The 55,015-nt window shown below is 69.3% G+C and carries 55 protein-coding genes and 1 pseudogene (1 of these 56 running past the window's edge); 38 read left to right on the top strand and 18 right to left on the bottom strand.

Features of this window, described 5'->3' with window-relative positions:
* A partial coding sequence (locus SALMUC_RS00270) for a DinB/UmuC family translesion DNA polymerase (RefSeq protein ID WP_037370900.1) occupies window positions 1-887 on the top strand: 887 nt, incomplete at its 5' end.
* A gap of 166 nt (window positions 888-1,053) precedes the next feature.
* Window positions 1,054-1,929: a phosphoserine phosphatase SerB gene (serB, locus tag SALMUC_RS00275; protein WP_020040749.1), complete on the top strand. Its 876-nt coding sequence runs from the start codon at window positions 1,054-1,056 to the stop codon at window positions 1,927-1,929.
* Here serB and SALMUC_RS00280 read toward each other — a convergent pair.
* Window positions 1,926-2,912: an asparaginase gene (locus SALMUC_RS00280; protein WP_245584644.1), complete on the bottom strand. Its 987-nt coding sequence runs from the start codon at window positions 2,910-2,912 to the stop codon at window positions 1,926-1,928. The two genes, serB and SALMUC_RS00280, sit on opposite strands and share 4 nt — an antisense overlap.
* A gap of 169 nt (window positions 2,913-3,081) precedes the next feature.
* On the opposite strand from SALMUC_RS00280, the gene SALMUC_RS00285 reads away from it, so the two are divergent.
* The 7 genes from SALMUC_RS00285 (at window position 3,082) to rlmH (ending at window position 9,156) form a co-directional block, all read left to right on the top strand.
* Complete coding sequence (locus tag SALMUC_RS00285; RefSeq protein ID WP_020040747.1) at window positions 3,082-3,612, top strand: invasion associated locus B family protein; 531 nt, start codon at window positions 3,082-3,084, stop codon at window positions 3,610-3,612.
* Window positions 3,613-3,714: 102 nt separating this feature from the next.
* On the top strand, window positions 3,715-4,395 hold the full coding sequence (locus SALMUC_RS00290) for a hypothetical protein (protein ID WP_020040746.1): 681 nt from the start codon (window positions 3,715-3,717) through the stop codon (window positions 4,393-4,395).
* A gap of 61 nt (window positions 4,396-4,456) precedes the next feature.
* Complete coding sequence (gene deoC / locus SALMUC_RS00295; protein WP_020040745.1) at window positions 4,457-5,452, top strand: deoxyribose-phosphate aldolase; 996 nt, start codon at window positions 4,457-4,459, stop codon at window positions 5,450-5,452.
* Window positions 5,439-5,753, top strand: a complete 315-nt coding sequence (locus SALMUC_RS00300) for a hypothetical protein (protein ID WP_020040744.1) — start codon at window positions 5,439-5,441, stop codon at window positions 5,751-5,753. Before deoC ends, SALMUC_RS00300 begins: the two co-directional genes overlap by 14 nt.
* A gap of 9 nt (window positions 5,754-5,762) precedes the next feature.
* On the top strand, window positions 5,763-8,096 hold the full coding sequence (locus SALMUC_RS00305) for an aldehyde dehydrogenase family protein (RefSeq protein WP_020040743.1): 2,334 nt from the start codon (window positions 5,763-5,765) through the stop codon (window positions 8,094-8,096).
* 204 nt (window positions 8,097-8,300) lie between these two features.
* Window positions 8,301-8,675: a ribosome silencing factor gene (gene rsfS, locus SALMUC_RS00310; RefSeq protein WP_156883338.1), complete on the top strand. Its 375-nt coding sequence runs from the start codon at window positions 8,301-8,303 to the stop codon at window positions 8,673-8,675.
* Window positions 8,676-8,685: 10 nt separating this feature from the next.
* Complete coding sequence (gene rlmH / locus SALMUC_RS00315) at window positions 8,686-9,156, top strand: 23S rRNA (pseudouridine(1915)-N(3))-methyltransferase RlmH (protein WP_020040741.1); 471 nt, start codon at window positions 8,686-8,688, stop codon at window positions 9,154-9,156.
* A gap of 257 nt (window positions 9,157-9,413) precedes the next feature.
* Here rlmH and SALMUC_RS00320 read toward each other — a convergent pair whose 3' ends face one another.
* Window positions 9,414-10,217 (bottom strand): undecaprenyl-diphosphate phosphatase, encoded by an 804-nt coding sequence (locus tag SALMUC_RS00320; protein ID WP_020040740.1) that lies wholly within the window; start codon window positions 10,215-10,217, stop codon window positions 9,414-9,416.
* Window positions 10,218-10,445: 228 nt separating this feature from the next.
* On the opposite strand from SALMUC_RS00320, the gene SALMUC_RS00325 reads away from it, so the two are divergent.
* The 7 genes from SALMUC_RS00325 to queG all read left to right on the top strand — a co-directional run bounded on the left by SALMUC_RS00325 (window position 10,446) and on the right by queG (window position 20,426).
* Entirely contained in the window at window positions 10,446-11,882 is a 1,437-nt protein-coding gene (locus SALMUC_RS00325; RefSeq protein ID WP_020040739.1) for an NAD(P)-dependent oxidoreductase, read from the top strand.
* A gap of 121 nt (window positions 11,883-12,003) precedes the next feature.
* Window positions 12,004-12,438: a GFA family protein gene (locus SALMUC_RS00330; RefSeq protein ID WP_037370905.1), complete on the top strand. Its 435-nt coding sequence runs from the start codon at window positions 12,004-12,006 to the stop codon at window positions 12,436-12,438.
* Window positions 12,438-12,980: a Spy/CpxP family protein refolding chaperone gene (locus SALMUC_RS00335; protein WP_020040737.1), complete on the top strand. Its 543-nt coding sequence runs from the start codon at window positions 12,438-12,440 to the stop codon at window positions 12,978-12,980. The genes SALMUC_RS00330 and SALMUC_RS00335 overlap by 1 nt, the downstream gene beginning before the upstream one ends.
* Window positions 12,981-12,997: 17 nt before the next feature.
* A complete protein-coding gene (gene gltB, locus SALMUC_RS00340) occupies window positions 12,998-17,542 on the top strand; it encodes a glutamate synthase large subunit (RefSeq protein WP_020040736.1) in 4,545 nt (1,514 codons plus the stop codon).
* 126 nt (window positions 17,543-17,668) lie between these two features.
* Window positions 17,669-18,451 (top strand): monofunctional biosynthetic peptidoglycan transglycosylase, encoded by a 783-nt coding sequence (mtgA, locus tag SALMUC_RS00345; RefSeq protein ID WP_020040735.1) that lies wholly within the window; start codon window positions 17,669-17,671, stop codon window positions 18,449-18,451.
* A gap of 167 nt (window positions 18,452-18,618) precedes the next feature.
* Window positions 18,619-19,284, top strand: a complete 666-nt coding sequence (fzlA, locus tag SALMUC_RS00350) for an FtsZ-binding protein FzlA (RefSeq protein WP_020040734.1) — start codon at window positions 18,619-18,621, stop codon at window positions 19,282-19,284.
* 107 nt (window positions 19,285-19,391) lie between these two features.
* A complete protein-coding gene (gene queG / locus SALMUC_RS00355) occupies window positions 19,392-20,426 on the top strand; it encodes a tRNA epoxyqueuosine(34) reductase QueG (RefSeq protein WP_020040733.1) in 1,035 nt (344 codons plus the stop codon).
* Window positions 20,427-20,443: 17 nt separating this feature from the next.
* Here the strand turns inward: queG and SALMUC_RS00360 are convergent, their stop codons facing one another.
* Entirely contained in the window at window positions 20,444-20,902 is a 459-nt protein-coding gene (locus SALMUC_RS00360) for a hypothetical protein (RefSeq protein WP_020040732.1), read from the bottom strand.
* 275 nt (window positions 20,903-21,177) lie between these two features.
* On the opposite strand from SALMUC_RS00360, the gene msrB reads away from it, so the two are divergent.
* From msrB to SALMUC_RS00425, 13 genes are all read left to right on the top strand, one after another.
* Window positions 21,178-21,627, top strand: a complete 450-nt coding sequence (msrB, locus tag SALMUC_RS00365) for a peptide-methionine (R)-S-oxide reductase MsrB (RefSeq protein WP_020040731.1) — start codon at window positions 21,178-21,180, stop codon at window positions 21,625-21,627.
* Window positions 21,624-22,133, top strand: a complete 510-nt coding sequence (gene msrA / locus SALMUC_RS00370; protein WP_020040730.1) for a peptide-methionine (S)-S-oxide reductase MsrA — start codon at window positions 21,624-21,626, stop codon at window positions 22,131-22,133. Before msrB ends, msrA begins: the two co-directional genes overlap by 4 nt.
* A gap of 121 nt (window positions 22,134-22,254) precedes the next feature.
* On the top strand, window positions 22,255-22,875 hold the full coding sequence (locus tag SALMUC_RS00375; RefSeq protein ID WP_020040729.1) for an MliC family protein: 621 nt from the start codon (window positions 22,255-22,257) through the stop codon (window positions 22,873-22,875).
* 10 nt (window positions 22,876-22,885) lie between these two features.
* Window positions 22,886-23,383: a DUF805 domain-containing protein gene (locus tag SALMUC_RS00380; RefSeq protein ID WP_020040728.1), complete on the top strand. Its 498-nt coding sequence runs from the start codon at window positions 22,886-22,888 to the stop codon at window positions 23,381-23,383.
* Entirely contained in the window at window positions 23,380-23,991 is a 612-nt protein-coding gene (locus SALMUC_RS00385; RefSeq protein WP_020040727.1) for a class I SAM-dependent methyltransferase, read from the top strand. Before SALMUC_RS00380 ends, SALMUC_RS00385 begins: the two co-directional genes overlap by 4 nt.
* 137 nt (window positions 23,992-24,128) lie before the next feature.
* The gene (locus SALMUC_RS00390) at window positions 24,129-26,147 is read left to right on the top strand and encodes an NADPH-dependent 2,4-dienoyl-CoA reductase (RefSeq protein ID WP_020040726.1); all 2,019 of its coding nucleotides are present in this window, start codon (window positions 24,129-24,131) and stop codon (window positions 26,145-26,147) included.
* 78 nt (window positions 26,148-26,225) lie between these two features.
* Window positions 26,226-26,894 carry a hypothetical protein gene (locus SALMUC_RS00395; protein WP_020040725.1) on the top strand — a complete coding sequence of 223 codons (669 nt, stop codon included), beginning with the start codon at window positions 26,226-26,228 and terminating at the stop codon, window positions 26,892-26,894.
* A 74-nt stretch (window positions 26,895-26,968) separates the two neighbouring features.
* The gene (locus tag SALMUC_RS00400; RefSeq protein ID WP_020040724.1) at window positions 26,969-27,529 is read left to right on the top strand and encodes a type 1 glutamine amidotransferase domain-containing protein; all 561 of its coding nucleotides are present in this window, start codon (window positions 26,969-26,971) and stop codon (window positions 27,527-27,529) included.
* Between the two features lie 181 nt (window positions 27,530-27,710).
* The gene (locus tag SALMUC_RS00405) at window positions 27,711-28,616 is read left to right on the top strand and encodes a LysR family transcriptional regulator (protein WP_020040723.1); all 906 of its coding nucleotides are present in this window, start codon (window positions 27,711-27,713) and stop codon (window positions 28,614-28,616) included.
* Between the two features lie 393 nt (window positions 28,617-29,009).
* Window positions 29,010-29,327 carry a hypothetical protein gene (locus SALMUC_RS00410; RefSeq protein WP_020040722.1) on the top strand — a complete coding sequence of 106 codons (318 nt, stop codon included), beginning with the start codon at window positions 29,010-29,012 and terminating at the stop codon, window positions 29,325-29,327.
* 72 nt (window positions 29,328-29,399) lie between these two features.
* Complete coding sequence (locus SALMUC_RS00415; RefSeq protein WP_020040721.1) at window positions 29,400-29,996, top strand: MASE1 domain-containing protein; 597 nt, start codon at window positions 29,400-29,402, stop codon at window positions 29,994-29,996.
* Between the two features lie 86 nt (window positions 29,997-30,082).
* Window positions 30,083-30,856: an ion transporter gene (locus SALMUC_RS00420; protein ID WP_020040720.1), complete on the top strand. Its 774-nt coding sequence runs from the start codon at window positions 30,083-30,085 to the stop codon at window positions 30,854-30,856.
* 63 nt (window positions 30,857-30,919) lie between these two features.
* Window positions 30,920-31,279 carry a YigZ family protein gene (locus tag SALMUC_RS00425; protein WP_020040719.1) on the top strand — a complete coding sequence of 120 codons (360 nt, stop codon included), beginning with the start codon at window positions 30,920-30,922 and terminating at the stop codon, window positions 31,277-31,279.
* 10 nt (window positions 31,280-31,289) lie between these two features.
* Here SALMUC_RS00425 and SALMUC_RS00430 read toward each other — a convergent pair whose 3' ends face one another.
* The 4 genes and pseudogenes from SALMUC_RS00430 to SALMUC_RS00445 all read right to left on the bottom strand — a co-directional run bounded on the left by SALMUC_RS00430 (window position 31,290) and on the right by SALMUC_RS00445 (window position 34,220).
* Entirely contained in the window at window positions 31,290-32,180 is an 891-nt protein-coding gene (locus SALMUC_RS00430; protein ID WP_020040718.1) for an OmpA family protein, read from the bottom strand.
* 32 nt (window positions 32,181-32,212) lie between these two features.
* Window positions 32,213-32,774 (bottom strand): annotated as a pseudogene (locus SALMUC_RS00435) (peroxidase-related enzyme); the annotation flags it as partial.
* A gap of 1 nt (window position 32,775) precedes the next feature.
* Window positions 32,776-33,501 carry a GNAT family N-acetyltransferase gene (locus tag SALMUC_RS00440; protein ID WP_020040717.1) on the bottom strand — a complete coding sequence of 242 codons (726 nt, stop codon included), beginning with the start codon at window positions 33,499-33,501 and terminating at the stop codon, window positions 32,776-32,778.
* The gene (locus tag SALMUC_RS00445) at window positions 33,498-34,220 is read right to left on the bottom strand and encodes a competence/damage-inducible protein A (RefSeq protein WP_020040716.1); all 723 of its coding nucleotides are present in this window, start codon (window positions 34,218-34,220) and stop codon (window positions 33,498-33,500) included. Before SALMUC_RS00445 ends, SALMUC_RS00440 begins: the two co-directional genes overlap by 4 nt.
* A 50-nt stretch (window positions 34,221-34,270) precedes the next feature.
* On the opposite strand from SALMUC_RS00445, the gene sfsA reads away from it, so the two are divergent.
* On the top strand, window positions 34,271-34,996 hold the full coding sequence (sfsA, locus tag SALMUC_RS00450; protein ID WP_020040715.1) for a DNA/RNA nuclease SfsA: 726 nt from the start codon (window positions 34,271-34,273) through the stop codon (window positions 34,994-34,996).
* 92 nt (window positions 34,997-35,088) lie between these two features.
* Here the strand turns inward: sfsA and SALMUC_RS00455 are convergent, their stop codons facing one another.
* Window positions 35,089-35,958 carry a mechanosensitive ion channel family protein gene (locus tag SALMUC_RS00455; protein ID WP_020040714.1) on the bottom strand — a complete coding sequence of 290 codons (870 nt, stop codon included), beginning with the start codon at window positions 35,956-35,958 and terminating at the stop codon, window positions 35,089-35,091.
* Between the two features lie 155 nt (window positions 35,959-36,113).
* Between SALMUC_RS00455 and map the strand changes: the two genes are divergently transcribed.
* Window positions 36,114-36,926, top strand: coding sequence for a type I methionyl aminopeptidase (map, locus tag SALMUC_RS00460; RefSeq protein WP_020040713.1), 813 nt, complete (start codon window positions 36,114-36,116; stop codon window positions 36,924-36,926).
* Window positions 36,927-37,052: 126 nt separating this feature from the next.
* Here the strand turns inward: map and SALMUC_RS00465 are convergent, their stop codons facing one another.
* The 3 genes from SALMUC_RS00465 to SALMUC_RS00475 all read right to left on the bottom strand — a co-directional run bounded on the left by SALMUC_RS00465 (window position 37,053) and on the right by SALMUC_RS00475 (window position 39,869).
* The gene (locus SALMUC_RS00465; RefSeq protein ID WP_020040712.1) at window positions 37,053-38,021 is read right to left on the bottom strand and encodes an MBL fold metallo-hydrolase; all 969 of its coding nucleotides are present in this window, start codon (window positions 38,019-38,021) and stop codon (window positions 37,053-37,055) included.
* 85 nt (window positions 38,022-38,106) lie between these two features.
* Window positions 38,107-38,664 carry a 16S rRNA (guanine(966)-N(2))-methyltransferase RsmD gene (gene rsmD, locus SALMUC_RS00470; protein ID WP_020040711.1) on the bottom strand — a complete coding sequence of 186 codons (558 nt, stop codon included), beginning with the start codon at window positions 38,662-38,664 and terminating at the stop codon, window positions 38,107-38,109.
* A complete protein-coding gene (locus SALMUC_RS00475; RefSeq protein ID WP_020040710.1) occupies window positions 38,661-39,869 on the bottom strand; it encodes an NAD(P)/FAD-dependent oxidoreductase in 1,209 nt (402 codons plus the stop codon). Before SALMUC_RS00475 ends, rsmD begins: the two co-directional genes overlap by 4 nt.
* Before the next feature lie 89 nt (window positions 39,870-39,958).
* Between SALMUC_RS00475 and SALMUC_RS00480 the strand changes: the two genes are divergently transcribed.
* Window positions 39,959-40,447, top strand: a complete 489-nt coding sequence (locus SALMUC_RS00480; RefSeq protein ID WP_020040709.1) for a peroxiredoxin — start codon at window positions 39,959-39,961, stop codon at window positions 40,445-40,447.
* 67 nt (window positions 40,448-40,514) lie between these two features.
* Here the strand turns inward: SALMUC_RS00480 and SALMUC_RS00485 are convergent, their stop codons facing one another.
* The 6 genes from SALMUC_RS00485 to SALMUC_RS00510 all read right to left on the bottom strand — a co-directional run bounded on the left by SALMUC_RS00485 (window position 40,515) and on the right by SALMUC_RS00510 (window position 46,420).
* Window positions 40,515-40,805 carry a 4a-hydroxytetrahydrobiopterin dehydratase gene (locus SALMUC_RS00485; protein ID WP_020040708.1) on the bottom strand — a complete coding sequence of 97 codons (291 nt, stop codon included), beginning with the start codon at window positions 40,803-40,805 and terminating at the stop codon, window positions 40,515-40,517.
* The gene (locus tag SALMUC_RS00490) at window positions 40,802-42,001 is read right to left on the bottom strand and encodes a GNAT family N-acetyltransferase (RefSeq protein WP_020040707.1); all 1,200 of its coding nucleotides are present in this window, start codon (window positions 41,999-42,001) and stop codon (window positions 40,802-40,804) included. Before SALMUC_RS00490 ends, SALMUC_RS00485 begins: the two co-directional genes overlap by 4 nt.
* Before the next feature lie 44 nt (window positions 42,002-42,045).
* A complete protein-coding gene (locus SALMUC_RS00495) occupies window positions 42,046-42,801 on the bottom strand; it encodes a glycerophosphodiester phosphodiesterase family protein (protein WP_021119654.1) in 756 nt (251 codons plus the stop codon).
* 4 nt (window positions 42,802-42,805) lie between these two features.
* Window positions 42,806-43,267: a RidA family protein gene (locus SALMUC_RS00500; protein ID WP_020040705.1), complete on the bottom strand. Its 462-nt coding sequence runs from the start codon at window positions 43,265-43,267 to the stop codon at window positions 42,806-42,808.
* A 118-nt stretch (window positions 43,268-43,385) separates the two neighbouring features.
* Entirely contained in the window at window positions 43,386-44,693 is a 1,308-nt protein-coding gene (locus SALMUC_RS00505) for an HlyD family type I secretion periplasmic adaptor subunit (protein ID WP_020040704.1), read from the bottom strand.
* Window positions 44,690-46,420 (bottom strand): type I secretion system permease/ATPase, encoded by a 1,731-nt coding sequence (locus tag SALMUC_RS00510; protein WP_020040703.1) that lies wholly within the window; start codon window positions 46,418-46,420, stop codon window positions 44,690-44,692. The genes SALMUC_RS00505 and SALMUC_RS00510 overlap by 4 nt, the downstream gene beginning before the upstream one ends.
* Window positions 46,421-46,591: 171 nt before the next feature.
* Here SALMUC_RS00510 and SALMUC_RS00515 point away from each other — a divergent pair, with 171 nt between their 5' ends.
* Complete coding sequence (locus tag SALMUC_RS00515) at window positions 46,592-47,365, top strand: MlaA family lipoprotein (protein ID WP_020040702.1); 774 nt, start codon at window positions 46,592-46,594, stop codon at window positions 47,363-47,365.
* Window positions 47,365-47,970, top strand: a complete 606-nt coding sequence (locus SALMUC_RS00520) for an MlaC/ttg2D family ABC transporter substrate-binding protein (protein ID WP_020040701.1) — start codon at window positions 47,365-47,367, stop codon at window positions 47,968-47,970. The genes SALMUC_RS00515 and SALMUC_RS00520 overlap by 1 nt, the downstream gene beginning before the upstream one ends.
* 82 nt (window positions 47,971-48,052) lie before the next feature.
* Here the strand turns inward: SALMUC_RS00520 and SALMUC_RS00525 are convergent, their stop codons facing one another.
* Window positions 48,053-50,299 (bottom strand): transglycosylase domain-containing protein, encoded by a 2,247-nt coding sequence (locus tag SALMUC_RS00525; protein WP_020040700.1) that lies wholly within the window; start codon window positions 50,297-50,299, stop codon window positions 48,053-48,055.
* Window positions 50,300-50,560: 261 nt separating this feature from the next.
* Here SALMUC_RS00525 and SALMUC_RS00530 point away from each other — a divergent pair, with 261 nt between their 5' ends.
* The 4 genes from SALMUC_RS00530 to SALMUC_RS00545 form a co-directional block, all read left to right on the top strand.
* Window positions 50,561-50,899, top strand: a complete 339-nt coding sequence (locus SALMUC_RS00530; protein ID WP_020040699.1) for a P-II family nitrogen regulator — start codon at window positions 50,561-50,563, stop codon at window positions 50,897-50,899.
* 39 nt (window positions 50,900-50,938) lie between these two features.
* The gene (locus tag SALMUC_RS00535; RefSeq protein ID WP_020040698.1) at window positions 50,939-52,276 is read left to right on the top strand and encodes an ammonium transporter; all 1,338 of its coding nucleotides are present in this window, start codon (window positions 50,939-50,941) and stop codon (window positions 52,274-52,276) included.
* A gap of 223 nt (window positions 52,277-52,499) precedes the next feature.
* Window positions 52,500-52,883, top strand: a complete 384-nt coding sequence (locus SALMUC_RS00540) for a hypothetical protein (RefSeq protein ID WP_020040697.1) — start codon at window positions 52,500-52,502, stop codon at window positions 52,881-52,883.
* Between the two features lie 44 nt (window positions 52,884-52,927).
* Window positions 52,928-55,015 carry the 5' portion of a pyrroloquinoline quinone-dependent dehydrogenase gene (locus SALMUC_RS00545; protein ID WP_020040696.1) on the top strand. Its footprint extends 408 nt past the window's final position, so only the first 2,088 of its 2,496 coding nucleotides appear in the window; it begins with the start codon at window positions 52,928-52,930; its stop codon lies off the right edge, out of view.

Consider the following 55,015-nt stretch of genomic DNA (forward strand, 5'->3'; position numbering starts at 1 on the left):
TCGGGCGCGGGCTGGTGGACCGGCTCGACCAGGCGCTGGGGGCCGCGCCCGAGCCTCTCTCGCCCGCCGCCGCGCAGGGACGCATCGCGGTGCGCCTCACGCTGCCCGAGCCCATCGGGCTCGAGGCCGACATGCTGGCCGCGCTCGACAGGATGCTGCCCCGCCTCTGCGGGCTGCTGCGGCGCCGGGGGCGGGGCCTGCGCACCCTGCGGCTCGAGGCGCACCGCACCGACGACACGATGCAGTGGACCAACCTCAGCCTCGCGCGCCCCTCCTGGGAGGCCGACCGCCTCTGGCCGCTGCTGCGCATGAAGCTGCCCGAATTCGAGGCCGGCTTCGGCATCGACATGCTGCGCCTCGAGGCGGTGCGCCACGAACACGTGCAGGAGCGCACCCAGACCGGCCATGTCGAGGCCGGCGACCAGGCCCGCCGCCGCATGGCGGGAGAAACCCTGCTTGCCGACCTGCTCGGGAGGCTCGGCGCGCGCATCGGGATGGAGGCGATCACCCGGCGCCACCCCGGCGACAGCCATATCCCCGAGAAGGGCGCGCTCACGCTCGCCGCCGCCTGGTCCGAGCCCGCGCCGCACTGGCCGCCGCCGCCGCGTCCGCGCCCGCTGTCGCTCTTCCGCCCCGAGCCGGTGCAGGCCCCCGAGACGCCGCACCCGCCCGCGCGCTTTCGCTGGCGTGGGCGCGAGGTCGTGGGAACCGCTTCCGAGGGCCCCGAGCGCATCGCGCCCGAGTGGTGGCTGGACGAGCCCGACTGGCGCAGCGGCCTGCGCGACTACTGGCAGGTGAGTGCCGACACGGGCGAGCGGCTCTGGCTCTTCTACGCCCACGGCGGGACGCTCTCCCCGGGCTGGTTCTGCCACGGGATCTTCGCCTGACCCCGCGGCCCCTCCCGGTGCTTCTTCTTGTTCCAAATACGCACCCGGGCCGGCCCCCGCGGCCTCGCGCGGCACCACGGCGGCGCCCGCGCGTCGGTCCTTCCCCTTTCCAATCCGCCCGCCCCGTGCAAGACACGCCCGCGACACGCACACAGGAGGCCGCCCCATGCAGATCGTCTCGCTCATCGCCCGTCCCGGCGCGCTCGACCCCGCCATGGTCGACAGCCTGCGCAACGCCTGGGGTGGCGGCATGGCGACCTGGCTCGCGCCCGACGAGGCGGCGGAATTCCCGCTCGAGGCCGCGCCGGGCAACCTCGACGAGGTGCGCGAGAGCCTCGCGGCGCAGGCCGACCTGAACGTGATCCCGGCCGAGGGCCGCCGCAAGAAGATGCTCATTGCCGACATGGACAGCACCATGATCGCGCAGGAATGCATCGACGAGCTGGCCGACGAGGCCGGCGTCGGTGCCCACGTCAAGGAGATCACCGCCCGCGCCATGAACGGCGAACTCGACTTCGAGGGTGCCCTGACCGAGCGTGTCGCACTGCTGAAGGGCCTGCCGGAAAGCGTCATTGCCGATGTGCTGGCACAGCGCATCACGCTCACCCCCGGCGGGCGCGAGCTGGTGGCGACCATGCGCGCGGCGGGCGGCCATGCGCTGCTGGTCTCGGGCGGCTTCACCGCCTTCAGCGGCGAGATCGCCGAGCGCGTGGGCTTCGACGCGCACCGGGCCAACACGCTGCTTGCCGAGGACGGTGTGCTCACCGGACGGGTGGCGCATCCGATCCTGGGGCGCGAGGCCAAGATCCAGGCGCTCGAGGAGACCACCGCGCGGCTGGGCATCGACGAGGCCGATGTGATCGCGGTGGGCGACGGGGCCAACGATCTCGGCATGCTGGGCCGCGCCGGGCTGGGCGTGGCGCTGCACGCCAAGCCCTCGGTGCAGGCGCAGTGCCAGTGCCGCGTGAACCACGGCGACCTGACCGCGCTGCTGTACCTGCAGGGCTATGCAAGGGACGATTTCGCGCCCGTGGCAGGCTAGATCACCGCGGCGATCTCGCCCACGACATGGCCCGCCCGGTTGGTGATCGGCGGGTTCAGGAACCGCTTCACCTCGGGCGCGGCGGGGTCCAGCACGCCCATCCCCGCGAGGATCGCGGCGAAGGCGCATTCCGAGGCGCGCGTGGCGCCGTCGACGATCTTGAGCGCCACGCCCTGCCCGCGCTCGGGCAGGATGGCGACGAAGTAGCCCTCGGCCCCGGTCTTGATCGCCACCGGCTCGCGCGCGGCGCGCATGAGTTGGGTGCAGGCGCGTCCCTCGCCCGCGACCAGCAGCGGGTGGGCGCGCATGGCATCGACCAGCCGGGCCGCGGCGCGGCTGAGCGCGTCCTCGCGCTGCCCGGCGGTGGCGAACCAGGCCATGGCGCGGGCCATGCCCTGCATCGTGGTCGCGAAATTGGGGGCCGAGCAGCCGTCGATTCCGAAGCCCGGCGAGGTGGCGCCGGTGACCTCCTCGAAGACCTCGCGCACCGCCTTCTGTACGGGATGTACGGGGTCTACGTACTCCGGGCCCGTCTTGAGGTGCCGCGCCAGCGTCAGAAAGCCCGCGTGCTTGCCCGAGCAGTTGTTGTGCACCTGGCAGGGCGTCCGGCCGTCGCGGATCATCTCGAAGCGCAGCGCCTTGTCGCGCGATGGCTCGGTCCCGCAGCGCAGGTCGTCGTCGCCGAGGCCGAGGTCGGCGAGCCAGGCCTCGACCGCCGCGACATGCACCGGCGCGCCCTCGTGCGAGGCGCAGGCGAGGGCGAGCTGTTCGTCGGTCAGGCCCTGGGCATCGGCGGCGCCGGAGGCCACAAGCGGCAGGGCCTGGATCATCTTGGCCGAGGAGCGCGGCAGGATCAGGGCCTGCGGGTCGCCCCAGGCCTCGACGATGCCGGAGGCGTCGCAGATGACGGCATGTCCGGTGTGCCGGCTTTCGGCCAGGGGGCCACGGACGATCTCGACCATGGGGGCGGGTGCTGTGGGCATGGGCGACCTCTTCACATGTCGGCGATATCTTGCCAAGAGGGGGTTTCTCGGCCCCTGTTTTTCAGGGTATCGTCCCGGCGTCGAGCGAAAAGGGTTGCACGGGTGCCGGGCCGGAACAGGTAGGTGCCTGTCGCAGGACAAGAGGCGAGCACGCTTGGAGGCTGCAGGTATGACATCATTTCTCCGTGGAGTTCTGGGCGCGGCGGCGGTCGCGCTGACGGCAAGCGGCGTGGCGGCGCAGGAGGAAAGCACCAATCGCGTCAACGCGATCACCGACTGGTCCGTCTTCGAGGGACAGGACCCGCGCGAATGCTGGGCGGTGACCACCTACAAGGAAAGCGTCAACACCAAGGACGGCCGCGTCGTTTCGGTGCGGCGCGGCGACATCCTTCTGATGGTCTTCTACCGTCCGGGCGCCGAGGTGCAGGGGCAGCTGGCCTTCACCGGTGGCTATCCCTTCGCGGACGGCTCGACGGTGAACGTCGACATCGGCGGCACCGAGTTCGAACTCTACACCGAGGGCGAATGGGCCTGGCCCGCCTCGCCGCAGGACGACGCCAAGATCATCACCGCGATGAAGCGCGGCGCGGACGCGGTGCTGACCGCACGCTCCTCGCGGGGCACGCAGACCGAGGACACCTTCTCGCTGATGGGCTTCACCGCGGCGATCGAGGACGCGGAATCGCGCTGCACGTCCTGACGGGGCCTGACGGCCCCGGGCGCCGCCCGCGGCGGCGCCGATTGCGTATTTTGGGAAAGATGATGGGGCCTGGGTGGCCCCGCGACGGCGCGGAGACGGTCGATGACGGATGAGCCGACGCGCGGCGTGGTCTACGTGGCATGGGGGCGCGAGCACGTCGAGGTGGCGCGGCGCTCGGCCGCGAGCGTCAAGCGCAGCAACCCGGATCTCGGCACGGCGATCTGGTGCAAGGAAGGCGACGACACCTCCGGGTTCGACCGCGCCTTCATCGTGCCCGAGGGGCTGAAGCGGCCCAAGGTGAACCTGCTGGGCGAGAGCCCCTTCGACGAGACGCTGTTCCTCGACAACGATACCATCGTGCGCGCGGAGCTTGGCTCGCTCTTCGACCTGTTGCGGAAATACGAGATCTGCGGCGCGCAGGTGATCCTCTGGCACCGGCCGCGGCACCTCAAGCGGATCGCGCTGGACCTGCCCGAGACCTTTCCCGAGATCAACACGGGCGTGCTGCTCTACCGCAAGACGCCCGCGGTGCTGGAGCTGTTCCGCGACTGGGCGGCCACCTTTGCCGGCTCGGGCATGGGAATCGACCAGCCGAGTTTCCGCGAGGCGCTGTGGCGCTCGGACGCGGCCTTCCACGTGCTGCCCGCGCAGTTCAACAAGCGCGTCTTCGAGGCCTCGGAGCTGATCTGGTCGGACCAGCCGAAGCCGCGCATCCTGCACCTGGAGCTGCTGCGGCCGCAGAAGAACCCGCTGCTGCGCTGGCTGTCGAACCGCATCCGCTGACGCGGCGGGCATCTTGCCCGGGGCGGGGCGGCGTGGCACTGCTGGCACCGGAGGTTTTCGCATGGCCCAGATACACGACGATTCCCCGGTGGTCCGGCACCTGACGGGCGCCGCCGAGGCGCGCAACCCGGGCATGGCGCTCGACATGGACAGGGTGATGCGCGCGCGCGCCAACCGTTCGGCCGTGGAGCGGCGGGCCGCCACGCTGCCGGGGCGGCGCAGCGTCAAGAAGGACCACCAGGCGGCCTGGCTGGCGCGGGCCATCTCCTGCATCGACCTGACGACGCTTGCGGGCGACGACACGGCGGGCCGCGTGCGGCGGCTTTGCGCCAAGGCGCGCCAGCCGGTGCGGGCCGACCTGCTGGAGGCCATCGGCCTGCCCGAGCTGACGGTGGGCGCGGTCTGCGTCTACCATGACATGATCGCCCCGGCGGTCGAGGCGCTGGAGGGCAGCGGCATCCCGGTCGCGGCCGTCTCGACCGGCTTTCCGGCGGGGCTCTCGCCCTTCCGCCTGCGGCTGGCCGAGATCGGCGAGAGCGTCGCGGCCGGGGCTTCGGAGATCGACATCGTGATCTCGCGCCGGCTGGTGCTGGCGGGCGACTGGCAGGGGCTCTACGCCGAGATGCGCGCCTTCCGCGAGGCCTGCGGCGAGGCCCACGTCAAGGCCATCCTGGCCACCGGCGAGCTGGGCACGCTGCAGAACGTGGCGCGCGCGAGCCTCGTCTGCATGATGGCGGGGGCGGATTTCATCAAGACCTCGACCGGCAAGGAGAGCGTCAACGCGACGCTGCCGGTGAGCCTGGTGATGATGCGGGCGATCCGCGAGTACCACGAGGCGACGGGGCATCGCGTGGGCTACAAGCCCGCGGGCGGGATCTCCAAGGCCAAGGACGCGCTGACCTACCTCGCGCTGGTGAAGGAGGAGCTGGGCGACCGCTGGCTGCGGCCGGACCTCTTCCGCTTCGGCGCCTCCTCGCTGCTGGGCGACATCGAGCGGCAGCTCGAGCATCACGTGACGGGGGCCTACTCGGCCTCGTGGCGTCATGCCCTGGCCTGATGTCTGGACCTACGGCAACTGGGCGTTTCAGGCCGCCATCGTTGTCGCGGCGGTGGTCGTGTCGCGGTGGCGGCGCCGGCGGATCACCGAGGAGGTCGCGCTTCTGCCCGAGGACATGCGGCGCCTGGTCGGCCCGGCGCCCTACCACATGCCGCCGCCCGCCGAGCGCCGGCCGGAGGGGCTGCGGCGATACGCGGCGCAATACGACCGTTTCCGCCGGCCGGGGCGGCTCTTGTGGGGCGTCTTTGCGCTCTGGGTCGCCGTGGTCGTCTGCGTCGCGGTCATTCAGGAAATCGGATAGGGGGCTGGCGTGAGCATCAGGGATATCTTCGAGAGCATGGATTACGGCCCCGCGCCCGAGAGCGCCGGCGACGCGCTGACCTGGATCGTCGACCAGGGGTCGCGGTTCGGGCATTTCATCGGGGGGGTCTTCACGGACCCCGGCGAGACCTTCGAGACCCGCAACCCCGCGACCGGCGAGGTGCTGGCGGAGGTGACGCAGGCGGCGCAGGCCGACGTGGATGCCGCGGTGGCGGCGGCGCGGGCGGCGCAGCCGGGCTGGGAGGCGCTGGGCGGGCCAGGCCGGGCGCGGTATCTCTACGCGCTGGCGCGGCTGGTGCAGAAGCACGCGCGGCTTTTCGCGGTGCTCGAGACGCTGGACGGCGGCAAGCCCGTGCGCGAGGCGCGCGACATCGACGTGCCGCTGGTGGCGCGGCATTTCTCCTACCACGCGGGCTGCGCGCAACTCATGGAGACGCAGCTGCCGGGGCAGCGGGCGTTGGGCGTCTGCGGGCAGATCGTGCCGTGGAACTTCCCGCTGCTGATGCTGGCCTGGAAGGTCGCGCCGGCGCTGGCCACGGGCAATACCGTGGTGCTGAAGCCGGCGGAGTGGACTTCGCTCACGGCGCTGCTGTTCGCCGACATCTGCCGGCAGGCGGGGCTGCCCGAGGGCGTGGTGAACATCGTGACCGGCGACGGCGCGGTGGGCGAGATGATCGTGGGCGCCCCGGTCGACAAGATCGCCTTCACCGGCTCGACCGAGGTGGGGCGCCGGATCCGGGCCGCGACGGCGGGGACGGGCAAGGCGCTGACGCTCGAGCTGGGGGGCAAGTCGCCCTACATCGTGTTCGAGGACGCGGATCTCGATTCGGCGGTCGAGGGGCTGGTGGATGCGATCTGGTTCAACGGCGGGCAGGTCTGCTGCGCGGGCTCACGGCTGCTGGTGCAGGAGGGCGTGGCCGAGGCGTTCCACGACAAGCTGAAGACGCGCATGGCGAAGCTGCGCGTGGGCGATCCGCTGGACAAGTGCATCGACATGGGCGCCATCGTGGATCCCGTGCAGCGCGACCGGATCGCGGCGCTGGTCGAGGGCTGCGAGGGCGAGGTGCATCGCGCGGGGCCGGTGCCTGAGGGCTGTTTCTACCCGCCGACGCTGATCACCGGGCTGAGCGCGGCCTCGCCGCTGATGCAGGAGGAGATCTTCGGGCCGGTGCTGGTCTCGACGACCTTCCGGACGCCCTCCGAGGCGGTGCAACTGGCCAATGGCACCCGCTACGGGCTGGCGGCGAGCGTCTGGTCGGAGAACATCAACACCGCGCTGGACGTGGCGCCGAAGCTGGCGGCGGGCGTGGTCTGGGTCAACGGGGCCAACATGTTCGACGCCGCCGCGCCTTTCGGCGGGGTTCGAGAGAGTGGGTTCGGGCGCGAGGGCGGCCTCGACGGGCTGCGGGCCTACACGCGGGACGAGGGCGCGGCGCCGCGGCTGGAAGCGGTGGAGCCCTTCGGCGGCGAGGCGGCGGAGCCGGAGCCGGTGGACCGGACCGCGAAGCTTTATATCGGCGGCAGGCAGGCGCGGCCCGACGGCGGCTACGCGCGGCTGGTCCATGACCCCGAGGGCCGGCTGATCGGGCAGGTGCCCATCGCCAACCGCAAGGACCTGCGCAACGCCGTCGAGGCGGCGCGCGGGGCGGCAGGCTGGGCGGGCGCCACGGCGCATAACCGGGCACAGGTGCTGTTCTACATCGGCGAGAATCTCTCGGCGCGGGCCGGCGAGTTCGCCGAGGCCATCGACCGGATGACCGGCGGCAGCGACGGGGCGCGCGAGGTCGCGGCCTCGGTCGACCGGCTGTTCTCGGCCGCGGCCTGGGCCGACAAGTTCGAGGGCCGCGTCGCGCCGGTGCCGATGCGGGGCGCGGCGCTGGCCATGCGCGAGCCCTGCGGCGTGATCGGCGCGCTCTGCCCGGACGAGGCGCCGCTGCTGGGGCTGGTTTCGGTCATGGCGCCGGCCATCGCGATGGGCAACCGCGTTGTGCTGGTGGCCTCGGAGCCCTTCCCGCTGGCGGCGACGGACTTCTACCAGGTGCTCGAGACCTCGGACGTGCCGGGCGGGGTGGTGAACATCCTGACCGGCGCGCACGAGGAACTGGCCCCGGTGCTGGGCGCGCATTTCGACGTCGAGGCGGTCTGGAGCTTTTCCTCCTCGGACGTGTCCGGCGCGGTGGAGCGGGCCGCGGCGGAGAGTCTCAAGCGCACATGGGTCAATCACGGGCGGGGACGCGACTGGTTCGGGCCCGCGGGAGAGGGGCGCGCGTTCCTGGAGGCCGCGACCGAGGTCAAGACGGTCTGGATCCCCTACGGCGCCTGAGCGCCCCGGAATTGCCACCTTTTCGGGCAGCCCGGCCCCCGGCCGGGCATTCCGTTGCGCGGCGTGACATTGAGATTTCGCCGTTCCGATGCTATGTTGAAAGCACGCCCGGCGCCGGGGTGGCTTTCGGCGCTTGCAACCAAGGAGGACAATGTCCTGTCTTTTACTGCCAGTGCGGTTGATTCCGCGAACCCGGGGCATGGCATGACCGGAATGCCCCAGACCGAGGTCACCCAGGACGATATCCTGGCTACCGTCCTCAAGAGTCTCGACGACAACAAGGCCGAAGACGTCGTGCAGATCGACCTGCGCGGCAAGACCACCGTGTGCGATTACATGGTGATCTGCTCGGGCCGCTCGTCGCGCCAGCTTGGCGCGATCTCGGACAAGCTGGTCGAGGATCTCAAGCACGAGCTCGGGGTGCAGGCCAAGTCCGAGGGCAAGGACACGGGCGACTGGGTGCTGATCGACACCGGCGATGTCATCGTCCACGTCTTCCGCCCGGAAGTGCGCGAGTTCTACCAGCTCGAGAAGATGTGGCTGCCGCTGGCGCAGGGCGGCGTTCAGGCCGCGACCTGATCCGCAGCGCGTGAAACTGCATCTCTGTGTCGTGGGCCGCCTGCGGGCGGGCCCCGAACGCGACCTCATCGACGACTACCTGACCCGGTTCGACCGGACGGGCCGGGGCCTTGGCCTCGGGCCCGCCTCGGTGCACGAGGTCGAGGACCGCAAGGGCGGCGGCATGGCGGCCGAGGCGGCACTGCTGCGCCGCGCGATCCCCGCCGGTGCCGCCGTCTGCGCGCTGGACGAGCGCGGGCGGCAGACGAGTTCGCCCGATTTCGCGGTGCGGCTGGGCCGGATGCGCGACGAGGGCGTCTCGGATCTTGCCTTCGTGATCGGCGGCGCGGACGGGATCGAGCCGGCGCTGCGCGATTCGGCGGACATGGCGCTGTCCTTTGGCGCGATGGTCTGGCCGCACATGCTGGCGCGGGTCATGCTGAGCGAGCAGATCTACCGCGCGGCCGCGATCCTGGCCGGAACCCCCTACCACCGCGCCTGAGAGGCCGTTTTCGGCGGTTTTCCGCGCTCAAGGGCGCAGGTTGAGCGGCTTTCCGCGATCGGCACAAAGTGTGTGTTGCGGGGCCGAATCGCGCCGGATTACCTGCGCTTAACGCTTCGTCACGCTGCCAGACCGGACGAGCGCTGCCGCCGGATCCGTCCTGTCCCCTTCGGTTTCCGCCGAGCGTGGATCCGGCTGCAAGGCCCCGGAGACCCCAACTCCGGGGCCTATTTTTTTGTTCAGGTCTTCTCAGGTCTTCAGGTGTAGGCCACGACCAGAAGGATGATGCCGAGCACGACGCGGTAGATCACGTAGGGCGTGAAACTGACCGAACGCAGCAGCCGCATCATCAGCGCCAGTGCCCCCAGCGCCGAGACGAAGGCCATCGCGGCGGCGATGGCGCCGTCGCGGGCCGCCGCCGCGTCGGCGGTCGAGGCGACCTCGGCCCCCAGCAGGATGCCCGAGGCGGCGATGGTGGGGATCGACATGAGCATCGCGATCTTGGCGCCGTCCTGGCGAGCGTAGCCGAGTTGCCGCGCGGCGGTGATCGTGATGCCCGAGCGCGAGGTGCCCGGGATCAGGGCCACCGCCTGCCAGAGGCCCATGATCAGCGCGTCGCGCAGGCCCCAGTCGCCCTCGGTCCGGACCTCGGGCCCCGTCTGGTCGGCCCACCACAGCACGATGCCGAAGACGAGCATGGTCCAGCCGATGACGGCGATCGAGCGCAGCGCCTCGTCGAAGCCGGTGAGCTTGAGCAGGAGGCCGGCGATCACCACCGGCACGGTCGCCACCGCGAGCCCCAGCGCGAGCCGGGCGCCGGGCGTGTCGCGCCGCCCGGCAAGCAGTTGCAGCGTGCCGATGGCGGCGATGCGCACGTCGGACCAGAAATAGAGAATGACCGCGCCCAGGGTGCCGACATGCACCGCGACATCGATGACCTGCCCCTGATCCGCCATTCCTGTGAGATTCGGCAGCAGAATCAGGTGTCCCGACGAGGATATCGGCAGAAACTCGGTGATTCCCTGGATCAGGGCCAGTATTATCAGCTGGGTGAGAGGCATGGCGGGGCTGACTCCGGTCACGTCGTGTCCCCGGTATAATCGCCTGTGTTTTCAGGGGAAGTGGATAATTAGGTCCGGCATGATACCTTGTTTTGACCCGAAAGTGCCGGAGCTGGCCCGTGCGTGGCTACAAAATCAACAATTAGGTCAGCAATTCTGACTTTTATTTCCCGCGCGCATTGAGTATTCGGGCCCAAATGGAAGTCAGTCCGTAGGAGACGTGCCACCATGGCGAAGCAGCCGATGCTGAAATTCGTGCAAGTCGAGCGTGACATGCCGCTCAAAAGGACCGCCGATGAGCGGAACAAGGATTTCCACGAGATCTATGCGGAATTCGCCGACGAGAAGGCCAAGGAGCAGTCCGGCCGCTGCAGCCAGTGCGGCGTGCCCTATTGCCAGAGCCACTGCCCGCTGCACAACAACATCCCCGACTGGCTGCGGCTCACCGCGAGCGGCCGCCTGAAGGAGGCCTACGAGGTCAGCCAGGCGACGAACACCTTCCCCGAGATCTGCGGCCGCATCTGCCCGCAGGACCGCCTGTGCGAGGGGAACTGCGTGATCGAGCAGTCGGGCCACGGCACGGTGACCATCGGCGCGGTCGAGAAATACATCACCGACACAGCCTGGGAAGAAGGCTGGGTCGAGCCGCCCGCTCCCGTGCAGGAGCGCAGGGAGAGCGTGGCGATCATCGGCGCGGGCCCCGGCGGGTTGGCGGCGGCCGACGTGCTGCGCCGGGCCGGCGTGCAGGTCACGATCTACGACCGCTACGACCGCGCGGGCGGGCTGATGACCTACGGTATTCCCGGCTTCAAGCTGGAAAAGCCCATCGTCATGCGCCGCAACGAGCAACTGGCCCAGGGCGGCGTGCGCTTCGTCATGGACTGCGACGTGGGCGTGACCATGTCCTTCGACGACATCCGCGACCAGCACGACGCGGTGGTGATCGCCACGGGCGTCTACAAGTCGCGCAGCCTTCAGGGGCCGGGGTCCGGCGCCTCGGGCATCGTGCGGGCGCTGGACTACCTGACGGCCTCGAACCGGGCGTCGAACTTTGGCGACACGGTGCCGGAATGGGAGAGCGGCGAGCTCAACGCCAAGGACAAGCGCGTCGTGGTGATCGGCGGCGGCGACACGGCGATGGACTGCGTGCGCACCGCGATCCGGCAGGGCGCGACCAGCGTGAAGTGTCTCTACCGCCGCGACCGGACCAACATGCCGGGCTCGCAGCGCGAGGTGAAGAACGCCGAGGAAGAGGGCGTGCAGTTCGAGTGGCTGACCGCGCCCAAGGCCTTCAAGGGCGATCCCGTCGAGGCGGTGGTGGTCGAGAAGATGCGCCTCGGCCTGCCCGACGCGACCGGCCGCCAGAGCCCCGAGGTCATCGAGGGCTCGGACTACGAGGAGCCGGCGGACCTGGTGATCAAGGCGCTGGGTTTCGAGCCCGAGGAGCTGCCGACGCTCTGGGGCGTGCCCGAGCTGGAAGTGACCCGCTGGGGCACCGTGAAGGCCGAGTTCACCAGCGGCCGCACCGCGCTGCCCGGCGTCTACGCCGTGGGCGACATCGTGCGCGGCGCCTCGCTGGTGGTCTGGGCGATCCGCGATGGCCGCGACTGTGCCGAGCATATCCTGCAGGATTTCGGCGCCAAGGCGGCGATCGCGGCGGAATGACCGGGATACCGCGGCCCGGCCCCGGCGGGGTGCGGTGCCGCGGGTGTCGCGGATGCGTATTTCGGGAAAGATGAAGGGCGGGCCCGCGGGCTCGCCCGGTCCCGCAGGGCGGAGGGCCCGGATGGAACGGAAAGGCCAGTGCTTGTGCGGGGCGGTGCGGTTCGCCGTCGGTGCCCTGGGCAACTTCGGCGTCTGCCATTGCCGCCAGTGCCAGCGCTGGGCGGGTTCGGCGCTGTTCGGGGTGAACGTGCCCGAGGCGGCGATGCGCGTCGAGGGAGCCGAACACATCGGCAGCTTCCGGTCCTCGGACTGGGCGACGCGCAGCTTCTGCACCCGCTGCGGCTCGGGGCTGTGGTATCGCTACGACAAGGGCGTGGACGGCACGGGCGACTACGAGGTGCCGGTGGGCCTGCTCGACGACGCGAACGGGCTGGAGCTGCAGAGCGAGATCTTCGCCGATGCGAAGCCCGACTGCTGGGCGCTCGAGGGCGCGCACGAGCGGCTGACCAGCGCCGAGACGCTGGCGAAGTTCGGCCCCCAGGTGGAGGGCACGTGATGCGGCTGATGATGACATTCGCGCTTTGCGCCTTGCCGCTGGCGGGCGCGGCCGAGACCGGCCAGCCCTATGCCGGGCAGCAGGGGCGCGATATCGCGACGCTGTCGGAGGCCGACGTGACGGCGATCCTGGCCGGCGAGGGCTGGGGGCTCGCGAAGCCCGCCGAGCTGAGCGGCTACCCGGGCCCGGCGCATGTGCTGGAGCTGGCCGAGGCCCTGGAGTTGACCGAGGACCAGCGCACGCAGGTGCAGCGGGCCTACGACATGATGCGCGCGGAAGCGCAGGACGCGGGCGCGGCCTATGTCGAGAGCGAGCGGCACCTGACGCGGATGTTCCGCGCGGGCCATGCCGACCCCGAGATGCTGGCCACCGCGCTGCAGAGCTCGGCCGCCGCCTTCGCGCGGCTGCGCGAGGTGCATCTTGCCGCGCATCTCGCGGTGACGCCGCTGCTGAGCGACGAACAGAAAGAGACATACGCGCAGATGCGCGGTTACGACGGCGCGGCCGGTGGCACTGACCACCAGGGCCACGCCCAGCATTGAGCCAGGGAGACCGGACCATGACCAAGTACGACGAGAATTGGGTGGCGGCCGAGGAAGCCAAGCGCAAGTGGATGGCCGAGAACGGGCTGTATTCCGAGGAGGAGGAGCATTCCTCCTGCGGGGTGGGGCTTGTCGTCTCGATCGACGGCCGCCCGAGCCGCAAGGTCGTTGAATCCGGCATCACCGCGCTCAAGGCGATCTGGCACCGCGGTGCGGTCGATGCCGACGGCAAGACCGGTGACGGCGCGGGCATCCACGTTCAGATCCCGGTGAACTTCTTCTACGACCAGATCGACCGCACCGGGCACAGCCCGCGCAAGGACGAGCTGATGGCAGTGGGCCAGGTCTTTCTGCCGCGCACCGATTTCGGCGCGCAGGAGACCTGCCGGACCATCGTGGAGACCGAGGTCCTGCGCATGGGCCACTACATCTACGGCTGGCGCCACGTTCCGGTGAACGTCGACTGCCTGGGCGAGAAGGCCAACGCGACGCGCCCCGAGATCGAGCAGATCCTGATCTCGAACGCCAAGGGCGTGGACGAGGAGACCTTCGAGCGCGAGCTCTACGTCATCCGCCGCCGGATCGAGAAGGCGGCCATGGCAGCGGGCATCACGCAGCTCTACATCGCGTCGCTGTCCTGCCGCTCGATCATCTACAAGGGCATGATGCTGGCCGAGCAGGTGGCGGATTTCTATCCCGACCTGCAGGACGAACGCTTCGAGTCCGCCTTCGCGATCTATCACCAGCGCTACTCGACCAACACCTTCCCGCAGTGGTGGCTGGCGCAGCCCTTCCGCATGCTCGCGCACAACGGCGAGATCAACACGCTGAAGGGCAACCTGAACTGGATGAAGAGCCACGAGATCCGCATGGCCTCGTCGACCTTCGGGGACATGGCCGAGGACATCAAGCCGATCATCGCGAGCGGGGCCTCGGACTCGGCGGCGCTGGACGCGGTCTTCGAGGTGCTGGTGCGCGCCGGGCGCAACGCGCCCATGGCCAAGACCATGCTGATCCCCGAGTCCTGGTCCAAGCAGGCGGTGGAACTGCCGCAGGCCTGGGTCGACATGTATTCCTACGTCAACTCGGTGATGGAGCCCTGGGACGGCCCCGCGGCGCTGGCCATGACCGACGGCCGCTGGGTCTGCGGCGGGCTTGATCGCAACGGGCTGCGCCCGATGCGCTACGTCGTGACCGGCGACGGCCTGCTGATCGCGGGCTCCGAGGCCGGCATGGTGCCGGTCGACGAGGGCACGGTCCGCGAGAAGGGCGCGCTTGGCCCGGGCCAGATCATCGCCGTCGACATGGAAGAGGGCAAGCTCTACCACGACACCCAGATCAAGGACCGCCTGGCGGCGAGCCAGCCTTTCGGCGAATGGGTCGGCAAGATCACCGACCTCGACGCGGCGCTCGCGGGCGTGACCGAGAAGCCGATCTTCTCGGGCGGCGATCTGCGCAAGCGGCAGATCGCGGCTGGCTTCACCATGGAAGAGCTCGAGCAGATCCTCGCGCCCATGGCCGAGGACGGCAAGGAAGCGCTGGCCTCGATGGGCGACGACACGCCCTCGGCTGTGCTGTCCAAGAAGTATCGTCCGCTGAGCCACTTCTTCCGGCAGAACTTCAGCCAGGTGACCAACCCGCCGATCGACAGCCTGCGCGAATTCCGCGTGATGTCGCTCAAGACGCGGTTCGGCAACCTCAAGAACGTGCTGGACGAGAGCAGCTCGCAGACCGAGATCCTCGTGCTGGACAGCCCTTTCGTGGGCAACGCCCAGTTCGAGGAGCTGACCTCGCACTTCAACGCGGGGCTGGTCGAGATCGACTGCACCTTCCCGGTGGGCGGCGATCATGACGCGCTGCGCCGGGGGCTCGAGCGCATCCGCGCCGAGGCCGAGGACGCCGTGCGCTCGGGCGGGGGGCACATTGTGCTGACCGACCAGCACCAGTCCGAGGACAAGGTCGCGATGCCGATGATCCTGGCGACCAGCGCGGTGCACTCGTGGCTGACCAAGAAAGGCCTGCGCACCTTCTGCAGCCTGGGCGTGCGTTCGGCCGAGTGCATCGACCCGCATTACTTCGCGGTCCTCGTGGGCTGCGGCGCGACCATCGTGAACCCCTACCTCGCCGAGGACAGCCTTGCCGACCGGATCGAGCGCGGGCTTCTCGAGATGACGCTGACCGAGGCGATCGCGAAGTACCGCGAGGCCATCGACCAGGGCCTGCTCAAGATCATGTCCAAGATGGGCATCTCGGTGATCTCGTCCTATCGCGGCGGTCTCAACTTTGAGGCCGTGGGCCTGTCGCGCGCCATGTGCGCCGAGTATTTCCCCGGCATGCTGAGCCGGATCTCGGGCATCGGGGTGAGCGGCATCCAGAAGAAGTCGGAGGAGATCCACGAGCTGGCCTTCCGCGGCGGGCGCGACGTGCTGCCCATCGGCGGCTTCTACAAGGCGCGCAAATCGGGCGAGACCCACGCCTGGGGGGCGCAGACGATGCACCTCATGCAGGCGGCCTGCAACAAGTCCTCCTACGAGCTGTGGAAGACCTATTCCAAGGCGATGCGGGCCAACCCGCCGATCCACCTGCGTGACCTGCTGGACTTCAAGCCGGTCGGCAAGCCGATCCCGCTGGAGGAGGTCGAGAGCATCACCTCGATCCGCAAGCGCTTCGTGACGCCGGGCATGTCGCTGGGCGCGCTGAGCCCCGAGGCGCACAAGACGCTGAACGTTGCGATGAACCGCATCGGCGCCAAGTCGGACTCGGGCGAGGGCGGCGAGGATCCGGCGCACTTCGTGCCGGAGCCCAACGGCGACAACCCCTCGGCGAAGATCAAGCAGGTGGCCTCGGGCCGGTTCGGCGTGACCGCCGAGTACCTGAACAACTGCGAGGAACTTGAGATCAAGGTCGCGCAGGGCGCCAAGCCCGGCGAGGGCGGCCAGCTGCCCGGCATGAAGGTGACCGAGCTGATCGCGCGGCTGCGGCATTCGACGCCGGGCGTGATGCTGATCTCGCCGCCGCCGCACCACGACATCTACTCGATCGAGGACCTCGCGCAGCTGATCTACGACCTCAAGCAGATCAACCCGCGCTGCAAGGTGACGGTGAAGCTGGTGGCCTCGTCGGGCGTGGGCACCATCGCGGCGGGCGTGGCCAAGGCCAAGGCCGACGTGATCCTGATCGCCGGCCACAACGGCGGCACGGGCGCCTCGCCCGCGACCTCGATCAAGTACGCGGGCCTGCCCTGGGAGATGGGCCTCTCGGAGGCGCACCAGGTGCTGGCGATGAACAAGCTGCGCGACCGGGTGACGCTGCGCACCGACGGCGGCCTGCGCACCGGGCGTGACATCGTCATGGCCGCGATGATGGGGGCCGAGGAATACGGCATCGGGACCGCGGCGCTGATCGCCATGGGCTGCATCATGGTCCGCCAGTGCCAGTCGAACACCTGCCCGGTGGGCGTCTGCACCCAGGACCCGTCGCTGCGTGACAAGTTCACCGGCAACGCGGACAAGGTGGTGAATCTCATCACCTACTACGCCACCGAGGTGCGCGAGATCCTCGCCTCGATCGGGGCACGGTCGCTCAATGAGGTGGTGGGCCGGGCCGACCTGCTGCGGCAGGTCAGCCGGGGTGCCGAGCACCTGGACGATCTCGACCTCAACCCGCTGCTGATCCGCGTGGATGGGGCCGACGACATCGTCTACGACCGCTACAAGCCGCGGAACCCCGTGCTCGACACGCTGGATGCCGAGATCGTGCGCGACGCGCACCGCTTCCTCGAGGACGGCGAGAAGATGCAGCTCAGCTACGCGGTGCAGAACACGCACCGCACGGTGGGCACGCGGACCTCGTCGCACATCGTGTCGAAGTTCGGCATGCGCAACGCGCTGCAGCCCAACCACCTGCACGTCAAGCTGACGGGCAGCGCAGGCCAGTCGCTGGGGGCGTTCCTGGCGCCGGGGCTGAAGATCGAGGTCTCGGGCGATGCCAACGACTATGTGGGCAAGGGCTTGTCGGGCGGCACCGTGGTGGTGCGGCCGCCGATGATGTCGCCGCTGACCGCCTCGGAGAACACGATCATCGGCAACACCGTGCTTTACGGGGCGACCGACGGTTACCTCTTCGCCGCGGGCAAGGCGGGCGAGCGCTTCGCGGTCCGCAACTCGGGCGCGCAGGTCGTGGTCGAGGGCTGCGGCAGCAACGGCTGCGAGTACATGACCGGCGGCGTGGCGGTGATCCTCGGGCCGATCGGGGCCAACTTCGGCGCCGGCATGACCGGGGGCATGGCCTATCTCTACGATCCCGAGGGCATGGCCGATGCGCTGATGAACAAGACCAGCCTGGTGACCTGCCCGGTCACGGTCGACGAGTGGGAAGCCGAGCTGCGCGGCCTGATCGAGCGTCACGTCGAGGAGACCGGCAGCCGCAAGGCGCAGGACATCCTGCAGCACTGGGAGACCGAGAAGGCGCAGTTCGTGCAGGTCTGCCCGAAGGAGATGCTCGACAAGATCGCGCATCCGCTGGGGATCGAGGACGAGCTCGCCGCCATGCCGGCGGAGTGATCGCCCGCGCGGGCACGACGACGACAGGGGGCCCGGGCGTGACGTCCGGGCCCTTTCCGGTTTCGGGCCGCCGAGGGCGGCCTTGCATGGTGACAGCCCGGGCCCCGGGCGTGTAGATCGGACGGCATGGCACGAGCGGCAACATCCCGGAAGGGCGACAGGCAGAAGGACAAGACCGGCGGCCGGAAAGGCCGCGGGCGCAAGGCGGAGCCGGAGCTGGTGGAGCGTCCGCGCCCGCGTCCGCTGCGCTGGCTGTCGCGCTGGGCACTGCGGATCTGCCTTCTGGCGGTGGTGCTGGCCATCGCGGCGGTGATGCTCTTCAAGGTGGTGAACCCGCCGCTCACGCATACCATGTGGGCCGAGGGCCGCCGGCTGGGCCAGCCGGTCGAGCGCGAGTGGGTCCCGGCGGAGGAGATCGCGCCGGTGATGCTGCGGTCGGTCGTGGCGGCGGAGGACGCCAACTTCTGCCAGCATTGGGGCTTCGACATGAAGGCGATCCGCGCGGCCATCGAGGCCGGCGGCAACCGCGGCGCCTCGACCATCAGCCAGCAGGTGGTCAAGAACGTCTACCTCTGGCAGGGGCGCAACTGGACCCGCAAGGCGCTGGAGGCGGCGCTGACGCCGCTGGTCGAGGCGGCCTGGACCAAGCGCCGGATCCTCGAGGTCTATCTCAACGTGGCGGAGTTCGACGCGGGCGTCTTCGGCGTCGAGGCCGCGGCGCGGCACAATTTCGGCGTGAGCGCCGAGGGGCTGTCGTCGGTGCAGGCGGCGCGGCTGGCGGCGGTTCTGCCCGACCCGAGGGACCTGTCCGCCTCGCGGCCCACGGCCTATGTCGAGCGACGGGCCGCGCAGATCCGCGACGGGGCCGCGACCATCGACCGCGACGGCCGCGCGGCCTGTTTCCAGTAGCCGGGCGCCTGCCGTCCCCCACCCCGGCCCTCCCCCGGCAGGGGAGGGAGCGGTGCCGCCTCTGGTGGCGTTGTCTTGCCGCCACGTGCGGCAGTGGTTGAATGTGACGGCGTTTCGCGGCACATAGTCGTGCAGATTTTCCCGACCCCCCGGAAGTGTCCCGCCCCATGGCCAAGCTCTACCACGTGCCGCTGTCGCCCTTCTGCCGCAAGGTGCGGCTCAGCCTCGCCGAGAAGAAGATCGAGTGCGAACTGGTCGAGGAGCGCTACTGGGAGAAGGACGCGGACTTCCTGCGCCGCAACCCGGCGGCCAAGGTGCCGGTGCTGCGCATCGACGGCAAGACCATGGCCGAGAGCGCCGCGATCTGCGAATGGCTGGAGGAGAGCTATCCCGAGCCTGCGCTGATGCCGCGCTCGGCTGATGCGCGCTACGAGATGCGGCGGCTGGTGGCCTGGTTCGACGACAAGTTCCACCACGAGGTGACCTCGAAGCTGCTCTACGAGCGGGTGAACAAGAAGATCATGAAGCAGGGCTTCCCGGATTCCACGAACGTCAAGGCCGGGGCGAAGGCGATCAAGTATCACCTCGACTACATGGCCTGGCTGCTGGATCACCGCCGCTGGCTTGCCGGGGATTCCATGACGCTGGCCGATTTCGCGGCGGCGGCGCATCTGTCGGCGCTGGACTACATCTCGGACGTGGACTGGAACCGTTCGGAGACGGTCAAGGACTGGTACGCCAAGATCAAGTCGCGCCCGGCCTTCCGCAACATCCTGGCGGACCAGGTGCCGGGCTTTCCGCCGCCGGCGCACTACGCGGACCTGGATTTCTGAGCGGGGTCGATTTTTCGTCGAAAAATCGGTGAGGGGCTCTGCCCCTCCCGGCCTGCGGCCGGTTCACCCCGGGATATTTGCAGCCAGAAGATGCCCCGGGGGGACGCATGCAGGAGCTGAAGGACAGGCTGGTGGCCGAGGCGGGGGCCGTGGGGTTCTCGGCCTGCCGGGTCTGCCGGCCCGGCGACGTGCCGCAGGTGGCGGAGCGGCTGCGGAGCTTCCTCGAGGCGGGGCAGCACGGGCAGATGGGCTGGATGGCGGACCGCGCGCAGTGGCGGGGCGATCCGACGGCGCTCTGGCCCGAGGCGCGGTCGGTCATCATGCTGGCCGAGAACTACGGGCCCGGCCACGATCCGCTGGAGGTGCTGGAGCGCCGCGAGCGGGCGGCGATCTCGGTCTACGCGCAGAACCGCGATTACCACGACGTCGTCAAGAAGCGGCTGAAGCGGCTGGGGCGCTGGCTGATCGAGGCGGCGGGCGGCGCGCCCGAGATCAAGGTCTTCGTCGACACCGCGCCGGTGATGGAGAAGCCGCTGGGCGAGGCCGCGGGGCTGGGCTGGCAGGGCAAGCACACCAACCTGGTGAGCCGCGAACTGGGGTCCTGGTTCTTCCTGGGCTGCATCTTCACGACGCTGGAACTGCCGGTCGACGGGGCGGAGGCGGACCATTGCGGGTCCTGCCGGGCCTGCCTCGAGGTCTGTCCGACCGATGCCTTTCCCGCGCCCTACCGGCTGGATGCGCGGCGCTGCATCTCCTACCTGACGATCGAGCATCGCGGCCCGGTGGACGAGGAGCTGCGCGGCAAGCTGGGCAACCGGATCTACGGCTGCGACGACTGCCTGGCGGTCTGCCCCTGGAACAAGTTCGCGCGCGAGGCCTCGGAGGCGAAGTACCACGCACGGCCGGACCTCGTGGACCCGCCGCTGGAGGAGCTTGCGCAGCTGGACGACGCGGGGTTCCGGGCGCGGTTCTCGGGCAGTCCGATCAAGCGGATCGGCCGCGACCGGTTCCTGCGCAACGTGCTTTACGCCATCGGCAATTCCGGCGAGGGCCGGCTGCGGGCCGCCGCGCAGGCGCACTGCGAGGATCCGGACCCCGCGGTGGCCGACGCGGCGCGCTGGGCGGTGGCGCGGTTGGGCTGAACGGACGCGCCGCGGTGTCAGTCGCGGGTGTCGATCAGCAGGGTGATGACGCCGTCCTCGGATTTGTAGACGCCGATCACGTCCTCGGCCGTGGCGTCGCTGCCCTCGAGCGCGCCGGTCAGCACCTCGTCGCCCCTGATGCGGGTTCCGAGCATGTCGAGCTGCGTGCGGGCATCGGCGAGCGCGGTGTCGAGGACTTGCAGGCTGCCCTCTCCGGCGCCTTCGATCGCGTCCAGCGACATGGTCTCGACGGTGGCGTCTTCGGGGATGTCGCCGGTGGGGATCGCAACGCCGCTGCCGTCGAGTTCGGCGAGCAGATCGTCCATGGTCTCGGGCGGCTCGTTGGTTTCGATCACCATCGTGGCGCCGGAGGGGACGCGCTCCTCGGCGTTGATGGTGTCCTGCGCGAGCGCCGCGCCCGGGGTGAGCATGGCGAGAAGGGCGGCGAGAGCCGGGCCGGTCGGACGAAGGGTCATTCGAGGGTGCTCCTTGGACTGTGGTGTGGGCGATGCCAGCGATGCGGCGTCCGGGGTCATCTGTCAAATGGCCGTGACCGCCGATGCGTTCCGCGCGGGCGCGCGATCGGCCGCGATTGGCAGGGTTTTGCCGCCCCGGGCGCAGGCATGGCGGCGCTTCGCCGGTTTTCGGACCCTGTGAGGGGCCGCCGCCGGCGATGACGGCGCGGTGAAAGGGGCTTTGCAAAAGAGGTATCCCGGCCCCATGTTCGGGGAAAGCCGATCCGGAGGGACCCATGGCCAAGTACCAACGCGACCCCGACGCGCTCGCGCAGCTCGACCCCGAGCAGTACCGCGTGACGCAGCAGAACGGGACCGAACGCCCCGGCACGGGCAAGTATCTCGACAACCACGAGCCGGGCATCTACGTCGACCTCGTTTCGGGCGAGCCGCTCTTTGCCTCGTCGGACAAGTACGAAAGCGGCTGCGGCTGGCCGAGCTTCACCAAGCCGATCGAGCCCGCCTACGTGAACGAGCTGCGCGACACCAGCCACGGCATGATCCGCACCGAAGTGCGCAGCACCAACGGCGACAGCCATCTCGGGCACGTTTTCCCGGACGGGCCGGCGGACCGGGGCGGGCTGCGCTACTGCATCAACTCGGCCTCGCTGCGCTTCGTGCATCGCGACGAGATGGAGGCCGAGGGCTACGGAGACTATCTCGACCAGGTGGAGGAACTGTCATGACAGACCAACGTGCCGTACTCGCCGGGGGCTGCTTCTGGGGAATGCAGGACCTGATCCGCAAGCTGCCCGGCGTGTCGAAGACCCGCGTGGGCTATACCGGGGGCGACGTGCCGAACGCGACCTATCGCAATCACGGCACCCACGCCGAGGGGATCGAGATCTTCTACGATCCCGAGCGCATCAGCTTCCGGCAGCTGCTGGAGGTCTTCTTCCAGATCCACGACCCGACGACGTTGAACCGGCAGGGCAACGACGTGGGCATGAGCTACCGTTCGGCGATCTACTACGTCGATGAGGACCAGCGGCAGGTGGCCCTCGACACCATCAAGGACGTCGAGGCGAGCGGCCTCTGGCCCGGCCGCGTGGTGACCGAGGTGGAGCCCGTGGGCGATTTCTGGGAGGCCGAGCCCGAGCACCAGGATTACCTCGAGCGATTCCCCAACGGCTATACCTGCCACTTCCCGCGCCCGGACTGGGTGCTGCCGCGGCGCGCCGCGGCGGAGTGAGGATCTCTCCTCGTCGAAGAGAAGGGCGCATCCCGGCTCGGGGTGCGCTTTTTTTGTTCCGGCTCTCGCGGGGCCGATGCTATGCTCGCGGGGCATTTCGACGCCCGGAGATTTTCGACAAATGACGTTTCGCATTTTTGCGGCCCTCGTTCTGGCCGCCACCCCCGCCGCCGCGCTGGACCCCTCATTCGATTGTTCGAAAGCCGAGAGCGGCGGCGAGAAGGCCGTCTGCGCCTCGGACGCGCTGGCCTCGATGGATCTCGAACTGGCGCGGCTCTACAAGCTGGCGGCCGAGGGACCAAACATCAGCGCCGACCGGCTGAACGAGCTCAAGGCCATGCAGCGCGGCTGGATCAAGGGCCGCGACGACTGCTGGAAGGCAGAGGACAGCGAAGCGGCCTGCGTCGCCCGCGAATATGCCTTCCGCATCGACGCGCTGCGCACCGGCTATGCCGATGCGCGCGCGGAGGAGGGCGCGTCGGTCGGCCCCTTTGCCTATGTCTGCGAGGGGCTGGACGCGGCGGTGAGCGCGACCTTCGTGAACACGATGGCGCCCATGGCGGTGCTGCGCTGGAACTCCGACGCGGCGGCGCTGCCACAGGTGCCGGCGGCCTCGGGCGCGCGGTACGAGGCGGAGGGCGGCTACCTCGGGCATGTCCTGTTCTGGACCAGGGGCGATGAGGCGGTGATGCAGGTGGGCGCGGGGCCCGAGATGGCCTGCGTGCAGGACGATATCGGGTAGGAGCGGCGCCATGGGGTTCGTCGATGCCGTGAAGGCGGGGTTCCGGAACTACGTGACCTTTTCGGGCCGGGCGTCGCGCCCGGATTTCTGGTGGTGGGCGCTGTTCATCTTCGCGGGTAGCCTCGTGCTGTCGCTGGTGGACGCCGCGCTCTTCGGCGTGGCGGCGGAGACCGGTGAGGCGCGGCAGGTGCTGTCGGGTCTCTTCAACCTGGGGGTGCTGCTGCCGACCATGGCGGTGGGGTTTCGCCGCATGCACGACAGTGGGCGGCCGGGCTGGTATTACCTTTTGCCCTTCCTCGTCTCGCTGGGGCTGATGCTGGTCGTGACCTTCGGCATGGCCACGGCCGTCGCGGTCGAGGGCGGCTCGCCCGGGGCCGGTATGGCAGTGGGCATGGCCGGCCTTGCTGCCATCGGCATCGCGCAGATCGTGTTGCTGGTGCTGATGATCTGGTGGCTGACGCGGCCTTCCGATCCCGGGACCAACGCCCATGGACCGCCCCCGACGTGAGCGCGGCCTTCTGGGACAGGGTCGCCGAGCGCTACGCGGCGCGGCCGGTGGGCGACAGCGCGGCCTACGAGGCGACCTTGGCGCGCGTGCGGCACTGGCTGGGGCCGGAGATGGAGGTGCTCGAGCTGGGCTGCGGGACCGGCAGCACGGCGATCGCGCTGGCGGAGGCCGCCGGGAGGATCACGGCGACCGACGTCTCGGGCGAGATGATCCGCATCGCGCAGGGCAAGGCGGGGCCCGCCAACCTGACCTTCCGGCAGGCCGGGGTCGACGAGGCGCTGACCGGGCGGTTCGACGTCGTGCGGGCCTTCAACCTGCTGCACCTGCTGGAGGACCGGTCGGGCACGCTGCGCGCAGTGCGGGCGGTGCTGCCCGAGCGCGGGCTCTTCATCTCGAAGACGCCCTGCCTTGCGGCCAAGTGGTGGCTGAGACCCGTGGTCGCCGCGATGCGGATGGCGGGCAAGGCGCCGAGGCTGCAGTTCCTTTCCGTGAAGGGGCTGGAGGCGGCGGTGCGCGAGGCGGGGTTCGAGATCCTCGAAACCGGGGACTACCCGCCGCGCCTGCCCGGCCGCTTCATCGTGGCGCGCCGGCTGCCGGATGCGCGCTGAGGCGCTGCCGCCGGAGGCGGGCCTCTGCCGCCCTTGCGTATTTGGAGAAAGATGAAGCGGGCCGGTGGCTCTGACGCCACGTTGCGCGGTGACAGCGGCGCGCGGATCGTGTGGGATCGCGCGCAGGGAGGCCCGCCATGAGTGATTATCCGCATCTCTTTCGCCCGCTGGACCTGGGGCACGTGACGCTGCCCAACCGGGTGCTGATGGGATCGATGCACACCAACCTCGAGGAACGCGGCGACTGGGACCGCGTCGCGGCCTTCTACGGCGCGCGGGCGCGGGGCGGCGTCGGGCTGATGGTGACCGGGGGCATGGCGCCCAACCGCGAGGGCGGGGTCTTTCCCGGCGCGGCGGGGCTCTTCACGGAGGAGGACATCGCGAACCATCGCCGGGTGACCGACCGGGTACACGCCGAGGGCGGGCGGATCGCCATGCAGGTGCTGCACGCGGGGCGCTATGCCTACGGGCCGGACTGCGTGGCGCCCTCGGCGGTGAAGTCGCCGATCTCGCCCTTCGTGCCCAACGAGCTGGACGAGGCTGGGATCGAGACGCAGATCGCCGACATCGCCACCTCGGCCGCGCGGGCGCGCGAGGCGGGCTACGACGGGGTCGAGATCATGGGCTCGGAGGGCTACCTGCTGAACCAGTTCCTGGCGGCGCGGACCAACCGGCGCGAGGACCGCTGGGGCGGGAGCTACGAGAACCGGATGCGCCTGCCGGTCGAGGTCATGCGCCGGGTGCGCGCCGCCGTGGGGGCGGATTTCATCGTGATCTTCCGGCTGTCGATGATCGACCTCGTGCCCGGGGGCTCGACCCACGAGGAGGTGGTGCAGCTGGCGCGCGCGGTCGAGGCCGAGGGGGCGGATATCCTCAACACCGGCGTGGGCTGGCACGAGGCGCGGGTGCCCACCATCGCGACCTCGGTGCCGCGCGGGGGCTGGGCCTGGGTGACGAAGGAGCTCATGGGCAAGGTGGGCATCCCTGTCATCGCCTCGAACCGGATCAACACGCCCGAGGTGGCCGAGGGCCTGCTGGCGGAGGGCTGCGCCGACATGGTGAGCCTCGCGCGGCCCTTCCTGGCGGACGAGGCCTTCGTGGCCAAGGCGCGGGACGGGCGGGCCGATCTGATCGCGCCCTGCATCGCCTGCAACCAGGCCTGCCTGGATCATACCTTCGAGGGCAAGGTCTCGACCTGCCTGGTGAACCCGCGGGCGGCGCATGAGACCGAGCTGGTGATTTCGCCGGCCGGGGCGCCGAAGCGCGTGGCAGTGGTCGGCGCGGGGCCGGCGGGCCTCTCGGCGGCGATCACCGCGGCGCAGCGGGGGCACGCGGTGACGCTCTTCGACCGGGCCGGGGAGATCGGCGGGCAGCTCAACATGGCGAGGGTGATCCCCGGCAAGGAGGAGTTCGACGGGCTGGTCGACTGGTTCCGCGCCATGCTGGAGGAGACCGGCGTCACGCTGCGCCTTGGCGTGGCGGCGGATGTCGCGGCGCTGCGCGGCTTCGACGAGGTGGTGATCGCCACCGGGGTGGTGCCGCGCGATCCGGGCATCCCGGGGCAGGACCGGCCGAACGTGCTGAGCTACATCGACGTGCTGCGCGGCGGGGCCGAGGTGGGCCGGCGCGTGGCCATCGTGGGGGCCGGGGGCATCGGCTTCGACGTGGCCGAGTTCCTCGTGCACGAGGGGGAGAGCCCGACGCTGGACCTGGCCGGGTGGAGGCGCGAGTGGGGCGTTGCGGACCCGGCCGAGGCACGCGCGGGGCTGGCCCCCGAGGGGCCGCGCCCGGCGCCGCCTGCCCGCGAGGTGGTACTGCTGCAGCGCAAGGCCGAGAAGCCCGGCAAGCGGCTGGGCAAGACGACGGGCTGGATCCACCGTGCCGCGCTGAAGATGAAGGGTGTCGAGATGCGCACCGGCGTGACCTACGAGGGGATCGACGACGCCGGGCTGCACCTGTCGACCGGCGATGGCCCCGAGGTGGTTGCCTGCGACACCGTGGTGCTCTGCGCCGGGCAGGAGAGCGCGCGAGGGCTTGCCGATGCGCTGGCCGAGGCGGGCGTCCCCTGCCATGTCATCGGCGGCGCCGACGTGGCGGCCGAGCTCGACGCCAAGCGGGCCATCGACCAGGGCACGCGGCTGGCGGCGGCGCTCTGAGCATCTTCCGCTTTGGCGGGGTGAGGCGTCGTGGTAGGCTTCGCGCATTGCGTGCAGCCATTTCCACGGAGCATTGAGATGACCGACGACGCGGGCCCAAAGGCCTCGATTCCCTCGCGGTACGAGCCGATCCTCGACAACGACCCGCGGCTCAGCGAGATCACCCGCGCGGGACTGCGGCAGCTGGCCCCGGCCGGGGCGCCCGAGGGCTTTGCCGGGATCGAGGAGGGGATGCCGGGCGCGCTGGGCGATCCGGAGGCGGCGCTGGTGCTGAACCAGCACATGGTGAGCACCGTGGCCTATACCCGCGACCAGTCCGGCAAGACCTCGTTCTTCTCATCGCTCTTCAAGGCCGACGCCAAGGCGCAGCAGGTGGGCGTGATCCAGGAGGCCAAGACATTCGCCGTGGTCGAGCACGACGGCGAGGAGATCGAGATGGGGGTCGCCGCGCGGGTGCATGTCGTCGCCTCGAGTTTCTCGGCGGACGTGCAGGTGACCATCCCCAACATCGCGGCCGAGGCGCAGCTGCGCGCCTCGCGGGCCGAGATGGAGATCAGCGTGCGCGGCTTCGGCGCGCCGCTGGGCGAGCTGCTGCCGGTGCCGCGCGCCGTCGACGTGACGAGCTATGCCGAATACCTCGGCGCCTTCGCCAAGATCCAGCGACACATCTTTTCCGAAGCCGGGCGGCAGAACTACGCACCGGTGGCGCTGGGGGTGCACAAGCGAAACGTGGCCGGCGGCGCCTGAGCGCGCCGGAACCAGCCCCGGGCCGCAGCGTTTCCTTTCCCGACACCGGATACGGACAAGGAAAGGAGGCTCCCATGCCCCGCATCGAAGACGCCAAGGTTCTCGTCATCGCCACGCACGGCTTCGAGCAGTCGGAACTGGAATTCCCCCGCGACCAGCTGCGCGTGAAGGGCGCCGAGGTCCATGTTGCCTCGCTCGACGGCAAGGCGATCAAGGGCTGGGAAGGCAGCGACTGGGGCCGCGAGGTCGAGGCCGATCTCAAGATCGAGGATGCCGACCCCAACCAGTATGACGCGATCGTCGTGCCGGGCGGCCAGATCAACCCCGACCTGTTGCGCGTCGAGGCCAGCGTGACCGCGCTCGTCCGTGCCTTTGCCAAGGAAGGCAAGGTCATCGCCGCCATCTGCCACGGCCCTTGGGTGCTGATTGAGGCCGACATCGTGGCGGGCCGCGAGATGACCGCGTATCCGTCGATCCGCACCGACCTCGACAACGCCGGTGCGCGCGTGATGGACGCGCCGGTCGTCGCCGACAGTGGCATCGTCACCAGCCGCAACCCGAACGATCTGAAGGACTTCGTCGCCAAGATCGTGGAAGAGGTCGAGGAAGGCCGCCACAACCAGAAAGCCGCCTGATACTTCCGGCGACAAGCTGAAACCAGCGGCCCGCCCCGCGTTCGGGGCGGGCCGTTCTGCGTCGGGGCTGTTTCGGCGCGGTGGACAGCTTTGCGCAACTCCCCGCAATTGTCCTGCGGGGGTCCAAGTCCTGCCCCAATCTCCGGGCATACGAGTTTGAAACAGGTAACGAGGGATCGGGATGGATCGTCTGACGGAAATGGAGGCCTTTGCAACCGTCGTGGACCAGGGCGGGTTCACCGACGCGGCGAAGAAGATGGGCATCTCGAAGTCCGCCGTGTCCAAGCATGTCTCGTCCCTCGAGGCGCGCCTCGGCGCGCGCCTGCTGAACCGCACCACGCGGCGGGTCTCGCCGACCGAGATCGGGCTGGCCTACTACGACCGCGCGCGGCGGGTGCTGAACGATGCCGGAGAGGCCGACGCGCTGGTGACCTCGATGCAGTCCGCGCCCTCGGGGCTGCTGCGGATCTCGGTCGCCACGGATTTCGGGGTCAATCATCTCTCGCCCGTGCTGGGCGAGTTCCTGGCCGAGTTTCCCGACATCACCGTCAACATGGTCCTGAACAACCGCTACGTCGAGCTGATCAGCGAGGGCTTCGACATGGCCGTGCGCATCGGCGAGCTCGAGGACAGCACGCTGCGCGCCCGCAAGCTGACCGACACGACCAAGCGCATGATCGCCGCGCCCTCCTACTTCGAGAAGTTCGGCCGGCCCGCTCGAATCGACGATCTGAACGAACACAAGCTGCTGCACTACTCCAACCAGTCCTCGGGCAACGTCTGGAAGGTGACCGCCCCCTCGGGCGAAAAGCGGCAGGTGCGCACCGCCGGCTGGCTCTCGGTGAACGACGGGCAGTCACTGCTCAATGCCTGTATTGCCGGACTGGGGATCGCCTATCTGCCGTCCTACCTCTATGCCGATGCCATGAAGCAGGGCCTGGTCGAGGATGCCATCCCGGATCTTCCGGTCGAGACGCAGGGCATCTACGCCGTCTACCCGCCGGGCCGCTTCACCCAGCCCAAGGTGCGCGCCTTCATAGATTTCCTCGTCCATGCCTTCGCCGAACGCGGACCGCAGGACTGGTAACCACACGTCCCTCGCCGATAAGGCACACTTGGCGCCCCGGGTCCTCGGGGCGCTTTTTTTGCGCCGGGTGCCTCGGTGGCAGGCGGGTTTCCGTTTTCGAACGGCACTGGAAGGGCGGGAGGTTGCCGAGACTGCACAAGATGCTGGCAAAATGTATTTCGACGGCCTAATGTCGAAAAAAGCCTCGGCAACCGAAGTCGCCAAGGCTGAACCATTATCAAATACTAAGGCAACTCCACCACTCACGGATACAGTGCCTTGGGGACGGTACCACGGAGATTCTTGGAGGCCAAGAAATTATCATTGTGATAATGCGCTCCGTGGGACCGCTTCCGGCGGCACGTTGACGCAGAGGGCCTCGACGCCGCCGTGGGCAGACTGGAATACTCCTTCATGGACAAGCTCAATTCGATTTTCGAACTCCGCGAGATGCTCCGGCAACTCGAGCGCGACGTGGGATTCGAGGACCTCACGCGGGTCGAGCGGGATGTCCTGCTCGCGGCGCACAGTCTTTGCGAGAAGCCGGGCGACGTGATCCGGTCCGAGCAGATTCGCGGGCATGCGCTGCTGCAATACGTGGCGCAGGCCACGCTCTACCGTGCGATTCGCAGGCTGCTGAGCGCAGGGCTGCTGGAGCGCGCCGGCGACAGCAAGGCGCGCGCCTACGTCGTGCGCAGCGATCTTGTCGGCGTTGACCTGTCGGACCGGTAACGTGACATCGTCGCGCGCGGCCGGGGCCGCGGACCGACCGGCGCCACGCCCGGAACACCCGGACTTGTCCAAGTGAACTATTTCAGGACCATCATCATCGTCGCGGCCGCCTACGTGCTGGCCCACGGTTTGACGGCGGTGCTCATCACGCCGCTGCAATCGCGCGTCCTGCCCGAGATCACCACCTTCGCGAGCCTGCTCTACCTGCCGCACGGGGTCAGGGTGCTGGCGGTCTGGCTGGCGGGGCCGCGGGCCTTTGTGCCGCTCTACATCGGCGGGACGCTGTCGGAGGTGCTGTTCACCGCACACGACCCCGGACATCCCGGGGCGCTGGTGCTGGCGGTCTCGATCGGGGTTGGCGCGCTCTGCGCCGTGGTGGCCTTCGAGGCCATGAAATACATCGGGCAGGATCTCTACGCGGGCCGGCACTTTCGCGTGCACTGGACGCGGCTGCTGCTGGTGGGCGTGATCGCCTCGCTGATCAACTCGGTGGGCCAGTCGATCGTCTTCTCCGGTCAGATCCTGACCGGGCATTTCTCCGCGGTGCTGACGTTCTACGCCGTCGGGGACGTGATCGGGCTGGTCATCACGACCCTGGCCCTGATGCTGGTGTTCCGCTGGTTTCGCCTCTCCGGCGCGCGGAACGAGGCGCCGGACCGCCGGAAGTGACCTGCCCGCGGCCCGTGGCGCCGCGCACCCCTTGAAGACCTCTCCCGGCGACCACATAGAAAGCGAAAGAGCAGACCGGAGATCCCATGTCCTTTCGCCAGCGCCTCGGCCGCGTCGTCGATCACCCCACGACCCGATACACCATCATGGGCGTGATCCTGTTCAACGCCGCGATCCTCGGGCTCGAGACCTCGGACCGCGCGATGGCGGTCGCGGGCCCGCTGATCGTGGCGCTCGATACCATCTGCCTCGCCATCTTCGTGGCCGAGATCGGCGCCAAGCTGATCGCACGCGGGCCGGGGTTCTTCCGCTCGGGGTGGAACATCTTCGACTTCGTCATCGTCGGCATCGCGCTGGTCCCGGCGGGGCAGGGGCTGTCGGTGCTGCGGGCCTTGCGCATCCTGCGACTGCTGCGCGTGATCTCGGTCGCGCCGACGCTGCGCCGGGTCGTCGAGGGCTTCGTGTCGGCGCTGCCGGGCATGGCCTCGGTCTTCCTGCTGATGGGGGTGATCTTCTACATCTCGTCGGTGATCGCGACGAAGCTCTACTCGGACAGCTTCCCCGAATGGTTCGGCACGCTGGGCGCCTCGGCCTATTCGCTGTTCCAGATCATGACGCTGGAAAGCTGGTCCATGGGCATCGTCCGCCCGGTGATGGAGCAGCACCCCGAGGCCTGGCTCTTCTTCGTGCCCTTCATCCTCGTCACCACCTTCGCGGTGGTGAACCTCGTCGTGGGCCTCATCGTGAACTCGATGCAGGACGCCCACGCGGAGGAAAGCAACGCCGCGACCGAGGACTACCGCGTCGAGGTCATGCGCAAGCTCGAGGCGATCGAGGCGCGGCTCGACAAGCGGGAGTGATTGCCGCGGAGCGGCGGGCGGGAGTGATTGCCCCGGCGCGGCGGGCCGGGTAGACCGGCCGCCATGCGCATTCTCGAGAACGTCATCAGCGACCGCGGCTCGAAATACGCGGTCTCGGGCGCGCCCTGCCATTCCGAGGCCGAGGCCAAGGTGCTGCTCAAGGAACTGGTGCGGCGCAAGAAGTTCGCCAAGGCCACGCACAACACCTGGGGCCTGCTGACCGCCGACGGCCCGGTCAAGAACGACGACGGCGAATCCGGCGCGGGCATGGTGATCCTGCGGATGCTGGAGCGCGAGGGGCTGACCGACCACCTGATCGTGGTCACGCGCTGGTTCGGCGGCAAGCACCTGGGCGGCGACCGCTTTCGCCACGTGCAGGAAGCGGTGCGCATCTACCTCGATGACATCGGGCACGGCGGCTGAGCCGCGCGGCTCACTCGCCGTCGATCAGAACGGCCTCGACGCGCCGGTTGGCCTCGCGGCCCTCCTCGGTGAGGTTCGTGGCCTCGGGCGCGAGATATCCCACGCCCTCGGCGTCGATCTGCCCGTCGGGCACGCCGCGCTCGCGCAGGTAGGCGACCGCCGCCGCCGCCCGCTCGCGCGAGAGCGCGCGGTTGGCCTCGAGCGAGCCCACCGCGTCGGTGTGCCCCACGAAGACGATGCGTCGCTCCGGGTTGGCCCCGAGGTAGTCGGCCAGCGCGTCGAGCGAGCCGATGGCGTCCTCGGCCAGGGCAGCGGAGCCGGAGGAGAAGGTCAGATCGGTCAGCACCACGTGCCCCTCCGCCTCGAGTCTGCGCGCGAGGTCGCCCGTGGGCGGGGATTCGACCGGAGGCGCGTCGGCCTCGACCTCCGCCTCCTCGGCCTCGGTGCCACCGGCGCGGATCACCTGCACATGGCCCGCCGTCTCGCTGCGGCTGACCAGCAGCGAGATATAGGCGCCGTCCGGTCCCTGTGCCGAGAGGAAGCGGTAGTCGGTCAGGTCGACGTACATCTCGGGGGCCTGCATGACCTCGGTTCCGAAGCGGAAGTCGAAGCCCCCGCAGGCCTGGTCGGCGCAGTCGAGCAGCACCTCCCAGCCGGCCTCGGTCACCTGCTCGCGAAGGGGGCCAAGGATCTGCAGCGGCGTGAGCCCGGTGGCCTCGATCCGCCAGGCCTGCCGCAGGATGCGCCCCTCGACCGCGCGGGTCGGGATACCGGCATCCACGCGCCAGGGGCCGGTCGGCATCGCGTAGCTGTCCGGGTCGGTCACCGACTCGGCTGTCAGTCGCGCGCCCTCGGGCAGCGACAGGTCGAGCGCCGGCAGCGGCGTCGCCCAGAGCAGCACGACAAGAAGCGGCGCGCGCCTAGCGCGCCTGCCGCGTGGTAGTCGTCATTCGGCCGCATGTCGGTGGCCGAGGCCACGCGGTTGGTCATGTTGAAGAATCCCGCCACGTTGGCGGATGTCCCAGGACTGTCGCGGTCGGAAAAGCCCGGCCTCGCGCAGTGCCTCGCGGTCGGCCTCGACCACGGTGGCGCTGGCCTTGGTCACCTTCTCGGCAAAGGCCAGCATGGCGTGCTGCCGCGCGTCGAGGTCGGCCACGCGCCAGTTCATCACCAGCATCTCGCCCAGCTTCGGGTCGCCCGAGAGCTGCCGCACGGCGGCGCCGTGCGCGGTCAGGCAGTAGAAGCACTTGTTCACCGACGAGACGACCACGGCGATCATCTCGCGCTCGAGCTTGGTCAGGCCCGAGTCGGCCAGCATCAGTTCGTTGTAGAGTGCGGTGAAGGCGTTGAGCTTGTCGATGTCGAAGGCATGCGCCTTCAGCACGTTGGGCACGATGCCAAGCTTGTCCTGGCAGATGTCGAAGTATTTCTGCGTCTCGGGCGGCAGGGGATCCACCATCGGCAGATCCAGCGCGGTGGGCAGCTCTTTGGTCATGTCACGTCTCGCTCCTCCTGCGGTAGTGATACCGCCCGGCGCGCGAAAACCCAAGCGACCGGTAGAGCCCCATTGCCGCCGCGTTGTCCGTCAGGCAGAGCACCGACATCCAGTGCGCGCCCTGCGTTTCGGCCCAGACGGCGGCCTGGCGCATCATCCACTTGCCGAGGCCCCGCCCGCGGCAGGGCGCCACGATCTCCAGCGCGTGGACCATGGCGATCTCGCCGTCGACGGCGCAGAAGGCGGTGCCCGCGGCGCGGTCGGCGGTGCGTCCGAGGATGGTGGTCCGGGGCCCCTTGGGGCGTTCCATGATGCGCTGGCGGGCGGCGCCGATCCCGGCCTCCTCCCAGATCTCGCGCATCACCGCCAGCGGTTCGGACACGGCGAAGGCCGTGATCCGCGGGATCGGCTCCGTCACCAGCGGCGCCAGAGGGCTCAGCCAGAGCGTCACCGGGTCGATCACCTCGTAGCTGCGCCGTGCCAGCGCCGCGTCGAGGGCCTCGTCGCCCTCGCGGATCATGAAGAGCGGATCCTGCCCCAGCAGCGCCTGCGCCTGTTCGGCCGCCTGCAGGCCGTCGGGCGTCCAGTCGCCCTCGGCGGTGGTGCAGGAGACGCGCTTGCCGCCGCCCGCGCCCTCGCGCAGCCGCCAGGGACCGGCCCGCAGGCTGCGCGCGGCTGGCCAGGTGGCATCGACGGCCTCGAGCAGCCGGGGCAGCTCCGGGGTCATTTCCCGAAAATGGCGCAGAGCCGGGTCATCGCGGCGTCCACCTGTGCGCCGTCGGCGCCCCGGATCACGATGTTGGCGCCGTAGATCCCGTCGCGCTGGAACGGGTAGGAGCCGATCGAGAGCGCCGGAAAGGCCTCTGCCAACTCGCCCAGCGGTCCGGCGATCTCGCCCTCGCCGCGCTCCACCCGCAGGCTCTGCGAGAGCAGCGGCGCGCCGCCGGTGAGCGTGGGGATGACGCTGGCCACCATGGCCTCGAAGACCGTGGGCACGCCGGCCATGACGTGCACGTTTCCGATACGGAAGCCCGGCGCGGCCGAGACCGGGTTCTCGATCAGCGTGGCGCCCTCGGGGATGCGCGCCATGCGCATGCGTGCGGCGTTGAACTCGCTCCCCTGCCGCTCGTAATGCGCGGCGAGGATGGCCCGCGCGTCGTCCCGCACGTCGATGCTCACGCCGAAGGCCTCGGCCACGGCGTCGGCGGTGATGTCGTCATGCGTCGGCCCGATGCCGCCCGAGGTGAAGACGTGGTCATAGGCCGCGCTCAGCGCCTTCAGCGCCGTCACGATGGCGGCGCGGTCGTCGGCCACGAGCCGCGCCTCGCACAGGTCGATGCCGTGCTTGGTCAGCTCATTGGCGAGGTGGTTCATGTTGCTGTCGCGGGTGCGCCCCGACAGGATCTCGTCACCGATGACGAGCATCGCGGCGGTGGGGTTCGACATGGGGCGGCCTCTCCTTGTGCGGGCGTCTCGCCATGGTATAGGCGGCGCCCATGCGCTTTCAAACCCCCCTGGTGCCGGCCGTGCTGCTGCGGCGCTACAAACGCTTCCTCGCCGACGCGCGCCTCGAAAACGGGCGCGAGGTGACCGCGCATGTCGCCAACCCGGGCAGCATGCTGGGCCTGAAGGACCCCGGCCTGCGCATCTGGCTCGAGCCCAACGACGACCCGAAGCGCAAGCTCAAGTTCGCCTGGCGGCTGGTCGAGCACGAGGACGGTGCCTTCACCGGCGTCGACACCGGCGTGCCCAACCGCATGCTGCGCGCGGCGCTCGAGGCCGGGCAGGTGGCGGGGCTCGAAGGCTACGCGGCGGTCCGGCCCGAGGTGAGATACGGCGAGAAGAGCCGCATCGACTTCCTGCTCGAGAGCGAGGGGCGCCCCGATGCCTACGTCGAGGTCAAGTCCGTGACCCTCTCGCGCCGGCCCGGGCTGGCGGAGTTTCCCGACAGCGTGACGGCCCGCGGCGCAAAGCACCTCGCCGAGCTTTCCGCAATGGCCCGGGCCGGCCACCGCGCGGTGATGCTCTACCTCGTGCAGCGCACCGACTGCGCCGAGGTGACGCTTGCCGCCGACCTTGACCCGGCCTATGCCGCGGCCTTCGCCGCCGCGCGCGAGGCGGGCGTGGAGGTGCTGGCCTTCGACTGCGCGATCTCCCCGGAGGGTGTGGGCCTCGGCGGCGCGCTCCCCTTCACGGACACGCAGCGGGCTTCTTCTGGCTGAAAATATCCCGGAGGAGCCGCGGCCCTGCCGCGGCGCGGGGGCAGAGCCCCCGTCAGGCCGCGAAGCGGCCTCACCCCCCGAGATGGAAAAGCTCAGCCCGCGTCGCGCGCGTCGCTTTCCACGTGCAGCGTCCGCGTGGGAAAGGGGATCGGCACACCCTTGGCGTCCAGCGCCTCCTTCACGGCGCGCTTCATGTCCGCCTGGTACTGGAAGTAATCGTCGGCATCGACCCAGACCCGCGCCAGGAAATCGACCGAGCTGTCGTTCAGCCCGTTGACCTGGAAGAAGGGCTCGGGATCGGACTTCGAGCGCGGGTCGGCCATGATCGTCTCGCGGATCACCGTCTCGGCCTCCTTGAGGTTGGCGCCGTAGCCCACGCCGAAGGTCCATTCCGCCCGCCGCGTGGGGTAGACCGAGTAGTTCTCGATCACGTTGCCCCAGACCTCGCTGTTGGGCACGATGACCTGCACGTTGCTGAGGCTGGCAAGCTCGGTGGTGTTGAGCGTGATGTCCTTGACGGTGCCCATCTCGCCCGCGACCTCGATGAAATCGCCCAGCTTGATCGGGCGGAAGATGATGATCATCACGCCCGCCGCCACGTTCGACAGCGTGCCCTGCAGCGCGAGCCCGATGGCGAGACCGGCGGCACCCAGCGCGGCGATGATCGAGGTCGTCTCGACGCCGAAGGTGTTGAGCACGAAGAGCGTGGCGAACACCAGCACGGTGTAGCGCGCGATGTTGCCGAGGAAGGTGAAGAGCGTGTCGTCCAGCCGCCGGTTGCCCTTGGCGATGCCGACGATGCGCCGCTTGATCCATCCGGCGATGATGAAGCCCACGATCAGGATCAGCAGGCCCGCCACCACGTTGCCCAGCACCTGCGCGAGGAATTCCAGTGTCAGGATGTCGGACAGCGAGGTGCCCTGGTAGATGTCCATGTTCAGCAAGTCGTTCAGCGTATCCATTGTCCCTCGGCTCTTGTCGTGTCCTGTCCTGGCGCCACCCCGGCGCCACCTTGAGCAACGCCGCGGCGGGCGCGGGCGTTCCCGGGGAACCCTCTGGCATTGGCGGGCCGGAGCGACTAGATAGGAAACGATTACGCGCGAAGGAGCTCTCGGGTTTGAGACACGACAGCAACGGCCGCACGACGCGGGACGGCATCAGGATCTACGAGCCGGCGGATTACGCCGGCATGCACGCGGCGGGCGCGCTCGCCGCGCGGATTCTCGACGACGTGGCCCCGATGATCGAGCCTGGCCAGACCACCGGTGCGATCGACGATTTCATCCGCAACGCCGTGGAAGAGGCCGGCGCGACCTCGGCCACCATCGGTTACCGCGGCTATCAGCACGCGAGCTGCATCTCGATCAACCACGTGGTCTGCCACGGCATTCCGGGCGAGAAGAAGCTCAAGGACGGCGACATCCTGAACATCGACGTGACGGTGATCGTGGATGGCTGGTACGGCGACACCTCGCGGATGTACGTGGCGGGCAAGCTGTCGCGGAAGGCCGAGCGGCTGATCCAGGTCACGCACGATTCGCTCATGGTCGGGATCGAGGCGGTCAAGCCCGGCAACACCTTCGGCGACATCGGCAACGCGATCCAGAGCTTCGTCGAGGGTCAGCGCATGTCGGTGGTGCGCGATTTCTGCGGCCACGGGCTGGGCCGGGTGTTCCACGCGCCGCCCAACGTGCTGCACTACGGCCGCGCGGGCAGCGGGCCGGTGCTGGAAGAGGGCATGTTCTTCACCATCGAGCCGATGGTGAACCTCGGCCGGCCCGAAACCAAGGTTCTGGCGGACGAGTGGACGGCGGTGACCCGCGACAAGTCGCTCTCGGCGCAGTTCGAGCACTCGGTCGGCGTGACGGCCGACGGGGCCGAGATCTTCACCCTGTCGCCCGGCGGGAAGTTCCACCCCACCTGGGGCTGAGCCGCATCCGATCCTGAGGAGCGCGCCTGCGGCGCGCGCAGGGTTGTTTGCGTTCGGGCCACGCAGGCCCCGGGGGCGCTGCCCCCGGACCCCCATTGCGTATTTGGAACAAGAAGAAGGGCCGGGTCAGCCCCATTTCCAGAGCGCGGGCGCGAAGCGGTAGACATCGCCGTCGCGCATGACGTGGCCGACGCCCGGGAAGGGGAAGTGGTAGCCCAGGACCGCCATGCGGTCGGCGGCGGCCATGTCCAGCAGGCGGCGGCGCGTGGCGACGGTCTGCTCGCCGTCCATGTCGAAGTTGTTGAACCACTCCGGGTGCGCGAAGTTCGTGTAGGCATGGGTCATGGCGTCGCCTGTCGCGAGCAGCTGCTCTCCCCCGGATTCGATCATCAGGCTCATGTGGCCCGGTGTGTGGCCGGGCGTGTCGATCACGCGGATGCCCGGCGTGATCTCGTCCCCGTCCGAGATGCGGGTCCAGTCGGCGCCTTCGACCTGGATCGAGTTCTGCGCGCCGACGACGAACTGCTGCAGCTCCTGCGGAACCTGCGTGGCGAGCCCGTCCTGCATCCAGAAATCGTGTTCCTTGCCGCCGATGAGGTACTGCGCATCGGGCAGGATCGCTTCGTCGAAGTCGTCGCGGATGCCCCAGATGTGGTCGGGGTGGGCGTGGGTGATGACGACATGGGTGATCGTGGCGGCGTCGATCCCTGCGGCGTCGAGGTTCGACATCAGCCGTCCCGCGGTGTCCAGGAAGCGGTTGCCCGAACCCACGTCGACCAGCACCTTTGCCTCGCCGAGCTCGATCAGCAGGTGATTGGTGTGGGAGTAGTTTTCCTCGGGCGAGAGGAAGTGGCGTTCGAGGAAGGCCGCGACCTCGCCCTCATCGGCGTTGACGCCCAGCCCGTCGGCGGAGAGCTTCAGCACGCCGTCCGAGATGACCGTGAGCTTGGCCTCGCCCAGCGTGAAGGAGAAATTCGCCGGGTTGCCCGCCGCCGGCGGCCCCAGCTCGGCGCGGCCGAGCGCGGGCAGGGTCAGGGCGGGGGCGGCGCTGGCCATGGCCAGGATGTCGCGGCGCGAGGGTCTGAAGATGCTCATGAAGTCCTCCCTTTTTATTCACGTATTTGAATGAGGCTAGCGTGGGCTGCGCGAAATGCCAAAGCCAAAGCGGCCGGCGCGACGGTCAATCGGCTTCGAGCAGGGTGACGGTGGTGTCGCCGTAGCGGCGCGTGTCGAGGGGGGTGAACCCCTCGGGCGCGGCCTGGGGCGCGTTTTCCTCCCAGACGACGAGGGCGCCCGGGGCGATCCAGCCCGCCGGGCGCGCGGCGGTCAGCGCCTTGGCGCCGAGGTCGCGGCCATAGGGCGGGTCGAGGAAGACCAGCGTGCAGGGCGTCTCGGCCGGGGGCAGGCGGGTCGCGTCACGGGCGATCACGCGGCAGCGGTCGGCGCAGCCCAGCAGGCGGATGTTCTCGCGCAGCAGCGCCTGGGCCTTGCGGCCCTCGTCGACGAAGGTGGCCTGCGTGGCGCCGCGCGAGAGCGCCTCGAGCCCCAGCGCGCCGGTGCCGGCGAAGAGGTCGAGCACCCGCGCCTGCGTGAAGGGATCGCCGAACCGGCCGCCCGCGAGCATGTTGAAGAGCGCCTCGCGCACGCGGTCGGTGGTGGGGCGCAGGTGGGCGCGGGGATCGCCCTTGCCCACGGATGCGAGCGCGCGGCCGCGCCAGTCTCCGGCGACGATCCTCACGCCTTCAGCAGCGCCTTGAGGTCGCCGTCCGGGTCGGCCACGGCCTCGGGCGCGGGGGACTTGCCGGCCTCGATCAGGCGCTTGCCGACCATGTAGGCGCGCGGGTCGTTCATGGCGTCGAGCGCGAGGAGCCTGTCGCCGGCGTAATACCAGTGCGAGCGCGCGGCGCCGCCGTCGCGCACCACGACCCGGTCGTAGCCGGTGTTGAGTCCGGCGATCTGCAGCTTGACGTCGTACTGGTCGGACCAGAACCAGGGTTTTGCCGTGTAGGGCTTGTCGGCGCCCATGATGTTGTCGGCGACCGCCTCGGCCATGTCGATGGCGTTGCCGACGCTTTCCAGCCGGATGCGCTCGCCCTGCCAGGGGAAGGAGGCGCAGTCGCCCGCGGCCCAGACCTGCGGGTCCGAGGTGCGGCCCCGGTCGTCGGTGCGGATGCCGTTCTCGATGTCGAGGCCGGCGGTCTCGGCCAGGGCGATCTCGGGCAGGATGCCCGCGCCGACGATGACGAAGTCGACCTCGAGGCTGCTGCCGTCGGTCAGCTCGGCGCCGGTGACGCGGCCCCCGGTGCCGGTGAGACGGCCGAGGCCCACGCCCTCGCGCAGGGTGACGCCGTGGCCCGCGTGCAGCTCGCGGAAATACTCGGACGTCTCGGGCGAGGCGACGCGCTGCAGGATGCGCTCGGCCATCTCGACCAGCGTGACTTCGAGCCCGAGCTTGGCGGCCACGGCCGCGGCCTCGAGCCCGATGTAGCCGCCGCCGACGATCAGCACCCGCGCACCGGGTGCGAAGCGGGCGCGCATGGCATCGACGTCGGCGATGGTGCGGACGGTGACCACGCCCTCGAGATCGCCGCCCACGGAGGCCGGGAGCTGCCGAGGTGTGGCGCCGGTGCAGAAGACGAGGTCGTCGTAGGAAATTTCTCGGCCGGCGGCGATGACGGTCCGTGCCTTGCGGTCGACCGCGATGGCCGGATCGCCGGTCACCAGCTCGATGCCCTGCTCGTCGTAGAAGGCCTCGGGGCGCAGGAACAGGCGCTCGCGGGCCATGTCGCCCAGCAGGTAGGCCTTGGAGAGCGGCGGGCGCTGGTAGGGCGGTGCGGGCTCGGCGCCGACGAGGGTGATGCCGCCCTCGAACCCCTTGGCGCGAAGCCGTGCCGTCAGCGAGGCGCCGGCCTGTCCGGCCCCGATCACCACCACGTCGCCCATGCCTGTCTCCTCCCGTTTTTCTCGTTGGCCATGCTCGCGCGCAGCCTATATCCCGGGGCAGAGAAAAGGCAATCGAGGGAGATCAGGACATGGCACTCACAACCGGCGACACGCTGCCCGACGCGACCCTGCTGCAGATGGGCGAGAACGGCCCGGAGCAGGTGAAGCTTTCCGACAAGACCGCGGGCCGCAAGGTGGTCCTTTTCGCGGTGCCGGGCGCCTTCACGCCGACCTGCCACTCGGCGCATGTGCCGAGCTTCATCCGCACCAAGGACGGCTTTGCCGACAAGGGCGTGGACGAGATCATCTGCGTGTCGGTGAACGACGCCTTCGTGATGCAGGCCTGGGGCGATGCCACCGGCGCGAACGAGGCGGGCATCACCATGCTGGGCGACCCGGAGGCCGAGTTCACCAAGGCGATCGACATGGACTTCACCGCGCCGCCGGTGGGCCTCATCGCGCGGTCCAAGCGCTATGCCATGCTGGTCGAGGACGGCAAGGTCACGCTGCTGCATGCCGAGGAGAGCCCCGGCGAGTGCGAGATCTCGGCCGGCGAGTCGCTGCTCGAGGCGATGTGATCGGGCGGCGGCCGGGTCGGATCCCTACGAGGGAGCTTGGTCCCGGCCGCCACCGCGACGCGCCCTGTCAGAGCGCGTCGAATTTCCGGGCGAGCTTGGCGTCGAGCGACGACAGGCCGCCCACGTCATGCGTCGACAGCGTGACCTCGACGGTGTTGTAGACGTTGAACCACTCGGGGTGGTGATCCCATTTCTCGGCCCAGATGGCCGCGCGGGTCATCCAGGAAAAGGCGTCCGCGAAATCGTCGAACTTGAAGGTCTTGTGGATCGCGTCGCGGCCCTCGACCATCTCCCAGCCGCTGTCGAACAGCGGGGCCAGCATGGTCTCGCGGGCGGTGTCCGAAAGCTTTTCCGTCATTCCTGCTCCTCTCTGTGTTCCTTGCGGAAGGGGCCGTAGGCGGTGAGGATCTCGATCTCCTCGTCCACGGCCTCCCGCTCGGCCTGAAGGTAGCGCGCGACAGCGTCGGAAAACCCCTTGTCTGCCATCCAGTGCAGGCTGTGCGTCGGGGCCGGCATGTATCCGCGCGCCAGCTTGTGTTCGCCCTGCGCGCCCGCCTCGACGCGGTCCAGCCCGTGCGCGATGGCGAAGTCGATGGCGCGGTAGTAGCAGGCCTCGAAGTGCAGGCAGGGGTGGTCCTCGACGCAGCCCCAGTAGCGCCCGAAGAGCGCCTCGCGCCCGATGAAGTTGAGCGCGCCCGCGACCTCCTCTCCGTCGCGCGAGCACATAACCAGCGCGATGTGGTCGCGCAGCGTCTCGTGGGCGATCTCGAAGAACTGGCGTGTCAGGTAGGGCGAGCCCCACTTGCGGGCGCCGGTGTCCTGGTAGAAGCGCCAGAAGGCGTCCCAGTGCTCGGGTTCGATCTCGTCGCCGGTCAGCGTGCGGATCTCGCCGCCGAAGGCATTGGCGCGCTGGCGCTCCTTGCGGACGTTCTTGCGCTTGCGCGAGGAGAGCGTCGCGAGGAAGGCGTCGAAGTCGGCATAGCCGCGGTTGACCCAGTGAAACTGCTGCGTGGTGCGGCGCAGCAGGCCGATCTGTTCGCCCGCGACGGCCTCGTCCTCGGTGCAGAAGGTGGCGTGCAGCGAGGAGACGCCGTTCTCGGCCGCGAACTGCACCGCGCCCTGCAGCAGCGCCGAAAGGCCGGTTGTCTCGTGCCCGGGCCTGGTGAGAAAACGCCGTCCGGTCGCCGGAGTGAAGGGCACGGCGATCTGCAGCTTGGGATAGTAGTCGCCGCCCGCGCGTTCGTAGGCATGGGCCCAGGAGTGGTCGAAGATGTATTCGCCCTGGCTGTGGCCCTTGGCATAAAGCGGTGCGACAGCGATGACCTCGCCGTGGCGTTCGGCCGAGAGGTAGCGGGGCTCCCAGCCCGTGCCGGGGCCGACCGAGCCCGATTCCTCGAGCGCATGCAGGAAACGCCAGGTCGTGAAGGGATCCCGCGGGCGGCCGCCATCGGCGGTCTCGGGACAGGCGCAGGCATCCCAGACCTCGGGGGCGATCTGGTCGAGCGACGTGAGAATGTTGATGGCGATCGTGTCGCCCGGGCTCTGGTCGGTCATGGCGGGTGTCCTGCGTCAGATACTTGGGACGCGCGGCGCGGGGATCAAGCCGCGTAGCCCTCGAAGGTCACGTTCCGGGCAATCTGCCGCGCCTGTGCCTCCTCTTCGGCCGAGCGGACCGTCCAGCAGAGCACCGCGAGGCCGGCGTCCTGCAACTCGGTCACGCGGGGATGGTCCAGTTCGCGCCACTGGTGGCTGATGAAGCAGGCGCCGGTGCGCCCGGCGTCGGAGATGGCGCGCAGGTGGGCGCGCGTCGTCTCGTCAAGCTGAGGCCAGTGCAGGGCATCGAAGCCGCAGGTGGTCAGTCCGCGCGGGAGGTCGGGCAGGCGGCTGGCGAGGGCCGCGACCGAATGCGGGTTGAAGGACATCAGCGCCACCGGGCCGTGGTAGCCCGAAAGCGCAGCGGCGGTGGCGTCCTCCAGCGTGCCGGTCTCGGGGCCGAGCCGGCCGGTCTGGTCCTTGAGTTCGATCTGCAGCGGGGCGCGCCCGTCGACCAGTTCCAGCACCTCGGCCAGCGTCGGGATGCCCTCGTCGCCGTGGCGCAGCGGGGTCGCGGCCAGCTCCTCCGCGCTGCGGGCGGAGATCGGGCCGCGCGCCCCGGTCAGGCGGTCGAGCTCGTCGTCGTGAAAGACCATCGCCACGCCGTCGGACGAGAGCTGCAGGTCGATCTCGATGCCGTAGCCGCCCGCGATCGCCGCGCGGATCGCGGCGCGCGAGTTCTCGGGCCGGCCCGCGCCCGTGTCGTGCAGCGCACGGTGGGCGATGGGCCGGTCCAGGAAGGCGCGGGGCAACTCCGTCACGGGCTCAGGCGATCTCGAAGATGCCTTCGATCTCGACCGCGACGCCCATCGGCAGGGCCGCCGCCGAGACGGCCGAGCGCGAGTGCTTGCCGGCGTCGCCCAGCAGCGCGACCAGCAGGTCCGAGGCGCCGTTGACGACCTGCGGCTGCTCGGTGAAATCGCCCGTCGAGTTGACGAAGCCGGTCAGCTTGACCACGCGCTTGAGGCGCGACAGGTCGTTGCCGCAGGCGGCGCGGACCTGTGCCAGCAGGCCCAGGGCGCAGGTCTCGGCCGCCTTGGCGCCGGCGGCAGTGTCCATGTCGGCGCCGAGCTTGCCCTTGATGAGGCCATCGGCCGACTGGCTGACCTGCCCCGAGACGAACAGCGTGCTGCCGGTCTGGACGTAGGGCACGTAGTTGGCGGCCGGGGCGGGCGCCGCGGGCAGTGTGAGATTCAGCTCCGCGAGGCGGCTTTCGATATCGCTCATGGAATCCTCCGTTTTCGGTTGCGCGCACGCTAGACCCGCGCCCCGGCGAAGGGAATAGGCCGAAACGAAAAGAGCCCGCCAAGGGGGCGGGCTCTTTTGATGTTCCGGGCCGAGCGCGTCAGCTCTCGCGGAAGGCCTTCGAGAAGTAGTCGGTGAAGGGCTTGACCAGGTAGGCGATCGGCGTGCGATCCGCGGTGCGCAGGAAGGCCTCGACCGGCATGCCGGGGATCAGGTTCACGTCCTCGGGCAGACGGTCGCGCTCGCCGTCGTTCAGGACGATCTCGGCGCGGTAGTAGCTGACCGAGGTGTCCTCGTCGGTGAAGGCGTCGGCCGAGATCTGCGTGACCGTGCCGAAAAGTTCGGGCGTGGTGCGCTGATCGAGCGCGGAAAAGCGCAGCGAGACCTCCTGCCCGGTGTGGATCTGATCGATGTGGATGGGCTCCACCTGCACCGAAATCACCAGCGGGCGGTCCTGCGGGACGAGGTAGAGCACCGGCTCTGCCGCGCGGATCACCGAGCGGGGGGTGAAGACCGTGAGGCCGTAGACCACGCCCGAGACGGGGGCGGTGATCTCGAGCCGCTTGAGCTGTTCGCGCAGGGCCTGGCGGCGTTCGACCAGTTCGCGCGAGCGGAACTGCATGTCGCGCAGCTCGGTGATGGCGGTCTCGCGGCGGCCGGTCTCGAGCTTGAGGGCCTCGATGTCCATCTCGGTGATGCGGCCCTCGGACTGGGCCTTCTGCGCGGTCAGCTCGCCCATGGTGCCCAAGAGGCTGGAGCGTTCGCGCTGCAGCGCCAGAACGCGGCTGGCCTGCGCCAGCCCGCGGTCGAGCAGCGACTGCTGGTCCGTCAGCTCTTCGCCGATCAGCGCCAACTGCTCGTCGAGCGCGTTCTGCTGCGACTCGATGCCCTCGACCTGGTTGGCGATCTGTTCGCTGCGCTTGGTCAGCTGGTCGACCTCGCGCCCCATCGAATCGAGCCGGGCGTGGAACAGGTTGCGCTGGCCCTCGACCAGTTCCGCGACCTCCTCGTTCTGCTCGGCCTCCTGCATAAGTTCCTCGGAGAAAACGATTTCCTCCTCGTCGTCGCGTTCCGCCTGCAGGCGGGCACGGCGGGCCATGAGCTCGAAGTACTCGGCCTCGACGATGTTCAGCTCGGACAGCAGGAGCGTGTCGTCTAGCCGGATCAGCACGTCGCCCTCGGCCACCTCGTCGCCCTCGTCGACGTTGATCTCGGCAACGACACCGCCGTCGGGGTGCTGCACGACCTGGCGATTCTGATCGACCTGGATCTGCCCCCCGGCGATGATCGCGCCCGAGATCTCGGTGGTGGCGGCCCAGGTGCCGAAGCCGCCCAGCAGCACCAGCAGCGCGAGGATGCCGACCATCATCGGTGTGCGGGTGGTGAATTTCTTGTTGGCGTCGCTCATCTCACACCTCCCGGTCCGGCGTGCTTGCTGATCTGTTCGTGGTTCTTGACCATGTTGCGCAGCACCTCGTCCTTGGGGCCGAAGGCCGCGCGGGCGCCGCCCTCGAGCATGAGCAGCAGGTCGCATTCGCGGATCGCGGCGGGGCGGTGGGCCATGATGATGACGGCCTTACCCTCGTCCTTGAAGCGCTTGATCGCGGCGTTGACCGCCTCGGAACCCTCGTTGTCGAGGTTCGAGTTCGGCTCGTCCAGTACGAGAAGTACGGGGTCTCCGTACATGGCGCGCGCCAGCCCGATGCGCTGCATCTGGCCGCCCGAGAGCCGTCCGCCGGCGGCGGTCACGCGGGTGTCGTAGCCGTTCGGCAGCTTGAGGATCATGTCGTGGGCATCGGCCTTGCGGGCGGCCTCGACGACCTTCTCGGCGTCGGGCTGGGCCGAGAGGCGGGCGATGTTCTCGGCGATGGTGCCGTCGAAAAGCGTGACCCGCTGCGGCAGGTAGCCGATGTGGTCGCCAAGCGCGTCGCCGTACTGGTCGAGGGTGGCGCCGTCGAGGCGGATCTTGCCGCCCGCGGGGCGCCAGACGCCGGTGATGGCGCGGGCCAGCGTGGACTTGCCGGCGCCCGAACTGCCGATCACGCCCAGGGCCTGGCCCGGGTTCAGCGTGAAGGAGACGATGCGCAGCGCCGCCTGCTGTTCGCCCGGCGGCACGACCGTGGCCTGCTGCACCTCGAGCTTGGCGCGGGGACGCGGAAGTTCGGTCAGGGTGGGCTCGGGCGGCATCTCGGTCAGGAGCTGGGCGAGGTTGTCCCAGCCCTTGCGGGCACGCGTCACCAGCGGCCACTGGCCGATGGCCATCTCGATGGGCGCGAGGGCGCGGCCCATCAGGATCGAGCCCGCGATCATCGCGCCCGGCGTCAGTTCGCCCTGCAGCACGAGGTAGGCGCCGAGACCCAGCATGGCCGACTGCAGCAGCAGGCGGAAGGTCTTGGTCATGACCGAGAAGGTGCCGGTGTAGTCGCTGCTGTGGATCTGGCCCGCCAGCGATTCCGAGCGCGCGACGTTCCAGCGGCGGAAGGCGTCGCGCCGCATGCCGAGGGCCTGCACCATCTCGGATTCCTGGCGGATCTGGTCCGAGGTCCGCTCGGCCGCCATCGTCGTGCGGTTCGAGTTGAGCGTGGGCTTGCGGCTGACGATCGTGTTGACGATCGTGATGACGATGAGGAGCCCGCCGCCGGTCATCGCGAGATAGCCCAGCCAGGGATGGAAGATGAAGATCCCGACGATGAAGACCGGCGTCCAGGGAATGTCGAAGATCGACATCAGCACCGGCGAGGACATCAGCCGCTGCACCGACTCGAGGTCCTTGAGCCCGGTTTGCGCCAGTTCGTCGTTCTGCACTGCCGAGCGCCGCATCACCGCGTTGAAGACCCGCAGGTCGAGTGCCGACTGGAAGCGTGCGGCCACCCGCGCCATGACCCGCCCGCGGGCGTAGTCGAGCAGGCCCATCATGCCGTAGAGGAAGACGACCAGCACCGAGAGGGCGATCAGCGTCGCCTCGGAGCGCGAGCCGAGCACGCGGTCGTAGACCTGCAGCATGTAGAGGGGGCCGGTCAGCATCAGCAGGTTCACGAAGAAGCTGAAGATCGCGACGAACCAGTAATACGGCCGGCTCTGCTTGCGTGCGGCGATCAATTCGTCGCGGCCGGCATCCTTATGTCTGTTTTGCATGAGCGAGGTCCGCTCCTCTTGGGCCAATGCGTCTGTATTTGTAGCAGACTATGCGCTATCGGTCTTCGGTGTCGCACGGGTGCCACGCAGAAAATGCGAAATGGGCGACCGCTTGGGTCTTCGACCGAATGGATTTAATCAACGTCTGTACATCAACATCGGAAATTTCCAATGACAATCGCAAGGCGGGAATACCCCACTCGGCGCCTGACCGCCGCCGCTGCCGGGGCCCTGTTTCTGGGGCTCGCGGCCTGCGCCACGCCGGGGCCCGGGGAGGCGCCCGACGGCGTCTATGACCCGCAGGAGCCGGCCAACCGCCGCGTGCATGCCTTTAACAAGCGCCTGGCCGAGCCGCTCTCGGGGGCGGGCGCCGGTGCCGGCGCGGTGCCCGGGCCGGTGCGGCAGGGCGTCGACAACCTTGCCGATACGCTGTCGCTGCCGCAGACCGTGGCCAACCAGCTGCTGCAGGGGCGGCTGGGACGCGCCTCGCGCAACTCGCTGCGCTTCACGGTGAATGCGACGCTGGGGCTCGCGGGGCTCTTCGACGTGGCCTCGGGGATGGGGCTGCCCGAGGACGAGAGCGATTTCGGCGAGACGCTGCACGTCTGGGGCTTTCCGGAGGGCGCCTACATGGAGCTTCCGGTGATCGGCCCCTCGACCGAGCGGCACGCGGTGGGGCGCTTCGTGGATCTCTTCACCGACCCGGTGAGCCTCGCGCTGCCGCGGCCGGATCGCTACTACGTGACCGGGGTGAAGGTGACGGACAAGGCGCTGAGCCTTGGCAAGTACGGCGATTCGATCGACGATGTGCTCTCGGGCAGCGCCGACAGCTATGCGCAGCTGCGGCTGATCTACCTGCAGAACCGGCGTTTCGAGCTGGGAGAGGACAGCGGGGCGGACGAGTCCTATATCGACCCCGAGGCAATCGACACGGAGGGATTCTGATGGTGCGGCAGTTCTATTCGAGGCGCGGCCTGCTGGGCATGGGCCTTGGCGCCGGCGCGGCGGCGCTGGTGGCGCCCGTTCCGGCGCTGGCGGTGAGCGCGGCGCAGGCCGAGGCGCTGATCGACCGGGCGGTGCGCGACATCAACGCGGTGATCGCCTCGGGCAAGTCCGAATCGGGCATGATCGCGGACTTCCGGCGCATCTTCGAAGCCTATGCCGACCTGCCCTACCTCGCGGCCTACGCGCTGGGCGTCGACGGCCGCCGCGCCAGCCCGGCACAGAAGCGGGCCTTTTCCGATGCCTTCGCGGGCTACATCTCGCGCAAGTACGGCAAGCGGTTCCGGCAGTTCATCGGCGGGAACATCGAGGTCGGCGGATCGCGCAAGGTGAAGAACGCCTACGAGGTGTCCTGCACGGTCTACCTGCGCGGCGAGGCGCCCTTCGACGTGACCTTCTTCGTCGGCGAGAAGTCGGGGCGGTTCTACAACCTCTACATCGAGGGCGTGAACATGCTGCTGACCGAGCGGACCGAGATCGGCGCCATGCTGGACCGCCGCCGGGGCGACCTCGACGCGATGATCGCGGACCTGCGCAAGGCGGGCTGAGGCGGGCGCGCCGCCCAGGGGCGGCGCCCAAATCTGTTCGAGCAAATCTGCAAATTCCTTCGAAGGAATTTGCGCCGGGCCGTCAGTCCGGCGCGCCGAGGAGGTCGCGCAGCACCTGCTGGATCAGGCCGTCGCGACGCTCGCGCTCGGGCTGGGGCGCGGGCTGGCGCTGCTGCTGTTCGCTGACCTGCGGTTCGGGCTCGGGGCGTGCCGGGGCGATGGCGGGCAGCGCCTCGACCGGCAGGCCGTCGTGCACCCGGGTCATGGTCTCGCGCCAGATGTCGGCCGGCAGGCCGCCGCCGGTCACGCCGCGCAGCGGCGTGTTGTCGTCGTTGCCCATCCAGACGCCGGTGACGTAGTCGGAGGTGAAGCCGATGAACCAGGCGTCGCGGGCCTCCTGGCTGGTGCCGGTCTTGCCCGCGGCGGGGCGGCCGTCGGGCAGGCGGGCGCGGCGGCCGGTGCCCTCGGCGATGACCTTTTCCATCATCCAGATGAGCTGGCCGGCGGCCTCTTCGCGGATCACGCGCTCGCGGATGCCGCCGCCCGAGCCCATGACGACCTCGTCCTCGCCCTTGAAGCGCAGCTCTCGCAGGCCGTAGGGCGTGACCGCCGAGCCGCCGTTGAGGAAGCCCGAGTAGGCGCCCGTCATCTCGAGCAGCGAGGCCTCGGAGGAGCCGAGCGCCATGGCGGGGGTGTCGTTGAGCTCGGACTCGATGCCGAAGTCATAGGCCACCTTGTGCACGAGGTCGCGGCCGACGCTTTCCGAGATCTTCACCGCCGGGATGTTGAGCGAATTGGCGAGCGCGGTCGCCAGCGTCACGCGGCCCTTGTAGTCGTTCGAGTAGTTCCTGGGGCACCACTGGCCCGAGCCCGGCACGTTCATGCAGAAGGGTTCGTCGACCACGGTGTCGAGCGGCGAGCGCCCCAGCTCCAGCGCGGTGGCGTAGATGAAGGGTTTGAAGGACGAGCCGGTCTGCCGCTTGGCCTGGGTGGCGCGGTTGAAGACACCCGAGACGCCGGTCTTGCGGCCGCCGACCATGGCGCGCACGGCGCCGTCGGCGGACATCACCACGATCGCGGCCTGGGCAACCGAATCGGGGCTGACCTTCTCGGCGTAGACCGTCTGCATCGCCTCTTCGGCGGCCTGCTGCAGGCGCGGGTCGAGGGTGGTGCTGAGCACCACGTCCTCGGTCGTGTCGCGGGTGAAGAAGTCGGGGCCGGTCGACATCACCCAGTCGGCGAAGTAGCCGCCGGTGCGCCGCTCGGCCTCGTCGGAGAGGGTGGCGGGGTTCGCGGTGGCGTGCTCGGCCTGTTCCTCGGTGAGGTAGCCCTGCTCCTGCATCAGGCGCAGCACAGTGGCGGCGCGCGCCTGCGAGCGTTCGAGGTCGTTGGTGGGCGAAAGCGACGAGGGCGCGGTGAGCAGGCCGGCGAGCATCGCTGCCTCCTCGGGGTTGAGCTCGGCGGCGTGCTTGTCGAAGTAGCGCTGCGAGGCCGCTTCGGCGCCATAGGCCCCGGCGCCCATGTAGGCGCGGTTGAGGTAGATCGAGAGGATCTCGTCCTTGGTGTACTTGGCCTCCATCGCCATGGCGTAGAGCGCCTCGCGGCCCTTGCGCATCAGCGTGGTGCGGCGGCAGTCGTTGACGTAGGCGTTTTCGCTTTCCCAGACCTCTGGATCGTATTCCTCGCCGAGGCAGAGCAGCTTGGCCGTCTGCTGGGAGATGGTCGAGCCGCCGTGGCCCGAGAGCGGGCCGCGCCCCTCGCTGAGGTTGATGCGCACGGCGCTGGCGATGCCCCGGGGCGAGACGCCGAAGTGGCTGTAGAAACGCCGGTCCTCGGTGGCGATGACGGCGTTGCGCAGGTGCGGCGAGATGCTGGAGGCGGTCACGGCGCCGCCGAACTGGTCACCGCGCCAGGCGAAGACGCGGTCGTGCCGGTCGAGCAGGGTGACCGAGCCGCGCGCACGCCCGTCGAGCAGGTCGCCCACCGGCGGCAGGGTCATGTAGTAGAAGCCAACGCCCATCGCGACGAGCAGCATCGCCACCAGCGCCACGCGCGAGGTCACGGTCCAGATCAGCCGCAGGATCCAGCGGAAGATGCCGCCGAAGAAGGCCGCGATCGGGTTGCGCCTGCGGCGGTCCTGCCGGCGCGCGGAGGCCGCGCGGCCTCGGCCGCCGGAGCCCTTGCCGCCACCCTTGCCCTTCGCGGGCTTTGGCTGGGCCGGTTTCGACGCGCGCGACTTCCCCGCGCTCGCCTTCGGCCCGGCCGCGGATTTCCTGGGATAGCGGCGGTCGGCAACCAGCCGACGCCCGCCGCGGCCTGAATCACTCATTGTCTGTCCTGCCCGGCCTTGTTCTTGCGGCGCAGAATAACGGCCCGGCCCCCGGATGTAGACCGCCAAACGTTCACAATTCTGACTTTTTAATCTGCACCTATTTTGTGCATCCCTGAAAATATGTGCGAATTTTGTGCACTCCGGCGCCGTCTGGCCTCGCGCCGCGCGGGCCGATCCCTTTCATTGACGTCGCGGGACCGTCTTGCTGCCCCGTGCAGAACGCAGGCCGGAGGTCTGCCAAACCGAAAGGGACCAAGGGTGAAACTGATCATTGCGACGATCAAGCCGTTCAAGCTCGAGGAGGTGCGCGAGGCGCTCACCGGAATCGGCGTGCGCGGCATGATGGTGACGGAAATCAAGGGCTTCGGATCGCAATCGGGTCACACGGAGATCTACCGCGGCGCCGAATACGCCGTGAACTTCGTGCCCAAGATCAAGCTGGAAATCGTGGTTGCGGCCTCCATGGCCGACCAGGTCGTCGAGACGATCACCAAGACCGCGCAGACCGGGAAGATCGGGGACGGCAAGATCTTCGTTCTGGACGTGCTCCAGGCGGTGCGGGTCCGCACCGGGGAAACCGACGCGGACGCGCTGTAAACGGCTGCTCCTGCACAGTTTGAAAGGGACAACGGAACAATGAAACTTCTCAAGACGCTCGCTCCGGCCGCCGCGCTCATCGCGCTGCCGAGCCTCGGTCTGGCGCAGGACGACGGACCTGTGCCGGGGACGAACGCCTCGACCGACACGGTCTTCATCTTCAACTCGCTGCTCTTCCTCATCGGCGGCTTCCTCGTGATGTGGATGGCCGCGGGCTTTGCCATGCTCGAGGCCGGCCTCGTGCGCGGCAAGAACGTGGCGATGCAGTGCATGAAGAACATCGCGCTCTTCTCGCTTGCGGCGATCTTCTACTACCTCATCGGCTACAACCTCATGTACCCGCTGGGCACCTGGATGAACGAAGGCATCATCTCGGGCGTCTGGGGTCCCGCCGTTCTCGAGCCCGTGGGCGTTACCGCCGATGCGGCCGACGACTACGGCTATGCCTCGACCGGTTCGGACTTCTTCTTCCAGCTGATGTTCTGCGCCACCACCGCCTCGATCGTCTCGGGCACCCTGGCCGAGCGCATCAAGCTGTGGCCCTTCCTGATCTTCGTGATCGTCCTGACCGCGATCATCTACCCGCTGCAGGCTTCGTGGAAGTGGGGCGGCGGTTTCCTCGACGCCGCGGGCTTCCAGGACTTCGCGGGTTCGACCGTCGTGCACTCGGTGGGCGGCTGGGCCGCGCTGACCGGCGCCATTATCCTCGGACCGCGGATCGGCAAGTTCCGCGACGGCAAGGTCAACCCGATCCCGGGCTCGAACCTGACCCTCGCGACGCTTGGCACGTTCATCCTGTGGCTGGGCTGGTTCGGCTTCAACGGCGGCTCGCAGCTGGCCATGGGCACCGTGGGTGACGTGGCGGACGTGTCGCGCATCTTCGCCAACACCAACACCGCCGCAGCCGGTGGCGCCATCGCCGCGCTGATCATGACCCAGATCATGTACAAGAAGCCGGACCTCACCATGGTGCTGAACGGCGCGCTGGCCGGCCTCGTGTCGATCACCGCAGAGCCGCTGACGCCGACCCTGGGCGCGGCCACCATCATCGGTGCGATCGGCGGCATCATCGTGGTCTTCACCGTGCCGATGCTGGACAAGATGAAGATCGACGACGTCGTCGGCGCCATCCCGGTCCACCTGATCTGCGGCGTCTGGGGCACCATCGCGGTTGCCTTCACCAACGACGCGGCGACCTTCGCCACGCAGCTCTACGGCATCGTCGTGGTCGGCATCTTCACCATCATCGCCTCGGCGGTCGTCTGGTTCATCCTCAAGCTGGTCATGGGCATCCGCGTCAGCGAAGAGGAGGAAGTGGCCGGTCTCGACATGGGCGAGCTGGGCATGGAGGCCTACCCCGAGTTCTCCAAGAGCTGACCTCCTCCTTCCTGTCAGCTTTTGTGACCAACTGCCCGGGCGTTCGCGCCCGGGTTTTTTTATTCATGATTTCCAGGGTGTTGCGTTGGATTTTCCTTCGGTAGCCCTCAAACCTCCGCGATCGGCGGGAACCTTCCGACCGGCCGGCGGCTTGTTTCTACAGGGAGTATTTCGCGGCCCGCCGCGCGCCCCGGAACAGTCAATTCTTGCACAAGAGGTCTTCATGACCACCTACGATACTCAGAGCGGTGCCCAGGCGGGCACGCGCGGGCCCGGCTGGGCCGTGCGGATCCTCGGCTGGGTCTGTGTCATCTTCGGACTCGTCATCTTCGTCGGCGGCGTCTGGCTGCTGGTGCTCGGCGGCAGCTGGTACTACGCGCTGGCCGGCGCGGGGCTGATCGCGACGGGCGTCCTTCTCAACCACGGCTCGATGAATGCCGTCTGGCTCTACCTCGCGGTCTGGGCGGCCACGATGGTCTGGGCCTGGTGGGAATCCGGCGCCGATCTGTGGGCGCAGGTGCCCCGGATGCTCTCGCCCACGGTGATCCTGGTGCTCGTGCTGCTGTGCATCCCGGCACTGCGCCGCACCGCACCCCGCACCGCCTGATGCTCGACGACGCGGACCGGCGCGGCCGGTCAAGGAGACGACAGATGACAGATCGAACACCCACCCCCGGCGCGCGCGTGCTGACGGCGCTTCTGGCCTCGACCACGCTGACGATGACGCCGCTGGCGCTTGCCCCGGCCTTCGCGCAGGACAGCGGGACCGACACGCAGACCGAGCTTGCCCCCGAGAGCGAGACGGAGGCGGCGCAGGACGACGAGGCCGCGCCGGAGGCCGAGGCTGAGCCGGAGGCCGAGGCTGAGACTGACGCCGAGACCGAGGCTGAAGGCGACACGGAAACCGGGACGGAGGCTGACGCCGACGCCGAGACGGCTTCCGAGACCGACGCCGAGGCGACCGCGGAGACGGACACGGACACCGAGGCGGCGAGCGACGCGGAGTCGACCACGGACGGTGAGGCGACGGCCGACACCGAGACGACCTCCGAGACCGACACTGCCGAGGACACCGACGCGCCCGCGGACCAGAGCGAGACCGGGACGGCGGAAACGGCCGCGACCGAGGCCGGCAGCGAGACCGCGTCGGGCGAAGACGCCGGGGAGCAGGTTGCCGAAGAGGAGACGGGCCCCGAGAGCGCGCCCTTTTCCGCTGCCGAGATGCCGCAGGTGGGCGCCGACTGGCCGTTCTACGGCGGCGGGCCGGATGCGCAGCGCTACACGCCGCTCGACCAGATCACGCCGGAGAACGTGGGCGGGCTCGAGCGGGCCTTCGTCTACCACACCGGCGACATGCCGACCGGCTCGGCCGAGGGCAAGTATTCGCCCGAATCGACGCCGGTGAAGGTGGGCGACGACCTGTTGATGTGCTCGGCGATGAACATCCTGATCTCGATCGACGCGGCCACCGGCGAGGAGAACTGGCGCTACGACCCCGAGGTGCCGAACGAGGCGATCCCCTACGGTGCGTCGTGCCGGGGCGTGGCGGTCTGGACCGACCCGCAGAAGGCCGAGGACGAGGCCTGCAAGACGACGCTGATGGAAGGCACCATCGACGCGCGGCTGATCGCCGTCGACGCCGCTACCGGCGAGCCCTGCGCCGACTTCGGCGAGGGCGGGCAGGTCGACCTCTGGGACGGCATCGGCGAGAAGGTGCCCGGCTGGTACGCCGTGACCGCGCCGCCGACGATCGTGCGCGGCGTCGCCGTGACGGGTGCGCAGGTCAAGGACGGACAGGCCGAGGATGCGCCCTCGGGCGTGATTCGCGGCTATGACGCCCGCACCGGCGAGCTGGTCTGGGCCTGGGATCTGGCCGCGCCGGACGAGATGCGCGACGGCCCGCCCGAGGGCGAGGTCTATACCCGCGGCACGCCGAACGTCTGGGCGACGGCGCTGGCGGACGAGGAACTGGGCTATGTCTACCTGCCGCTGGGCAACTCCTCGGTGGACTACTACGGCTCGAACCGCTCGGAGGTGGAGAACGAGTACGCGACCAGCCTCGTCGCGCTCGACGCCACGACCGGCGAGGAGGCCTGGAAGTTCCAGACCGTGCGCAACGACGTCTGGGACTATGACCTCGGCTCGCAGCCGACGCTGCTGGACTACCAGGGCACGCCCGCGGTGCTGCTGCCCTCGAAGCAGGGGGATATCTACATCCTCGACCGCGAGACCGGCGAGCCGCTGACCCCTGTGGGCGAGATCACCGACCTGCCGCAGGGCGATATCGAGCCGGACTACGTGGCCGACAGCCAGCCGGTCTCGGAGTGGCACACGCTGCGCAAGGACCCGCTGACCGAGAAGGACATGTGGGGCTTTACCCCGATCGACCAGCTGTGGTGCCGGATCAAGTTCCGCCAGGCCAACTACGAAGGCTACCTGACGCCGCCCTCGACGGAGCCCTACATCCAGTATCCCGGCTACAACGGCGGGTCCGACTGGGGCTCGGTGGCGGTCGACCCGGAGCGCGGGCTGATCATCGCCAACTACAACGACATCCCCAACTACAACTACCTCGTCCCGCGCGAGGAGGCCGACGCGAAGGGCTGGAAGTCCATCGAGCAGCGCCAGGAGGCCGACAATGGCGGCGGTGACGGCGGCGGCGCCGAGGGCGCGGGCGACCCGCAGATCGGCGCGCCCTATGCCATCCAGGTCAACGCCGGCTGGCGCTCGGGGCTGACG

This window comes from Salipiger mucosus DSM 16094 (genome assembly GCF_000442255.1).
GTDB classification, from domain to species: Bacteria; Pseudomonadota; Alphaproteobacteria; order Rhodobacterales; family Rhodobacteraceae; genus Salipiger; species Salipiger mucosus.

What these genes read in the sequence shown, in the direction of transcription:
- SALMUC_RS00525 (WP_020040700.1), bottom strand. Translation starts at nt 50,299, where the DNA reads ATGAGTGATTCAGGCCGCGGCGGGCGTCGGCTGGTTGCCGACCGCCGC.
- rsfS (WP_156883338.1), top strand. Translation starts at nt 8,301, where the DNA reads ATGACCGGAATGCCCCAGACCGAGGTCACCCAGGACGATATCCTGGCT.
- deoC (WP_020040745.1), top strand. Translation starts at nt 4,457, where the DNA reads ATGGCCCAGATACACGACGATTCCCCGGTGGTCCGGCACCTGACGGGC.
- serB (WP_020040749.1), top strand. Translation starts at nt 1,054, where the DNA reads ATGCAGATCGTCTCGCTCATCGCCCGTCCCGGCGCGCTCGACCCCGCC.
- SALMUC_RS00520 (WP_020040701.1), top strand. Translation starts at nt 47,365, where the DNA reads ATGGTGCGGCAGTTCTATTCGAGGCGCGGCCTGCTGGGCATGGGCCTT.
- SALMUC_RS00515 (WP_020040702.1), top strand. Translation starts at nt 46,592, where the DNA reads ATGACAATCGCAAGGCGGGAATACCCCACTCGGCGCCTGACCGCCGCC.
- msrB (WP_020040731.1), top strand. Translation starts at nt 21,178, where the DNA reads ATGGCCAAGTACCAACGCGACCCCGACGCGCTCGCGCAGCTCGACCCC.
- SALMUC_RS00440 (WP_020040717.1), bottom strand. Translation starts at nt 33,501, where the DNA reads ATGACCCCGGAGCTGCCCCGGCTGCTCGAGGCCGTCGATGCCACCTGG.
- SALMUC_RS00320 (WP_020040740.1), bottom strand. Translation starts at nt 10,217, where the DNA reads ATGCCTCTCACCCAGCTGATAATACTGGCCCTGATCCAGGGAATCACC.
- SALMUC_RS00465 (WP_020040712.1), bottom strand. Translation starts at nt 38,021, where the DNA reads ATGAGCATCTTCAGACCCTCGCGCCGCGACATCCTGGCCATGGCCAGC.
- SALMUC_RS00410 (WP_020040722.1), top strand. Translation starts at nt 29,010, where the DNA reads ATGGACAAGCTCAATTCGATTTTCGAACTCCGCGAGATGCTCCGGCAA.
- SALMUC_RS00380 (WP_020040728.1), top strand. Translation starts at nt 22,886, where the DNA reads ATGGGGTTCGTCGATGCCGTGAAGGCGGGGTTCCGGAACTACGTGACC.
- mtgA (WP_020040735.1), top strand. Translation starts at nt 17,669, where the DNA reads ATGGCACGAGCGGCAACATCCCGGAAGGGCGACAGGCAGAAGGACAAG.
- SALMUC_RS00395 (WP_020040725.1), top strand. Translation starts at nt 26,226, where the DNA reads ATGACCGACGACGCGGGCCCAAAGGCCTCGATTCCCTCGCGGTACGAG.
- SALMUC_RS00510 (WP_020040703.1), bottom strand. Translation starts at nt 46,420, where the DNA reads ATGCAAAACAGACATAAGGATGCCGGCCGCGACGAATTGATCGCCGCA.
- SALMUC_RS00280 (WP_245584644.1), bottom strand. Translation starts at nt 2,912, where the DNA reads ATGCCCACAGCACCCGCCCCCATGGTCGAGATCGTCCGTGGCCCCCTG.
- SALMUC_RS00490 (WP_020040707.1), bottom strand. Translation starts at nt 42,001, where the DNA reads ATGACCGACCAGAGCCCGGGCGACACGATCGCCATCAACATTCTCACG.
- SALMUC_RS00425 (WP_020040719.1), top strand. Translation starts at nt 30,920, where the DNA reads ATGCGCATTCTCGAGAACGTCATCAGCGACCGCGGCTCGAAATACGCG.
- SALMUC_RS00455 (WP_020040714.1), bottom strand. Translation starts at nt 35,958, where the DNA reads ATGGATACGCTGAACGACTTGCTGAACATGGACATCTACCAGGGCACC.
- msrA (WP_020040730.1), top strand. Translation starts at nt 21,624, where the DNA reads ATGACAGACCAACGTGCCGTACTCGCCGGGGGCTGCTTCTGGGGAATG.
- SALMUC_RS00505 (WP_020040704.1), bottom strand. Translation starts at nt 44,693, where the DNA reads ATGAGCGACGCCAACAAGAAATTCACCACCCGCACACCGATGATGGTC.
- SALMUC_RS00445 (WP_020040716.1), bottom strand. Translation starts at nt 34,220, where the DNA reads ATGTCGAACCCCACCGCCGCGATGCTCGTCATCGGTGACGAGATCCTG.
- SALMUC_RS00325 (WP_020040739.1), top strand. Translation starts at nt 10,446, where the DNA reads ATGGCGAAGCAGCCGATGCTGAAATTCGTGCAAGTCGAGCGTGACATG.
- SALMUC_RS00540 (WP_020040697.1), top strand. Translation starts at nt 52,500, where the DNA reads ATGACCACCTACGATACTCAGAGCGGTGCCCAGGCGGGCACGCGCGGG.
- SALMUC_RS00285 (WP_020040747.1), top strand. Translation starts at nt 3,082, where the DNA reads ATGACATCATTTCTCCGTGGAGTTCTGGGCGCGGCGGCGGTCGCGCTG.
- SALMUC_RS00330 (WP_037370905.1), top strand. Translation starts at nt 12,004, where the DNA reads ATGGAACGGAAAGGCCAGTGCTTGTGCGGGGCGGTGCGGTTCGCCGTC.
- queG (WP_020040733.1), top strand. Translation starts at nt 19,392, where the DNA reads ATGCAGGAGCTGAAGGACAGGCTGGTGGCCGAGGCGGGGGCCGTGGGG.
- SALMUC_RS00375 (WP_020040729.1), top strand. Translation starts at nt 22,255, where the DNA reads ATGACGTTTCGCATTTTTGCGGCCCTCGTTCTGGCCGCCACCCCCGCC.
- SALMUC_RS00390 (WP_020040726.1), top strand. Translation starts at nt 24,129, where the DNA reads ATGAGTGATTATCCGCATCTCTTTCGCCCGCTGGACCTGGGGCACGTG.
- SALMUC_RS00485 (WP_020040708.1), bottom strand. Translation starts at nt 40,805, where the DNA reads ATGACGGAAAAGCTTTCGGACACCGCCCGCGAGACCATGCTGGCCCCG.
- SALMUC_RS00500 (WP_020040705.1), bottom strand. Translation starts at nt 43,267, where the DNA reads ATGAGCGATATCGAAAGCCGCCTCGCGGAGCTGAATCTCACACTGCCC.
- SALMUC_RS00405 (WP_020040723.1), top strand. Translation starts at nt 27,711, where the DNA reads ATGGATCGTCTGACGGAAATGGAGGCCTTTGCAACCGTCGTGGACCAG.
- gltB (WP_020040736.1), top strand. Translation starts at nt 12,998, where the DNA reads ATGACCAAGTACGACGAGAATTGGGTGGCGGCCGAGGAAGCCAAGCGC.
- SALMUC_RS00300 (WP_020040744.1), top strand. Translation starts at nt 5,439, where the DNA reads ATGCCCTGGCCTGATGTCTGGACCTACGGCAACTGGGCGTTTCAGGCC.
- SALMUC_RS00475 (WP_020040710.1), bottom strand. Translation starts at nt 39,869, where the DNA reads ATGGGCGACGTGGTGGTGATCGGGGCCGGACAGGCCGGCGCCTCGCTG.
- fzlA (WP_020040734.1), top strand. Translation starts at nt 18,619, where the DNA reads ATGGCCAAGCTCTACCACGTGCCGCTGTCGCCCTTCTGCCGCAAGGTG.
- sfsA (WP_020040715.1), top strand. Translation starts at nt 34,271, where the DNA reads ATGCGCTTTCAAACCCCCCTGGTGCCGGCCGTGCTGCTGCGGCGCTAC.
- SALMUC_RS00400 (WP_020040724.1), top strand. Translation starts at nt 26,969, where the DNA reads ATGCCCCGCATCGAAGACGCCAAGGTTCTCGTCATCGCCACGCACGGC.
- SALMUC_RS00480 (WP_020040709.1), top strand. Translation starts at nt 39,959, where the DNA reads ATGGCACTCACAACCGGCGACACGCTGCCCGACGCGACCCTGCTGCAG.
- SALMUC_RS00290 (WP_020040746.1), top strand. Translation starts at nt 3,715, where the DNA reads ATGACGGATGAGCCGACGCGCGGCGTGGTCTACGTGGCATGGGGGCGC.
- SALMUC_RS00420 (WP_020040720.1), top strand. Translation starts at nt 30,083, where the DNA reads ATGTCCTTTCGCCAGCGCCTCGGCCGCGTCGTCGATCACCCCACGACC.
- SALMUC_RS00360 (WP_020040732.1), bottom strand. Translation starts at nt 20,902, where the DNA reads ATGACCCTTCGTCCGACCGGCCCGGCTCTCGCCGCCCTTCTCGCCATG.
- SALMUC_RS00335 (WP_020040737.1), top strand. Translation starts at nt 12,438, where the DNA reads ATGCGGCTGATGATGACATTCGCGCTTTGCGCCTTGCCGCTGGCGGGC.
- SALMUC_RS00535 (WP_020040698.1), top strand. Translation starts at nt 50,939, where the DNA reads ATGAAACTTCTCAAGACGCTCGCTCCGGCCGCCGCGCTCATCGCGCTG.